Consider the following 57,671-nt stretch of genomic DNA (forward strand, 5'->3'; position numbering starts at 1 on the left):
ACTTTTTTATCTTTTACAGAGGATTGCCAGATGTGTTTCGGGAAAATCCATGTACAGTCTTGCCGGGTAGGTGCACAAGTTGGAAATGTATAGATCATTTCATCTTTACAGATAATCAGCGGTGTTTTCCTTGAATAGCCTAATTGTTTGCCTACAACTTTAATTTGGCAGCTATACGTAAAAAACCTTTTCATACAAGCTTCATCTAAGATTTCCAATGGTGTTTTCTTTGAGTAAAAAATGCCCTTCGTATCATATATTTTTGTTTTATACTCAGAGCAAGGATCTTCACCGATTAATGCCATCGTGGTACCTGATACGACATAATCCCCCCAATTACTACTTCTCATTTCCACAATCCCCCTGTCAACTTGTCAAATACACTCAAATTATATCAATTTACACAGGAAAATAATATCATAATAGTAAGAATATTTCCTCTTTTATTTTAAAATGAGGGAAGGATCTATCTTTGTGTATAAAAATATCTGATAATTTCTTCTTTTTTAAGTAAAGTGATGGTATAATTTTTCAAATAAATAGTTTACATCTTGGCAGTAAACAGAAGCAAGGAGTGGAATAATAGGATGAAGGTATGTAAGTTTGGCGGAACATCTGTTGCAAGTGCGGAACAAATTAAAAAAGTGGCATCGATCATTCAAGCGGACCCAAAGCGAAAAATTGTGGTCGTATCCGCTCCGGGTAAACGTTTTGACGAAGATATAAAAGTAACGGATTTATTAATTGATTTAGCGGCTGCTTCACTTAACAAAAATGAGGCAGAGGCGGAACTGCAGGCAGTTGTGCAGCGTTATGGAGATATCGCAAAAGAGCTGGATCTTAATGAAGAGATTGTCCAAGTGATTGAGAAGGATCTTAGAGAACGGCTTACATTGAACCTCAATCAGCCGGAATTATTTGTCGATCAGCTGAAAGCAAGCGGTGAAGATAACAATGCTAAATTGATCGCGGCTTATTTCTCCAGTATTGGACTTGAAGCGGAATATGTCAGCCCGAAAGAAGCAGGTCTGCTTGTCAGTGATGAACCTGGTCGAGCTCGTGCGCTGCCAGAAGCATATGAGAACTTAAATAGTCTGCGTGACCGTAAAGGTGTCGTGGTATTCCCGGGATTTTTCGGCTATTCGAAAGATGGTGTCATGATGACATTTGCCCGCGGAGGTTCAGATATTACCGGCTCTATTTTAGCAGCAGCTATTCATGCGGAACTATATGAAAACTTCACCGATGTGGATTCTGTGTTCGCAGCTAATCCAAGAGTGGTTAATAACCCTGTAGAAATTAAGCGGATGACTTATCGTGAGATGCGTGAGCTATCCTATGCAGGATTTTCCGTTTTCCATGATGAAGCGTTAATGCCGGCATTCCAGTATTCGGTGCCGGTATGCATTAAAAATACGAATAATCCTTCAGCGCCAGGGACGATGATTGTTGCTGAAAGAGAATATTCGAAGAGTCCTGTGATTGGCATTGCAGCAGATGGCGGTTTCTCAACAATCTATGTCAGTAAATATTTAATGAACCGTGAGCTTGGATTTGGCAGAAGATTGCTGCAGATTTTAGAAGATGAAGAAATCTCTTATGAGCATACGCCGTCGGGAATCGATGATCTGTCTGTCATTGTGCGCAGTCATCAGCTGACACCGGAAAAAGAAGCGAGAATTATTTCAAGATGCCGTGAAGAGCTAAAAGTAGACGATGTCTATATTGAACATGATTTTGCTATGGTTGTGCTTGTAGGTGAGGGAATGCACAATACATTAGGGTTATCTGCCCGCGCCACAACGGCGATTTCAAGAGTAGGGGCTAATATCGAAATGATCAACCAAGGATCGTCTGAAGTCAGTTTGGTCTTTGGTATTCATGAGAAGGATACCAATAATGTATTAAAAGAGTTATATAATGAATTCTTCAGCACTACGGCTGTATTACAGTAAATATATTAAAAAGCTGTCTTTATACGAGGCAGCTTTTTCTTATGTATAAATACTCTTTCCTTTGACAAACTACTCTACTATTCGCTAATATTCGGCAATTATTTTATATTTTAGGGAAATATATACTAAAACATTCTATAAATATGATAAAATAGTATTATTTCTATTGGAGGGAGTTATATATATTGAAAAAACTGCAAATATTTTTATCATTCCTGCTATTGTTGTCTGTTGTCTTTTCATCTCAGCAACAAGCAGAAGCCGCCACATTTAAAGATGTGAATTCATCTTTTTGGGGGCAAAAAGAAATTAATTACTTAGTAAGCAAGCAAATCATTAAAGGGTATCAGGATGGGACATTTAGACCTAATAACCAAGTGACAAACTCGCAAGTCGCAATTATGCTTGTCCGTGCGTTAAAATTAAATACAAATAACCGCCCGGATCCCGGCATGAAAGATGTACCGCGGACTCATCCGTCTTATAAAGAAATCGCCACAGCTGTCGATGAAGGATTCTTTCCGAAGGCGGCCGTGTTTTATCCGAATGCATCCATTACTAGAGAAGCGATGGCGAGAGCGGTTGTGAATGCCTTTGATTTTACAGGAACAAGTAAAGTTGGATTTAAAGATGTACCTGCTTCATACTGGGCGCACTCTTACATAACAAAACTGGCTGCCAACCGTATTGTGATCGGCTATAGCGACCATACATTCCGCCCAAAGAATAAAGTCACTCGCGCGCAATTCTCCGCCTTTGTGGCTCGTTCATTAAGTGATACGTACAAAACGCAAGATATTGAGACGTTCCGTTTGCAGAATCGCCAAGTATCTGGCGGCTTGAAGCTGAATCCCTCTAAAACGTATGTGTATCAAATGAATACTGACTATTATACTGGAAAAGAAACATGGTACTATACAGGTTCATATTACGGATGGGATGATTGGACTGCAGCAAGAGACAGAGGAGATGACGGTTTTTACAGCTATTTAGAAGATCGTACTAGAATGGCTGTAGGCTGGCAGGAATCAGAAATAGCTTTTGAAATTCCTTATCCAATTACATTAAATTCTAAATGGACGTTCGGTTCTATCGAGTGGAACGGATATGTCGATTATTATGTCGTGACAAACATGGCTAAGACGATCACTACTCCAGCAGGCACTTTTAGAAATGTCATTGAAATTAAAAACTATGACGGCTTTTATTCTTACTATGCAGAAGGTGTCGGCCATATTTTAACGATTGATGCAACCGTTACCCCTGCTAAAAAAATAATTGAATTAATAAAGGTATATTAAAGAAGAGGCTGTCCTTGGACAGCCTCTTCGCTTGTTTATTTCTCATCTGATAATTGATCTAAGATGCTGTTTTGCTGCGCGTTTACGCGGTGAGCCGCTTGGTACTCTTCGCGCAGTTTCTTTTTATCATAATACTCAAGCATTTTCGGAAGAATAATTGGGGCGAGGGCAAGTGCATAAACACAAAGCTTTTTTGAATTTGAATTAGTGGGTTGCGTTTGATTCATTTCCTCCATCCTTTCTTAAAACATCTTTTCAGGCTACTATGAGCATTAGTATAAATCTGGATGCATAGTATAAGTTTAAAGTTTTCAGAACAAATAGTAAACCAAGAAATAGATAAGACCGATAATTTCTTATTGGTTACTATTTCGATACATTCTATATGTACAGAACAGGTGAAAGTTAAGATTTAATCTTATTTTGCTGTCCTTTTTCGTAGTCTTTACGGAGTTTTTTCTTATTTAAATACTCTTTCACTCTTGGCATAACAATTGGAGCCAGCATCATGCCGTATTTGATCAAGCTGCGTTTTCTCATATTGTTCATCCTTTCAATGGTGATGGTATCCATTAATATACCCTTAACGTTAGAAAAAGAAACAAGCAGAAGTCGGGAAACTTCTGCTTATATTTTTTATTTACGGTAACCGGTAGAGACAGGTCCTCGGTTTGCCTTATTCTTTTTATTCATCATTTTTTTCGCATAAGGGTATAGAAATACACCGGCTTTAAAGGCGAAACGTATAAATTTTGATAGTTTACTCATACAGTAACCTCCGTCTCAATCTTATTCTTTTTTTATAAGATACCCTTATTTGAGAAGAAAAAACGCAAGAGGTTTTATTAATAAGTTAACTGGCACATTTCACACAAAAACCGCTGCTTCAATTGAAGCAGCGGTTCAGGCGCTGAAGATGGCTAACCAACCAAAGTCTCAGCACTAGTAATTCTACCACGAACAAGACTTGTTTATACATGTAAGTAATTGAGAGGAAAGGGATATTCAGTTAATAACCCTAAAATATTTATTTTTAGAAGAAAATGTAACGAAAAACAGGGAGATTCATCGCGGTAAAATAGATTGAAAACGAGGATCGAATATTACTTTTTTCTATAGATTGGGTTAATATTTCAATAAAATAGAAACGAGTAAGCCGGAAGATTTATTTTTATTAAATTAGAGGAATTTAACAAAAATCCGCTATTTCCGATATAATGTCTATATATCTTAGTACAAGGGAGATAATGGGATGAGAAAGCTGTTAATCATACTGGCCGGTGCTCTTGTTTTACTAGCAGCGGGCTGCTCTTCGTCACCGTACGATGAGAAGATGAAATCAGGTCTAGAGGCGATGAAGGAGGAGCGTTATCAGGATGCTGTTTCAGCCTATGAGGAAGCCTTAGAAGCAGAAGAAACGAATGAAGCGAAACAGTCAGCTGCTGCCGCTAAACATATGGCAAAAGCACGTGATGACTATGCTAAAGGAAACTATAAGCAATCCATGAAATCGGCTAAAAAAGTGATGAATGATAAAAGTAAGGCTGAAGCAGTTAAAACAGTGAAACCGCAAGCTAAACGCCTATATAGCTTAGCTAAAAAAGCTGGGGGACAAATAGCGGAAGTAGAAGAAGAACTGCAGCGAGGCAAGGATCTGTTAGCTGCTGGCAAGTATCAAGAAGCGGAGGAAGCGTTTACCTCGATTTCTAGGAAAGACTTAGGGAAAGGTGACGGACAAAAGGTAGTAGATGAAGCTGCCCGTCTGATGGAGGAAGCGAAGGATCAGGAGCTGGACGAAGCGGCGAAGAAGCCGGTTGAAAAACCAGTGACTCCTAAAAGTGATATCAAGAAACCAGCTGACAGCTTAGAACCGTTTATGCCTGTAGAGCCGGGACGTGAAGAAGAAGGGCAAGAGAATGATCAGCCCTTAACGATTGCCCAATCAGAGCAGTTAGTTAGTGAGTACCTGGCGATTACAGAACCGAATGTGCAGGTGCGCTATGACCATTCTGAAAACGGTGATTACATCATTCAAGTATATGAAATGGTGATTGATAATCCGGATACTGGAGAAGGTCATTCCGCTACCTGGGGCTGGTATGGAGTGAATCCGCGAACTAAAGAAATATATGAGGCTTTTCAATAAAAAATGAGCGTCTGCATTCATCTGCGGACGCTCATCTTTTTGCATTCGTGATTTCTTACGGCTGAATGCCAGCGAAGATTAAATCATTTTCATCAATCAGCCCGTCTCCGTTTAGATCTTCTTCTAAATCGTTGACGTCAATCATACCATCTCCGTTGATATCTTCAACTGTTGGTAGTTCTTCATCCTCTGAAGGTGTTTCTTCCTCAATTATTTCTTCTTCAACTGGCGGTTCTTCATAGCTTTCTTCATAATCTGCCGGTGCGTCATAGGAGTCATCGTAACTTTCGTCATATTCTTCATCATACGTTTCGTCTTCATTATATTCTTCTTCATAAGTTTCGCTGTCTTCGTATTCCTCGCCGTACTCCTCTTCCGTCCATTCGTCAGGCACGTCATAGTAGTCATAGGATTCCTCATCACTATACTCTCCGCCGTCAAAATAAGCTTCATCATCCCAGAACTCTTGATAATAAAGCCCGCCGTTGTCGTTGTAGAATAGAGAATAAAGTTCTTCTTCTGTAAGAGGGTTTTTAATCCACCCTTGAATCATTTCGTTGATATCTTTCATTGGAATACTGAATCCAATCGCATCTTGCCCATTCATTTTTGCGGAATTGATAGCAAGGACCTTTCCGCTTTTTTTAGAAACGAGAGGACCGCCGCTACTTCCGGGTGCGATGGCTGCAGACGTTTGATAGATGCCGTCATAGGAGCGGCTGCCAATAAAGAAGCTGCGGTCAACTCCAGTAATGTAGCCGAACGTCGCCGTATTTTCCAGCGCAAGCGGACTGCCTAGTGCAATGACTTCTTCCCCAACTTTGGCTTTACTGCTTTTCTCGGCTTGAAGCGGCGTTTTTCCTGCCAGTGCGGCCACGCGAATGACAGCTACATCGGTGTTGTTGGAATAGCCGATGATCTTCCCGCTGTGTTCTTTTCCTGCAAGGTCTTTAACTGTCACAGAAGTTGCCCCTTCCACGACGTGGGCATTCGTGACGACATCACCCTTTTTATTGATAAGAAATCCTGAGCCCTGGCTGCCATCCGCAAAAATCGTGTACACTTTCTTTTGGGTATCGGCAATAATTTCTGTGAGCGCTTTTTGCTCTTCTTTGGTCAGGTCTTTAGGAGGTGCGACGACTTGTTTTATAACTGTTGGGGGAGGTGCAGGCTCTTCTTTCTTCACTTGAGTAGGAGAGATGGCAGTTTTAGCTTCTTCCTTCCCGGTTTGTTGAAACATATACACAATGGCTCCGCTAAATGCAATAATACTGATTATGCATACTCCTAGCAAAACGCGAAATAAATTTCCTTTTTTCTTTTTTGAACCACAGCCGGAGCAGAATCTAGTCTGTTCTCCCATCTCGGTTCCGCATCTAGGGCAATACAATAGAACCACCTCGAATCTAGTAATTAAGTATTATTTTATAATATATTCCGAAAAATGTCACCGAGTGTTTATTTATTTTAAGGTGGTATTTAGGAGGCTTTTGTAGGGAGGAAAAGAGGCAGGCACAAGCTTCATTATATAAAAAAAGCTGCCGAGGATTTCATCTCGACAGCTGAAGCTGAAATGGATCAGCTTGCTTTTCTTTGTTCTTGTTTAAACTGTTTGCTTTGGAAGTAGCTGTTTGTTTCTTTCACAATCACTTTATAAAGCAATAGAATACCAATTAAGTTTGGAATCATCATTAATGCGTTCGCCATATCTGCGAAAGCCCAAACCGTTGTCAGGCTGGCGATGGCGCCAATTCCTGTTGCTGCTACATACACAATACGATAAGCGTTAATAAACTTTAAACCTGCAAGGTATTCGAAGCATTTCTCTCCGTATACATACCACCCTACAATAGTAGAAAAGCCGAAGAAAATAACAGAAAGAGAAACGATCCATTCACCAAAACCGCCAAGCACAGAACCAAACGCGGCAGTCGTCAATGCGCCGCCCTCAAGGCTCGCATCATGGGCAACTCCAGAAAGAGCTCCGCCTGTTGGATCCCAGAAACCTGTCATTAAAAGAACAAGCCCAGTCATTGTACAAACAATTAGTGTAACGATAAATGTACCTGTCATTGCTACCAATGCTTGTTTAACAGGGTGATCTGCACGTGCGTTTCCTGCGATTAAAGCGGCCGTACCTAAACCAGCCTCATTAGAGAAGATTCCGCGAGAAACTCCGTTACGAATCGCTTCTGCCACCATCACACCGGCAAAGCCACCAACAGCTGAGATAGGGGAGAAAGCATATTCAAAAATTAATTGGAAAGAAGGGATAATTAGATCATAATTCATGCCAATAATTAATAAAGACCCACCGATATATAGGAAAGCCATGATTGGAACGAAGAATCCAGCCACAGTACTAATTCTTTGAAGTCCGCCAAAAATGATCATCGCTGTTAAGACAACAAGAATTCCACCTGTGATCCATCCATTAATGCCAAGGAAATTCGACATAACATCAGCAATTGTATTGGACTGAACACTGTTGCCTATTCCTAATGCGGCAAAGGCACCGAAGAAAGCGAAAGCGACAGCCAGCCATTTAAATTTACGTCCAAGACCACGTTCTATGTAATACATCGGACCGCCTGAATATTCTCCATTTGCATTTTTTACACGATATTTCATGGCTAAAAGGGCTTCAGCATATTTCGTTGCCATTCCCAGTAAACCTACGACCCACATCCAGAAAATCGCTCCAGGACCGCCAAGTGTAATGGCTGTTGCTACCCCTGCAATGTTACCGTTTCCAATTGTGGCTGCAAGAGCTGTCATTAATGCCTTAAAGTTACTAACATCACCTTCTGCTTTCGCATCCTCTTCATTTTCTTTAGAAAAAGCTAGTTTGAATGCGTACAGCAAACGATGAAACTGCAAACCTTTTAGAAGAAAGGTGAGAAATAAGCCGGTACCGACTAGGAGTATTAAACTTGGAGTCCCCCATAGTACGCCGTTGATCTTCTGCAAAACTTCTAACATGTTACATCCTCCTTGTTTGATCTTCTTGGTGTAACTGAAACTGTTCCTTTTCTAAGAAGCTAGACCGTCACAATGAAGCAGTAAATGTAAAGAAAACGGCAATTATATAATAGAACAGTTCGCTGTTGATTATTTTTCTTGGTGTAAAGGATTCAATGATGCTCCCCTTTTTTTGGAAGCGGTTTCAAATCGAATCTATTATTATTTTAACATGTGAAAATAAAACGACAATTGTCTAAAGGATAAAACAGACTGAACGGTTTTTGTGAAAACACACAAGAAAAATCTTTTTTATTATAGCAATCAGCTAAAAAAATGTCATAAAAAATTTAGAAGTTGTAAAATTAGCAAAATTACAACCCTTTAAACATTGAAATTAAAACACGTATGATGATAAAAAAATTTTACAAAATGTTCGTAATTAAAGAAATGCAGGAGCCATACCAATTGTAAGCGTTAACAAAATTGCAGATTTCAAATAAGTATGAATTGTTCACTCTCTTCCTCTTGATATGTGGTAGTTTATAATTTATAATTCATGAATATTATTAAAGTATAAATTTTCAGAAATAACATCAAATACGAATGAGGGTGAAAACGTGGAAAGAGTGTATAATTTTTCAGCGGGACCGTCAATGCTGCCGTTGCCAGTACTTGAAAAAGCTCAGAAAGAATTAGTGAATTATGCCGATTCTGGCATGTCTGTGATGGAACTTAGCCATCGTTCGGGTTTATTTACAGAGATCATCACAAAAGCGGAAGAGCTTTTAAGAGAACTGATGTCGATCCCGGAAAATTATAAAGTGCTATTTATTCAAGGTGGAGCTTCCCAGCAATTTGCAATGATCCCAATGAACTTATTGGCGAAAAGCAAAAAAGCTGACTACGTGAACACAGGTTCATGGTCTAAGAAAGCGATCAAAGAAGCGAAGAAATACGGGGATGTTCGAGTGATTGCGTCTTCAGAGGATGAAAATTTCAGCTATATCCCTGCCATTGATGCAAGCATGATTGATCCTGAAGCCGATTATGTACATATTACAACGAACAATACAATAGAAGGAACTCGTTTTGTAGATATTCCTGATACGGGCGATGTTCCATTAGTGGCAGACATGTCATCTAATATTCTTTCAGAAGAAGTGAATGTTTCCAAGTTTGGATTGATCTATGCAGGTGCGCAGAAAAATATCGGTCCTGCTGGTTTAACGGTCGTTATTATTCGCGAAGATTTAATTGGCCAAGCATCTGACAGCTGTCCAACGATGCTTGATTACAAGACTCATAGCGAAAGCGGATCCCTTTACAACACGCCGCCAACGTACGGCATCTATATGGCTAAGCTTGTTTTTGAATGGCTGAAGGAGCTCGGCGGACTGAAAGAGATGGAGAAAATCAATCGTCAAAAAGCGGAGCTATTATACAGCTACCTTAAAGAGTCAGAGATGTTCTCTTCTCCTGTGAGAAAAGACAGCCGCTCATTAATGAATATTCCATTCGTATCACCGTCTGATGAGCTAGACGCAGCCTTTGTGAAAGAAGCAAAAGCAGCAGGTTTAGAAACGTTAAAAGGTCACCGTTCAGTCGGCGGAATGCGTGCTAGTATCTATAATGCGATGCCAGTAGAAGGCGTTGAGGCGTTAGTAGAGTTTATGAAGCAATTTGAAAGCAAACATGCAGAAAAAAGGGGAGAAACAACAAGTGTACACAATTAAAACATTAAACAACATCGCAGACTGCGGTTTAAACGTATTTAATAATGAGAACTACACAGTGGATAATGACAGCCAAAGCCCGGATGGTATTTTGCTTCGCAGCTTTAATATGCATGATATGACGCTTGATAATAATGTAAAAGCGATTGCTCGTGCGGGAGCTGGCGTCAACAATATTCCTGTAGCTGAATACACTGAGCGAGGCGTCGTTGTATTTAATACTCCTGGTGCTAATGCCAACGCGGTAAAAGAATTAGTTCTGACAACAATTATGGCTTCTTCTAGAAATCTATTCGCTGGTGTTGAGTGGACGAAATCTCTTCAAGATCAAGGCGATAATATTCCGAAGCTTGTTGAAGCGGGTAAAAAACAGTTTGTCGGAAAAGAAATCAAAGGGAAAACGCTAGGTGTTATCGGCCTTGGAGCGATCGGCGCGCTTGTGGCCAACGATGCACTGGACTTAGATATGGATGTTATGGGGTTTGATCCATTTATCTCTGTTGATACGGCATGGAACCTGTCTCGCAATGTTCAGCGTGCGATGACGATTGAGCAGCTTTTTGCTAATTGTGATTATATTACAGTCCATGTTCCTTTAACGGATAAAACAAAAGGAATGTTCAATAAAGAAACATTTGAGATCATGAAGCCTGGCGTACATATTTTGAATTTCTCACGCGGTGAGCTTGTGAATGAAACAGATATGGCAGCAGCGATCGAAAGCGGTAAAGTGGGCAAGTATATCACTGACTTCCCAAACGAAAATATTTTGAAAATGAAAAACGTCATTCCGATTCCACACTTAGGTGCGTCTACAAAAGAATCAGAAGAAAACTGCGCATTAATGGCTGCACGCCAAATTAAAGAGTTTTTAGAAACAGGAAACATTCGTAACTCTGTGAACTTTGCGAACGTAGAGCTTCCTTATGTAGGTAAGAAACGTGTGACAGTGTTTCATAAAAACATCCCGAACATGGTCGGACAAATTACTGCGGCTCTTGCCAATTACAGCTTAAACATTGCCGATATGATGAACAGAAGTAAAGGTGAATACGCCTATACGATGATCGACATCGATAATAAAGTAAACGGCGAAGTGATTCCAGGCTTAAAAGCTAATATTAGTGAAATTCCTGGTGTAGTAACAGTACGAGTTATTTAATAAGGTCAGAAAGCCCGGCCCATTCCATACTTTTGGAATAAGCCGGGCTTTTTTCTTTCGAAAAAGAGCAGTTCGTCCAAATAACAACCCGATTCCAACAGAGTATTTAACGTATATGTAGCTGTTTTAGGCTCTAACGGCGGCTTTGGTGTTTCTAACGGCGTAAAGCGACAATCTAACGGCGGCTTTTCAAATTCTAACGGCGAAAACCCAATTCTACCGGAGATTCCTGAATTTCTAATCGGATGTCCACTTCATTTAATGTCTCGCTATTTTTTATGCAATTATGACGAATCTCATATTGTAGAAGATTCATATATAGGATAGTTTTAACAGAGGAGGTGAGACTTACATGATTAAACGACTATCAATCATGGTATTGACCAGTATCTTGTTATTTTCCGTTAAGGCTCAGACTGAAGCAGCTGCTCAATTTCCCGATGTGCAAAGCTATACAGCAGAGATTGGTTTCCTTGCTGATAAAAAAATTATTAACGGCTATGGGGACGGAACCTTTAAACCGCAGGAACCGGTTAGGCGGATTCAGGCGGTCCGGATGATTCTGCGGGCGCTTGGGGAACAGGATATTCAACAGGTGAAAAATCCGGGCTTTAAGGATATGCAGCCGGGAATGGATGGCTATAACGAGGTGGCCAGAGCGGTGGAGCTTGGCATTATCAGCGGGAAGCCAGATGGTACCTTTCAGCCGTTCGGCACATTAACGCGGGCGCAGATGGCGAAAATTCTAGTGAATGCTTATTCGCTAGAAGGCGGCTACAATAAAGAGTTTACAGATGTGTTTGCGAAGGATTGGCATCATTCATTTATTATGACCCTTGCAGGAAACCGAGTGACTACAGGCTATGGTGACGCAAGCTTCAGGCCGCTTAATACCATTAGCAGGGAGCATTTTGCGGTGTTTCTGTCACGTGTCCTAAATGATTCGTTTAAACCAATGGAAAGCTATAAGCAGGACCGCCATTTCGTCTATCATTTTGATATCAATGGCAAGCCGTCCACCGAGATGTATGAAGGCAGCTATAATGGAGTGGATTATTGGTTTTATAAACAGGATGATGTCGCGGATGTACATGGTTTTCGTGAAAGCGAGACAGGCTTAGGGTATCTGTTTGCTGATGAGGAAGAAGTACCTTTACTAGCTTATCCAGTTGAATTTGGCAAAAGTTTTGAATCGAAAACGAATGATGCAGTGACAAAAAATGTAGTGACTAATGTCTATAAAGAATTAAAAACGGAAGCACGGACATTTTATCAGGTGGTTGAAGTGACGAATAGCTTAGGCTACCGCAGCTACTATGCGCCGGGTGTGGGACTTGTAAAAATGATTCATTCAAATGGAACGGTCCAAACGGAATTGAAAGACTTGAGCTTTCGAGAAGATTATCAGAGTACGCTTCCGGCCTCTCCATCCTATTTGCCATCTGCTGGATTGATTTATTTCTATAAAAACGCAAACGGGGATACTTTGCCGTTTAGTCCGTACAAAAGTGAAATAGCGGAGCGTGCAATGGTGCAGTATCCGATCATAGGCGCTTCGTTATACAATAGTTCCAGCTGGAGAGGAATTATCCAAGTCACGGTGGAGTCGGAAGAGTTTTTGCAGCATTACGACGAATTCGATGGACTTGAAAATCTGCTGGCTGTACCAGTGAAAAAAGGAAGCACATGGAGCATCCCGGCCAATTACGGGAGTTTCAGTGAACCGCTCATTAAGAATAATCAAGGAACCGTGGTGGATGATCAAGCGAGTTATAAACTAGGCAGCTTAAACGTTTCTGACGTGGTGGTCGTAAAGAAAACGCCGCCGCCGAATTTTCCGCTGTATTTATCAGAGTTTGACTTAGACTTGTTGTTTGCGGCGAGAATCAATGATCAAAAGGTAGAAGCCCTATATAGCTATTACGGAAAAGGGCTAGGACTACTAAAGCGAGAAGCAGTTGTAGGCGGGAAAAGAATTCCACTATTTTCACTAACCGCTTTATATTAAGGCATGAAAAAACCAACCAGCAACTATGTGCTGGTTGGTCTCGATTAAAGCAATCCAGTTAAAAAGTATCTCCACTTATCTTTTTTGCTCATCTTATTATAAGTGTGTTTATTCAGCATTGTTGTATCGAGCGGTGTAATGAACGTTGTGTTATATAAATCTACTTTTTTCGGGAAGAAGGCGTAAGCGTCTCCGTCTTTCAGTCCTTTCTCAACCGCTTGGCGGCTATTTACAAGCAGGCCAGTATCAACAGTGCTTTTTTGAACTCTTCCTTTGTTCGTTAATAACATCATGTATTCTTTTTTGCCTTCTTTTACGACACTTTCAGCAGGGGCAACAGGAACGCTTAATGCTTCATTTGTAATCACTGTTAAGCCTGCCGTCGTTCCAGGTACAGGTTCTTCTTTTAAAGTAGAGACCTCACCTTGGTCGAGCTGAATAGTAAAAGGATACTGGCTTTTTCTTTTGACGGAAGGTTCTTGTTCAGGGAAGCTCGCAACTTCTGCAATCGTCCCGTTAATTCTAAATTTTTCATTAGGCAATTGGACTTTTACTTTTTGTCCCTGCTCTGTTTTTTGGAGCTGTTTCTCATTAATGACCCCTTGTACAGCAGGAGATGAAGAACGAATCGTCATAATGGGATTGTGTAAATCCTGTTGAATGGATTTAATGTACCCGTCATAGGAGGAGGCAACGGAGAGTTGTGATTTTTTTGACTCTACTTTCTGAATCAGTGTATCAAACTTTTTAATCTCCTCATTCAATCGCTTTTTCTCCAATTCTTGCTCAGCAATTTCTTTTTCCATGGCAATAACGGCTTCGCTTTCTGCCGGATCTGTATTACCTGCTGGATCGTTTTGTTCGTTTTTCTCTAAATCTTTCTTTAAGCCATTTAATGTTGATATATGCTGGTCGACATAAGTGATTTCACTTTCAAGCTGCGACTTTTCTGCTTCTAATTTTTCTTTCTCTTCTTCTATTTCAGCTGGAGAATATTCGAAAAGGGAAGTTCCCGCTGATATTTTTTCTCCTTCTTTTACTAAGAACTGCTGAAAGGTCCCGATCTGGCTGTCGAAATAGATAGGGTGTTCTTCAGCAGGAATGACAACTCCCTCTGTTTGGAACGTCTCCACGACGTCACCAAGGGTTACTTTCCCCCAAGCATTTACCCATTCTGAGCGGTGAACCTTGCTGTCCTCTTTAAAAGTAAGATAAAGGTTTCCGATAATAAAAGCTGCTAATAAACTATATATAATGGTAGATTTCCACTTTTTCATCTGGTTCACCCCCTTTTAAAAAATCCGATTAATATGAATGGATGAAGCAAGCGCACCGAACATCCACCAAATAATTGAAATAGAAACGACGATTAATAAGATAAATCCTTTGTTTTTAGGAGAAATTCTCTTCAAAAACTGATATTGCATCACAGCAGCCCAGATTTGAAAGATGGAAATAAAACCAAAAAACTTTACGATCAGTTCTTTATTTGTAACATACTGCGATAAAGGGCCAAGTCCAAATGGAGAGGAAGGGCGATCTAACCCCCATAAAATGGATAGGGGCACAAGAATAGCGGCTTCGATTAAATAGATGGATAACACCCATGTTTGCAGCCCTAATGTCTTAAAATATTCGACATCAAGCAGCACCCAAAAAAGCAATGAGGGAATGAAGATGACAAAAAGAGCGAAGAGTAAACCCCAAATGGCATTTCCAATTGTAAATAGAGCTTTCATCCATTCAAATTGACTGGCTGTTACATTTGGAAGTTGACTGGAAATAGCTTCTGAACCTATGCCGAGCCAAGCTCCAGAAGTATAAATGATGATACTTAATAGTGTTAAAACGAAGAGAGGTTTCCACAATCCTCTTATAGTTTCAGCGTGCTCTAACTGGTAAAAAGCATCTTTAGGACGCAATAATCCTTTAAGCGGCTGGATACGTTGCATTACAAAATCCTCCAATATTTAAAAAGAATTGACATCAACGACTATTATATACAATAAGAAGAAAATAGACTACTAATATAGTAGAAAATAGAAGAATTATAAGAGTAGAACGCAAGAAGTAAAGTGAATTTGGGGAATTATGCGAATGTATCGACCGCCGAAATATTTGAAACAATATGTAATGTTTCGTAATACGATGAACACTGAACTGTAACCCCCTCTTAAACTCTAAGTGGGGGTAAGCGTGTTACAATGAGTCTCGTCAGCGATTACCGGCGAGGTTAATTGAGCTGTTAATATACATTTAGATATGTCCCTCTAGTCATTGGATAAATTAGTATCTTTTAAAAAGTTTCTCACAGGCGGCTATTTCTTGTTTCCCTTTTAATTGGAATTCAAACTGGGAAGTTACCGCGTGTCAGAACAACAGGAGGTTTTTCTAACATGAAAAAACAAATTATCGCACTTGCAGCTACTACAGTAATCGGCGGAGGCCTTTTTGGTACAGCTGCTTCAGCTAGCACATATACAGTACAAAAAGGAGATACGCTATGGGCGATCTCTCAAAATAACAATACAACGGTAGATGCACTGAAAAATGCTAACGAGCTTACTTCAGACCTCATCTTCCCTAAACAACAATTACAATTGAGCGGTGAGTCAGCAGCTCCTGCTAAACAAGATAAAAAGTATCATATTGTAAAACCGGGAGATACACTATATAACATCGCGACAACAAACGGTCTATCCGTGAGCGCGTTGAAAGCAATGAACGGTTTATCTTCAGATCTTATCTTACCTGGTACTGAACTTACATTGAACGGTCCAGTTAAAGGTGTAACTGAAACAAAAGAAGCAGCAGCACCGAAAGCTGAAGCACCAGCACCAGCTCCAAAACAAGAAGCGCCAAAAGCTGAAGCACCAGCTCAAGCAGAAGGGAAAACAATTTCTGTAAAAGCGACAGCTTACACAGCTGATTGCCAAGGATGTTCAGGTATCACAGCAACTGGTATCGATGTAAAGAACAACCGTAACGCAAAAGTAATCGCTGTAGATCCTAATGTCATTCCACTAGGTTCTAAAGTATATGTTGAAGGCTACGGTGAAGCAATCGCCGGAGATACTGGCGGAGCAATCAAAGGTAACCGCATCGACCTTCACGTACCAACAAACAGTGAAGCTATGGCTTGGGGCGTAAAAACTGTAGACGTAACAATTTTAGACTAATATAGTTAAGCATTAACGAAGCCAGAGGGCAGAATCCCTCTGGCTTTTTGTCGTGGATAAGAAATAGAAGATGAAAAGTGGTAGTGAAAGCGAAAAAATCGACACTCAGGATATAAAGAAGCTAGTGAGTGAAAATAAAGTGGTTTGAGTGAAAACAAAAAGCGAGTGAGTGAAAAGAAATGAGCAGGGAGTGAAAAGAAATTAGCGAATGAAAACAAACCTAGAGTAAGTGAAAATAAAGTGGGTTGAGTGAAGATAAAAAGAGAGTAAGTGAAAAGAAAATAGTTGTGAATGAAAATAAAAATCTCCGGGGCAAAAACATAGAAGGAAATATAAAATATTGCAGGGACTAAGGAAAGAATCTGCGGAAGAATCATTATTAGCCACCTCACCATGAAAGATTGCAATTTCGCTCTGCGTTTATTTTTATTCATTGCAATTCTGCAGGAAATCCTATACAATCTATCTATCTAATATCCTGCATGTCATTCGTCGCAATAAAAAAACCAAAGCCTTATTGCGAAAGGCTTTGGTTGACTTGTGACCGCTGTCGTGCGGAGATCGATTTAGCTTTTTTTCGTGAAGCGGCAGGAATATTCCCAATAATAAACTTGCCGAACGGAATTTTTTGCAGCAGCCAAGCGGCTAAAATGCAGGCTGCCGTATTTAATACGAACATTAATGGTATATACATAGATAAACGCATAGGTACAAACCAGCTATGCATGATATTTTGCATCATTGGATGCAGTAAATAGATCGCAAATGAGTAGCGGCTAATTAGCATGACCGGTGCCGGGATCTTTTTCATCTTAGTCATCCAGTAGAATAGCAGCATAAACAGGGAAACAGTGTAAAAGATGACGTCAATTCGTCTTGATGTCATCGCGCTGAATTCACCTGATAGAAACATATAAACCATAACTAGCGCAGAACTTGCACAGATAGCGCCAATCGCCTTTACATGTTTTTTGATAAAAAAGCGTGTGGCATTAATATTTCTGCCTAAATGCCAAGCGGCAGTAAAGTAGAATAACCAGCCAGGAAACAGCAATCTTGAATAGCTGGACCAAAATACCTGCAGCATTTCTGAATCGGGTGCTGGCGTGTACAGGAACACATATGTGTAAGTAATTTGGACGCTTGCAGTCACTGCTAAGGTAAACCATACGGAAGCTTGTTTCATAAAGCGGATAAAAAACGCATGTAATAGATAGAATTGAAAAATAATCAAGATGAAATACCCATGCCAGCTGACTAGAAATAGATGCTTAGCACTTTGGGTTAGAAAGCCTTCCATTGTAAATCCTAATGTGAATTGAGCGTATGCTGCGTACAGAAAAGAAATAAATACATATGGAAGAAAGATATATTTTATTCTTTTTTGAAAGAACCCTTTTGGTAACTGATCAGGGTAGGCGTGCGCAAGCAACACCTCTGAAATTAAGATAAACATCGGTGTAGCAAATAACAGCATTAATTGAGCTGATTGTACAATGGCTGCGGTTTTTTCGGGTAATTCCGGGTTGTTTACGAGCATCAATGTTAACAGATGAATGAAAACAACACTCAGACAAGCAATTGCCCGAATCCAGTAGATTTCATTAACCTGTTTCTTCAATCCTGCACCTCCAACGATTAAATTAGATTTCTCCACCTGTCATATTACTATAGGGTTTAGTAAATGTCACTGGAAGCATAAGTATGAAAAGGGTATAGCTAACAATCAAAATAGGCTGGCGCTAAATGCGCCAGCCTATTTTGATGTGGATGTGAATAACAATCGGTGCGCTCGCATCATCATGGCGGCTAATTGGCCGCGAGTCAGAGGGTTAGAGGGATTGAAATAAACTTGTTTATTGATAATGCCGGCCTCAGCTAATTGCTGAACTGCCAGATAAATTTCATCTTCTCTTTTCACGTCATGAAAGGAGTAAACACCAGTTGGCAGGTGCACTTCTTTAGATAATGCACGGTGAAACAGTAAGGCGGCTTGTCCTCTCGTCAGCGTCCGCTCTGGAAAAAACTTTGAGCCCACACCTTTAATGATTCCGCTATGGTGAGCAGATAAAATCGCCAGTTCAGGCGCGTTCATTTCGGCTTTCACATCTGTAAATGGTGAGTGTAATTCAGGAGGAGCCTGAAATGGAATTAATCGGCCTAAAATCATTGCCGTGTGTTTTCTGCTGATGGGCTGATTTGGCCGATAGGTTCCGTCGCCATATCCATAAATATATCCTTCTAGGCTCGCCGCAGTAATATCTTCATACCCCCAAAAGGATGAAGGAATATCTTTGAATCCAGCCTTTTGTCCTTCGGGGTTCACTGCCATCAATGTGTGAACCTCTTTTATAGATGAACCTGACACAGCAACTGCCGTGATTCGTTCTGCAGGACGGGTCTTTTTACTCTCTAATTGGATTGGAATTAACGCTTGCTTAATCGGTAATACAGCTATTTTTTTATCATTTACAAATAAATGAATGTTGCTTTCTGTTAATGCAGAAGAGACTGCCAGCCAATGATTCTTCATAGTTAATGGCTGTTTATTTTTTAATGTCAGCCATTCCATCAAGTCCGGTTTCTTTTCAACGTCTAAAAGCTTCTGGAAGTTAATCAGTCCATAACCGCTTTGCATATCATAGCCCTTAGCTAAAACGTCGTTTGTGCTTTTGGTGAGCAAGCTTTTTAATTCTACCTGACTAATGTGAGGCTGGCGAATTTTTAATAAAGCGGCAGCGCCGGTTACGAATGGAGCGGCCATCGAAGTACCTCCCATCCTTTCGTAGCCATTTCCAGTATGGGTGCTTAACACGGATTCACCGGGTGCTGCGAGGTCGACCTCCCAGCCAAAATTAGATGAAGCGGCTTTTTTAAGGTCTGGTGTTAAAGACGCAACGGTGATCACATAGGGAAAAGAAGCTGGTGAAACAGTTGCGGTCGATTCATTTGAATTTCCTGCAGCGGCAATGACCGGAACACCTTTAAGATAAGCTTTCTTAAGTGCGCCATCGAGCATGAAATGATGGCCTTTTCCGGCGATGCTGATATTGATGACATCTGCATCCATAAGAAGAGCGGCTTCGATAGCCTTGGCCATCTCTTGATCACCGCCGAGTCCGAATTTATTTAATGCTTTCATTGGGATAATGTCTACTGGCGCGTGGCCAAGCACGCCTGTCACGCCTTTTCCATTGTCAGGACATGCCGCTAAAATACCCGTTACATGGATGCCGTGTCCATACTGATCGAGCGGCGATAATTCTCCTTCAATGAAATTCTGACCAAGGCTCAGCAACACGTTATCGCAGAAATCCTCATGCGGAGCAATGCCTGAATCAATGACGGCAATCCTTGCATGCTGAACACCAGTCACTTTTTGAATGCGTGGTGAAAATGGGTGACCTTCAGCTGATAAAGAAAGTGTAATGGATGAAAGAGGTGTACTTTTCGGCAGAAGCACATCAAGCCGGGAAGAGGTTCCGGTGGTTGAAGCCAATTCCTTGCCGTTTTCATCTTGTGCGCGTAAAGTCCAGCTGATTTGTTTGTTGTCAATTTCAACAGATAGACGAGAGAGTCTGGTGTCGCCTGTCTGTACAGTAAAGGAAGAAGCCGAAAATGACTGTCCTGTATAAGTAAAGGAGGAAGAACTAGTTTGAAACGTTTTTTGCATAAATAAATTCGTGGAAGGTTTATTGTAATGTTTCCACATAGCAGGAAATTGAACAGTTTGCAGAGAGGTTTGCCCGCTGTATAAAGGGTCGTTTACAGCTGCTTTTGTATAGGAGTGAAAGGGAAGCAGTAAAATGAAGACAGAGATAGATAGAATAATAGAGTAGCGTTTCAAGGGAGTGCTCCTTTCTGTTTCAGCACGAGAAGGTGTCTTTTCTATAGTATATAGGAAAGGAATGAAGGGGGGAATAAGCGGATGGGCGAGATATAAGAAAAGCTGCCTTATATAAGACAGCCTCTCCTGCATTTATTATTCTGCTATACCAAGTGGTGTGTTTTCTAAATAGTCATCCACTGTAGATTTCGTTAATTTTTTGCCGAAATCATCGGGGAGATTTGGATTGTGGTGACGAGTGACTCTATGAGCGATCAACCGGCCGATTTTTGGATAAAAGTGATTCGTGTCATAATAATTAGCTTCATTTTTCGTTACTGTATTCACATCGTTAAAGTGATAAACTTCTCCGAACACAGAGACGGCATCCCTTAACCATTGTTCATATCCTGCGCGTACAGGCGGATGGTTTAATTCGGTTGTGAAGCGGGAGGCGGTGATCGGCGTTGTTAATGCGATAAATCGAGTATCAGGGTATTTATCCTTTATTGCTTGAATCGTTGGCTTATAGGCAGAATCATACTCATAATCTAACTTCTCGTAACTTGGCAAAGCCGCCTGAATTTTTTTCTCAATCACTTTTGGGTCCAGCTGATCCATAGAAGCGACGTTATCACGGTTATACGTGCGGTCTGGAAACCGCTCATTCGCTAGCGAGTGCCGGGCGTTTTCAATCGATAGTTTGAGCGTATCCATCGACAATTGTTTTTTATATTTATAAAATGGATCATCCAACGCCGCAATGAATCCATCAATTGGCGCAGGGTAATCGGTAAACCGGACATTCGTTTCGAAGAAATCCAGTCCGATGACAATTGTATCGATTGGCTGGTCATTCATCTCCTGTGCGTAATCAATCATTTTAATAAATTCATCGATAGATCCAAGGGCGACGGCATAATTAAAGGCATCGTGTCCAATGAAATCCTTTTGATTCACATACACCATCCGGCTGCTGCCGAGAATTAATGTGTCGAAGGATTCATCCGTAAATGTCAGCCTGTTCGTTTTTTGTTCCCGTTCATTGACAGGCTTTTGAATTTGATTCCATTTATTCTTATGCGTATGAAACCATAGCGGGTCGACGATATAATTGACCATTGCCACGCTGCCAAGTCCGAGCAGGAGGCAGGCAGTAAATAATAGAATCCATCGTACAGGTTTCTGTTGTGTCATATTAACTCCACCTAAAAATTAAAATAGATAAACTCACTTACTTTAGATAAATTTAGAATTACATAGACGAATAGGACAGCTGCCCAAACGGCGCTTTTTAAATCAAACTTGAATTCATCCTTCAGCTGCATCGAATTCTTTAATGTGAAAGCGGCGGTTAATGCCGCGAGTAATAAGATTAGCGGGAGCGGGGCAGCAGGAAGAACCCATTGCTCCACCGCTGTGAACGTGCCGTTAAACATTTGAATGAATGAATCAGGCACAACCCCAGCAGATAAGGTCACCCCATTCATGCCGGACATTCCCTTTAAAACTTTCCAAGCATCTTCTAATGTAACTGCGCGGAAAAATACCCAAGCGATGTTCACAAAGTGAAAGGTGATGAACCATCCCAAAAGTACGTGCATTTTAAATCCAAGCTGATTCCAAAAACGGTGAACAACAGAAGCAAGGCCGTGCAGGGCTCCCCAAATAATAAATGTCCATCCCGCTCCATGCCAGAAACCGCTAATTAAAAACACTGCTAAAATGTGAAGATAGGTTCTAGCAGGTCCTTTCCGGTTGCCTCCAAGCGGAATATAAATATAGCGAGTTAAAAATTCACTAAGCGTAATATGCCAGCGGCGCCAAAAATCCTGGATATTGACCGCTTTATAAGGAGAGAAAAAGTTCTTCGGCAGCTGAATATTAAATAATAGGCCAATTCCGATCGCCATATCGCTGTATCCGCTAAAGTCAAAATACAGTTGCAGTGTATAAGACAGTGAGACGAACCAAGCTTCAAAGAATGTTAATACAGCTGTCTGATCAAACCCCTGCGTCGCAAACACCGCGAAGTAATCGGCAATGGCCACTTTTTTAAAAAGTCCGATAGAAAAAATAAAAAGGCCGAGGGCGATATTGGCTGGACGAATTTTTGCGTTTGCCGGATCAGAAAACTGTGGCATCATCATTTTATGATGAACGATCGGTCCTGCGATCAGCTGAGGGAAAAAGCAGACAAACAGTACATAATCCAGAAACTCTGTATTCCTTGTTTCAAACCGGTACGCATCTACTAAAAAAGCAATCTGCTGAAACGTAAAGAAACTGATAGCTAATGGAAGAGCAATGCCAAGAAGGGAATACTCTTTATTCAAAGCTAAGTTAATGTTTTCGATAAAAAAATCCGCATATTTAAAATATAAAAGCAGGCCTACATTAAATAGAATGCCAGCAGTTAACACATATGGCCGCATCGGTTTGCCTTCTTGTAAGCCAATTAGCCATTTCCCAATCGTGTAGTTTACTAAAATAGAAGCAACAATCAGCGGCAGGAAAGAAATTTCCCACCAGCTATAAAAAAACAGCGAGCCCAAAACTAAAAATACTTTCGCAACTGTTCGCTGATTCCATTTTAGTAATAAGAAATAGCCAATAAACATGATTGGAAGAAAGAAAAATATAAATTCATAGGAATTAAATAACATAATCAGGCATCCTTAGTGTTGTGATTTCTTATCTATTTTATCAATTTCATCCATAATTATCATCTTTATTCAATAGAATGGGAGAAACTGTTATATCCAAATAACGTTTAACATCTTAAAAAAATCCCCTGCAGCAAGTACAGGGGAAGTCTTCAATTATTTGAATGTAGGCACATCATGATACAGTGTATAGCGATCGACCATATCATACAGCTTTTTAATGTTATTGACTTGCTTTACGGACCAGCCAATATCTGTTGCATATTGATGAGTGCCTGGGCGCTCTGGGTTCCAGCGCATCTTATATAATGTATCTTGCTTATAGGTTTCATTGTTAATATAACCTTCACCGATATATTCCGCGCCGCCGATAATCGCCGCTTCAGGCGTAAACCAGCCTTCTGTATAGGCCCGTTCAGCACCACAGCTTTCGGCACAATGGTCATATGCGCCAATACCATACATATTGTAAACGATCTTTGGCTCAACCGGTTTTCCTTGTACAGTCGAAACAAGGATTCCATTCGAGAGCTTAGAGGAGCCGTTTCCTGTTTCAAGCAGTGAATGAGAGATCAGATAAATTTCGTTAATGTTATGAGTCGTTCCGGCTTCTAAAAAGGCTTTGCCTTGCTGAGACAGTATTCCTTTATTGACCAGAATTTTATCATTTAGATCACTGAGCGAAATGCCAGCACTTTGTGAAAGAACAAGGAACTGGAAGTATTCTTTGCTGTCTTTAGTAAAATTAGCTGGGTTGGCGAAACGGGCCGTATCTGCGCTTTTAGCATTTCTCCAGGCACCGAATCTAATTTCCAGCCAGCTGCCTTCTTTGCCTAGCACTTGTATTTTATCGCCAGTCTTTAATTTACCAAATTGCCAATAATCAACACCAGCGCCTTCACGGACATTTAAATTGTCAGTATTGACAGTTCCCGTTACAGGGAATGTTGTTCCGGTGAAGTCTACATATGCACTATGTACATAAGCTTTCTCATTGCGGTAAAGATCGGTTTGCGGCACGCGCGTCATTTGTGTGTTTAAGAATTCATTAAACGTGATTGGGTAGTTTGTTGTTTTAATAACAGGCCCCACCACTGCATCTGCTTTGTTAATATAGCCAATTCGATTAGCAATCATTACTTTATACCATGACCCTGCTTCCCCAAGCACTAAGTAGTGTTCTCCTTTATGAATAACGGCGAAAGGTTTCAGTGTTTGATTAGAGTTGTCGTAGACAGTCGCATCGTTGACGGTTAACAAATCCACATCTGATGGAGTAGACTGCGCACTATTTGTGTATTCATAGGTGCTTGTTGGTTTTGTTGATTTCTTTAATACAAACGCCGTTCCTCGGTTGTACTGAATTTCATGCCAGTTTCCATAATCGCGAATCCGTTCGTACGTTTGTCCTTTTTGAAGAACACCGACTTTTTTCAATGTTCCAAAGTTATTTTGCATAATCGGCAGTTCTTCAGCTGTGACTTCAAAATAACGGTCTGTCAGTTTGAAATCTGTTGTTGGCTGCGGTTCTGCCGGCTTTTCTGGTGTCGGAGCAGGTGCTGGAGTGGATGTATTTAACATACTCTCATGAAAATACCCCGTTCTGCCGATGAAGTTTACTTTATACCAGGTACCCATTTTGCCAATTAGTTTCACTTCTTGACTGGAATTGATCGCCCCGAATGGTACGAGCTTCCCGGACGTGTTATCGTACACGACTGTTTTCTTTGTTGTTTTCACAAGCGGACCGCTGTTTGACTGCGTCACTTTATTCTTTACATCTTTTCCGTTCGTAAAGGAGACATTCCCTTTAAAAACAAACATCGTTTTGGCTCCGAAATGAACCTTTAGCCAATTCCCGCTTACTGAAGAATAAGGATACGACTGTGTTTGATCTAATTCTCCGACCTTCACTAATTTCCCATTGGCGTTATCATAAACACCAAGATTTCCAATCGTTGGTTTAAAGAATAGTCCTTGCGTTTGTGTCTGTTCCACTGGATTTGCGGCCTCTTCACTAATTTTTGAACTGTGAATATAACCGATTCGTCCAGCTGTGTGCACTTTTACCCAGTTCCCGGCTTTGCCTATAATCGGATATTCAGCGCCTTTTAAAATTTCTGCAAATGGAGTAAGCGTGCCCCCGGAGTTATCATAGATTTCTAGATCTTGAGACGCTTTAAAGGAAGAGATGGATTGAGTGGAAGCGTCCCAATTGCTTTCAGCTTTGCTGCTGCTTGGTACGGTTGATGCAGCTAAGACAAACCCGAACTTCTTTCCGAAGCTGATTTTATGCCAATTTCCATAAGCGGAGATTCGCTCATATGTTTCTCCGGCTTTAAGTGTCCCCATAGGAACAAGCGAGCCAGTGGAATTGTCATAGACCGTTATGTCGGCATTCGCTTGAAAATATTTCGTTTCAGCTGTAAAGGCAGCTTGTGTACTTTGGAAAGCCGATGTTGCTGTTGTAACAGTTGTTCCCTCTGTGTTTGTTAGCGTTTGCTGAACGTTTTGTTCAGTTGCGCTATTCGTCTGTGCGATCCCTGATATTGGTGCAGCCGTGATGGATGACACAAGAAGCAGGGCGGATAAAGATAAATGACGTTTGCCTTTCATAAATGAACCTGCCTTTCTGATGGTAACTATTATTATACTAACTTTAAATTGGGATTGTAACCATATATTAATAGATTAGTCTTGCAACTTTTTGAACCTTTAAAAAGAAATACTGTTTTGTATGCCAATTCTTGTATCGGTAAATAAAACGAGCTTTTTACGTTTTTAGTAAAAAAATAGCGAAATTATCATAAAACTACTAATTTATAAAGTGATTGTTATAAAAGATATTTTTATGTAATATGAGATTTGGGTACATTTTGGAAATGAAGTCTGGAAAATACAGTTATTGGGGAATTTTTGAACATAGTTTAGGAGGGTAATGGGTTGTTTTTAATCAAAAAGCAGCAGATTTATATTTTACTAGTGTTAATGATGGGAAGTTTATTCAGTTTAGGAGAATCGGCTCATGCAGCTGTAAAGGAACGTTTTACTGTCACTCCTGGAGTGGAGTATCACAAGGATCAATTTGATTATTACAGCAAGAAGATGTCTTCTGATGTGATGACAATGGATTTGACGAGACCAGAAATAAAAGTGGAAGCGGGAGTTCCGAATCCGATTAATACGTTAGCGACTGTAAGTGCTCGGGCGAAAGTGGATTCGAGAAATGGTCACAGTGTAGTCGGTGCGATTAATGCTTCCTTTTACCATTTTGCGAGCCGGATGCCGGCCTACTTAGTGGCGGAGAATAACAAGGTATCTACTTATGGTGTGATTTCTGCAGGCTCTGGTGAATACATGAGTGTGCCGGCAGCTTTCGGCGTCACAGCAGACGGTAAAGCACAAGCGGATACATTCGATTATGTTTCATCATTTGAAGTGAACGGAATGTCGATGCCAGTCGCGTCGGTCAATAAGGTTCGCGGAAGTGAAGAGGCGATTGTTTATACACCGAGCTTCAGCTATCCAACGACAAGAACGAATACAGCGGGGATGGAAATTATTGTTTCTACTTTATCGAACCCGGTAGATTCAGGTGAGCTTGGCAAACCGACCACTGGAATCGTTCAAGAAGTTCGGTCTTATGGACAAGGAGATTCTGTCATTCCTCATAACGGCTATGTTCTATCTATACAAGGCGGAGCAAAAGCGTCACGTCTTGCTGGAGTGAAAGCGGGAGACCGGATTTCATTAACAATTGACGTTGATTCACGCTGGAAGAATTCACAGTTTATGCTCGCAAGCGGACCGCTATTAGTTCAAGACGGCAAAGCAAATTTAACGATGGATGCGAACAGCTATCGGGCGAAGTCAAGAGAACCTCGGACAGCTGTAGCGGTAGATCAAACGGGAAAACGGGTATTTTTTGTCACAGTAGACGGCAGACAGCCTGGGTTTAGTGAAGGGATGACTCTGCTTGAGTTTGCTCATTACTTGGCGAGTCTAGGCGCGCATAGTGCGATTAATCTAGATGGCGGCGGTTCGACAACGATGGTGACCCGCCGGTTAGGAGATCTGTACCCAACGGTCATGAATTCTCCATCAGGGGGATCGCAAAGAAGTATATCTACTATTTTGCAAGCAGTGACGACTTCTCCTGCTGGGGTGCCGTTACGAATGATAGTAGCGGCTAATCATCAATCAGCTTTAATTGGGTCGACGATTATCGTGACACCGAAATTGCAGGATTCATTTATGAAGGATGTTCCTTTTCCTGAAGATCAAGTCAAGTATACAGTTGAAGGTAATATTGGCCGGATGAGCGGTCATCGATTTGTGGCGGAACAAGCGGGAAGCGGAGCAATTGTGGCTCAATATGGTTCATTCTCCGCACGCCTTCCTATTACTGTGGAAGCGGCGCCAGCGAGAGTCGAAATTGAACCGAAGCAAGTTGCTATTGGTGCAGAATCAACTCAGAAGTTTACGATGAAAGCATACAGCCAATCAGGTCAGGAGCTTGAAGTGAATCCATCGATGATTACATGGTCAGCGGATAGTGCTATTGGTGTGATGAAGGCAGACGGAATATTCACTGCGGGAACAAAAGCGGCATCTGGAAAAGTGAGAGTGGCTTTCAACGGAAAGCCTGCCGGCGAGTCTGCTGTGGCTATTTATGCGGGTGCGATTCCGGCTGAAAACTTTGAAGAGGCCTCGATGTGGAGTTCTTCAGCGATTCGGGCAAGCGGACAAGTGGCGTTTATGGGTGCTGCCGCTCCGCATGTAGAAGGAATCAATGCCTTAAAGCTTCAATATGATTTACGTTCTTCTGAAGGAACAGCGGCGGCTTACGCGGATCGAAAATCACCTATTGTCATTAACGGACTGCCGAACTATCTTGGCATGTGGGTATATGGTGACGGGAAAAACCACTGGCTTCGCGGGAAAATGACAGACGGAGCTGGAAAGGAATTTGCTTTAAACTTCACAGAAGAGAGCCAACTGAACTGGACAGGCTGGAAATATGTCAAAACGAGCATTCCTGCCACTGCACAAGCGCCGCTTAAGGTCTCTTCTCTATACGTGGTAGAGACGTCTAAAGCACGAGAAGGCAGCGGCGTGATCTACATGGATAAGCTGCAGGCGGAATACGGAACTCGTTACGTAGAGCCTGCCTTAGAAGTGAAGCCAGAACCAGAGCCGGTTGACTTGTTCACAGACGTGACGGCCGATCACTGGGCGAAAAAGGAAGTGGAATATTTAGCTGAAAGAAGCATTATCACAGGCTATGGTGATGGGACGTTTAAACCAGAATCCACATTATCAAGAGCTCATGCGGCAGTGATTCTGTCTCGGGTATTGAAGCTGAATACGACAACTGTAACAGATCCGGGGTATAAAGATGTCAGTCGAAGCCACTTGTATTTCGGCCCGATCGCAGCTACGGCGAATGCGGGTGTCATTACAGGAAAATATAATCAAACCATTTTTGACCCCGATAACACGTTGACACGAGGTCAAATGGCGGCGATCCTTACACGGGCGTACAAGCTTGAGGGGATGCCAGCCGTGCCAATTACGGATGTGAAAAACACTCATTGGGCCTATAAAGAAATTCATGCTTTAGCAGCCAATGGCATCACGAACCCTTATCCGGACGGATCATTTAAGCCGGAAAATCAAGTAACTCGAGCGCAATTTAGCGCATTTGTTTATCGTATTTTGACGAAATAAGATGAAGATTGAGGGAGGCTGTCCAAGTGGGCAGTCTCTTGTTTGATTTTTCGGGATTTTGCGGAATCGCCGATAGAAAGTTGAAAGGCGCCGTTAGAATCGGGTTATCCGCCGATAGAAAGCTATTATCCGCCGATAGACTCCCACAAGCCGCTGTTAGACTCTCAAAAATCCTCCTTGAATCCGCACAAGTCTCCAGAATTTCTGCTTCAACGAATATTTACGGTGTCATTCGTTGCTATTTTTCAAAATTCTATTGAGTTTTCCTCAGAATAGACTTTATTTTTAAAACAAAGTTGATTTCACCCCCCTATTAACAAAACCTCCCAATTACCTAAAAATCTGCAGATTGATTTTACTGGCGCATTACGTAATAATGAAACTTGGAAACAGATACCCTCTTATTTAATAGAGGGTGTTTTTTGTTACGAGCTTTGTAATGATGAGGTGAATCTATTGCTCTTTAATTCATTTGAATTTATTTTCTTATTCTTACCGATTGTGCTGGTCGTCTATTTTATTTTGGCAGGGAAACACAAGCATCACTTGTCAATCTTCTGGCTTGTTGCTGCTTCGCTTTTCTTCTATTCCTGGTGGAATCCGATTTACTCAATTTTGATCATAGGCTCGATGGCATTTAACTACGGAATCGGAAAGTGGATGAACCGGATCGAGGATGAACCTTTCCGGAAGAAGCTGCTGATCTTCGGAATTGTTGGGAATGTAGGGTTACTTGGTTATTTTAAATATGCGGACTTTTTCATCAAAAATATAAACTTTGCATTTGATGCGAATATTTCTTTGCTTCATTTGATGCTTCCGCTGGCGATCAGCTTCTTTACTTTCCAGCAGATTGCTTATTTAGTAGATACGTATCGCCACGAAACGAAGGAGTATAATTTCCTTACCTATTCTCTGTTTGTGACGTTTTTCCCGCAATTGATTGCCGGACCGATTGTGCATCATAAGGAGATGATGCCGCAGTTCGCAGCAGATGATAACAAGCGATTAAACATTGAAAACGTCGCTTTAGGCTGTTACATATTCATCATCGGTTTAGCGAAAAAAGTGGCGATCGCAGACACGATGGCGATCTGGGCTAATGACGGGTTTCAAAGCTACACGGCTTTAACAAGTGCGGAGGCGTGGATTACGTCGCTTGCTTACACGATGCAGCTGTACTTTGATTTTAGCGGATACTGTGACATGGCAATTGGTATTGCTTTATTGTTTAACATTAAACTGCCTATCAACTTCAACTCTCCTTATAAATCGAGAAACATTCAGGATTTTTGGAGAAGGTGGCATATGACGCTTGGCCGCTTTTTAACGCAGTATATTTACATTCCGCTTGGAGGAAATCGCAAAGGGGAAATGCGCACGTACTTTAACATTTTCGCGATCTTTGCCATCAGCGGTTTCTGGCACGGCGCCGGCTGGACATTTATCATTTGGGGTGTCATGCATGGGGTGGCCTCAATTATCTGCCGGGCATGGGGCAAGTTAAACATTCAGCTGCCTTACCTCGTTTCTTGGTTTATTACTTTTCAATTTGTTAATGTGGCCTGGGTATTCTTTCGTGCCGAAACGGTGGGGCAAGCAGTTGTCATATTGAAAAAAATGTTTATATTTGATTTCTCCTCAGTAACTCAGCTGGCACAGAAGCCGTTGCCGTTTCAAACAGCGACTTCCTTTGATTTCGGCTGGTTTACAATGAATGATCCTATTGTTGTGCTGCTCTTTATCGGATTCTTTTTATTCATGTCATTTGTTTATAAAAACTCAATTGAAATGCTTGAAGGATTTCAGCCGAAATGGACGACAGTGGCCTGGGCACAGCTGGCGATTCTATTCGTGCTGATCAGTGTATTCTATCTTCATAAAAACAGTGAGTTTTTGTACTTTAATTTCTAAACAGTGAAATGAGGAGGGACATGTCCGTTAAGGGCTTTACGATATGAAAAATTATAAAAAATGGTTAGTGAAATTATTAATTTCAAACGCCCTGATCGTTTTGCCCGTAGCGGTAGCGGTCATGGGATTTAATTATTACATCGATCCGCTGTGGAACTTCAATCACAAAAATGATTGGAACGATTACCAGGCGGGATTCGACGAGCGGCAGCAAAAAACGAATTACATTGTCAACCGGCCCTTTGATTATGACTCACTATTAATGGGGACGAGCCGTGTCACTTATATGGATCAGCACGAATTTCAAAAGGATAAAGTGTTTAATTATTCATTAAGTTCACTCCATATTGACGAATACCAGCCGTATGTGGATTTTGCTAAAAAGCAAAACGGTAAAGCATTCGATAAAATTTATATGGAGTTATATTTTGAATCCTTTAATGGTGAAGTGAAGAACTTGCTTGGAAGTCCTGACACGTACTTTGAAGAAGCAGAAAGTCCATTTTACAAATATACTTCGCTGTTTTCTTACAGTACGCTGCAAAAGTCGCTGGATAACAAAAAATATTCAGAAGAGAATTCGTTTCCGGGGCCGCGTAGTTATAACCGGGAAAATGTCGCAGCCACATCGATGACGAACGACCGGCTGCCGGTATTGCTGGACCGGTACAAAAAACACTTTGCAGATAATCAGTTTAAGGGAACATATCCTTATGATGAGAAGTATAAAGAGAAGTTAGCAGCTCTTAAAAAAGCTAATCCGTCTTCAGAGTTTATCGTGTTTACTGATCCGATCCCAGTCGAACGTATGAAGATAGTCTTAAATAATCCGGTTTATTGGGAAGCCTATGAACGGTGGTACCGGGAAATGACGGATGTGTACGGAACAGTGTACAGCTTTCAAAACGTCAGCGAATATACAGCCAACCGGAAATATTGGTTTGACTGGTTTCATTATTATCCGGCGGTGGGTGATTTGATGATTGCCGAGCTGGAAGGCCGGGAGAATGGATCTGATTTTTGCGTCAAAGTGACGAAGGAAAATGTCGATCAATATTTAACTCAATTGAAAGCCGATTTGGCAGAGTAAGAAGGTGCAAGCCTGCGGATGCAAGTCATCCGCAGGTTTTGTTGTATTTTCAGAGATTGAGCCGAAATTAGTTTGATGATGAAGCGAAAACACTGTATGCTAGGAAAAGAATAATCTGGAGGGGATTTTTGTCATGAGTGCTCTTGAAAGCATGAAAGTCCTTATTATTGTACCGGCCTATAACGAAGCGGACGTCATACAAAAGACAATTGATAAACTAGTAAAATTAAAAAATACGGTTCCATCGATTGATATTTGTATTGTTAATGACGGATCAATGGATGAAACAGCCGAGATTATACGGATGAATCGTGAAGTGATCCTGCTCGACTTGCCGATTAATTTAGGCATTGGCGGTGCGGTTCAGTCAGGATATAAATATGCGGAACAGAACGGCTATGATATCGCGGTTCAATTTGATGCGGATGGTCAGCATAGCGAAAGTGATTTACTGGCGGTGCTTGAGCCGATCGCTTTAAATCAATGTGATATGTGCATCGGGTCGCGATTCGTGCAGCGAACGGATTACAGCGGCAGTTTATCGCGGCGGATCGGGATTTACTATTTTCAGTTATTGCTATTTTTGCTGACGAAAAAGAAGTATACAGATGCAACGTCGGGGTATCGGGCCATCAATCGGAATGTCATTGAACTATTTGCCAATGATTATCCACGTGATTATCCGGAGCCGGAAGTGATTTTATATCTTCACCGCAAAAAACTTAGAATCAAAGAAATCTCCGTTCATATGAATCAGAGACAGGGAGGCGCTTCATCGATCACGCCATTCCGCTCGATCTATTATATGATGAAAGTCACTCTTTCCATTTTAATGCAAAAACTAATAAAGGAGTAAAGAAATGAAAATTACTTTACTTTCTTTTATTATTGTCGTGCTATTATTTTTGTTAGTGATTGAGTCAGTCAGAAGGGGAGTCCTTGAAACAAAGTATTCTCTTTTATGGGTAATCACTTGTTTGTTTATGGCCATTCTCAGCTTAAATGAGGGAATCATTAATAAGCTCGCTGACTTTGCTGGAGTCTATTATCCGCCGTCATTGCTCTTTTTGTTCGGGTTGCTATTTGCTATTTTACTTATTTTTGATTTAACACGGCGGGTATCTAAGTTAAGCAAGGAGTTGGCTAGTCTCGTACAGGAACACGCAATTTTAAAAGAAAAGCTAGAAAAGAAGGATCAATTAAAATGATATATGGATTATTGTTCTTAAATATTATTTGTCTTGTCACTGGGCAATTGCTGTGGAAAACAGCCGTCTCTGATATTACAGAATGGAATGCTCAATCGGCATTATCTGTATTGTTTTCTCCCTACTTCTTAGGGGGCGCTTTTTTGTATGTGGCAGCTACGGCATTGTGGCTGGTGATTTTATCGAAGCTGCCATTGAGTATTGCTTATCCAAGTCAAAGCCTCAGTTATGTAATTGGAGCGGTTCTTGCACTGATCATTTTTAAAGAAGCGGTTTCGCCCGCTCAATGGACGGGGATGGCACTGATTTTGTTAGGAGTGGTTTTCATTGCGAAGTAAATGGTTGAGTGTCAAAGGAATGGAACTGAAACAGCATGTTCCTTTTCTTGTGCTGCTTGGGTTATATCTGATCGTTCAGCTGTATTTCCTCGTTTCTCATCCAGGTTCGATTTATAATGAGCCGGAACGTGTCGGGGAAGGGATCGCTACATACGGGTCAAGAGATGCTTCGCTTTATGCCAAAATGGCTTGGCAGCTTCTGCATGAAGGAATATACGCTTACAATGAGGAACAGTCGAATGCTTATGTGACGTATGGCCAGCCGTTTTATTTAGCGGGTATTTTTCAAGTGGCGGAATGGCTGAATACGAATCACCTCATGCTGTACCGTTTAAGCAACATGGTATTGAACACGCTGGTCGTTGTGCTTACTTATGTGATTGGAATGAAATTATTTAACAGCCGGACAGTGAGCTTCTTCGGAGCGCTATTGTATTGTACATATATCGCGCCATATCATTATTTTCGCGCGGCGCTGACAGAAATCCCTTCCTTATTTTTATTTATGCTGACGATTTTTATCTTTATATTGGCACTGGAAAAGAAGACGTATCGCTATCATATTCTCTTTGGTCTAGTTGCCTCCTTGCTCCTCATGTTTAGGGCCACACCAGCTCCGATTCTGCTGTTTGCCTGGGGAATCATGCTTGTGAGGACTGGCTTTAAAGAAAGTGTGAAAATCGGCTTCATCTGGTGTGTTGGTCCATTAGTATTGATGACGCCTTGGGTTGTCCGGAATTTCTTGATGTTCGGTGAAGCGTATTTATTCTCTTCACATGCAGGAAGCCCATTGCTTCTCGGGACCCGGCCGTTTTTCTTGGAAGGGGAGGCGGAAGTCGTTCAGCAGGCGAAAGCGCTCGGACTCAGTCTTGAGGACTACGGAAAGCAGCGAATTGCCGAAGGATTTTCTACGGACTTCATTCTTTATTTCTCTTGGTTTACGGTTGGGAAAACGATGTGGCTGTTTATGACCACGCAGCTGATGCCTGATGGGCTAGGACCGTACATCAATGATTTTTCAAAAACTGTTTTTGAGTTTTTTAAATGGCATAATGTCTTTACAGCAGCATCTGGACTTCTTTTTGCCTTTTTGTTTAGAAAGCATCGGCCGCTCACGTACTTGTCGATTGTCTTATTGATTTATATTTTCTTTTCGAATATCTTTTTGGCGATCCCTAGGTATGGGTTTATTGTCTATCCGATCGTTTGCTTAATCGCAGCTTATGGATGGGTGTATATCTATCGTTCGGCAAAAAAATCGATAAAATACCATAAAAATCCCCAACATCCTGTTTCTTCCTGATAGAATAGAAAGAAAAAAGGAGGAACCTGGATGAAATATGTAACTAAAACCGCTTTTGCTATGCTGGTCTGTCTCCTGTTTGCTTTTTCTGTAAACAATGAGGCAGAGGCATCAGGAGCGGTTTATTTTAAAGTGGTGAAAGAGGAACTGCCTTTTTATTCGAATGAGACAGGTAAGCTTGAACAAAAAGGTACGCTGTTAAAGGATATGGTGTTAAAAGCGGAAAGGTCGTACGGAGCTAACTGGTATGAAATTAAAGTCGGCGGCCAAATGCGGTATGTGGCTAAGTATGGTACTGTCGTTTCGACATCAGGACCAAGCTTTACACAAGGAAAGACTGCTTCAAAAGTGGCCTTAAATGTAGAAGCGTCCGTTCTTGAAAATGTGAACGGCAAGCTTGTGCCTGTAGGGCGTCTAGCAAAAGGAGAGCAAGTCGAATCGGCTAGTCTTCCAAGTGCGAACTGGTTTGTCATTTCATTTGCAGGCAAAAAAGGATACATCTATAAAACGAATGTGACGTCTTTACCGATGCCTCGTGATGTTGTCAATCCTTATCAAAACTACTCCTATGAGCAAATGGTGAAGGATATTCAGACGCTGAAAATGATCTATCCTGATTTAATTGATTACAAGACGATTGGGCGTTCAGTGGATGGACGAGATATTTATGCAGTGAAAATAGGAAAAGGAAAAGTCGAGATGACGGGGAATGGCTCGCACCATGCAAGGGAGCATATTACAACCAACTTAGTTATGGAAATGCTTGACCAATATGCACTGGCTTATCACAATAATACAAACATCTCATCTTATAGCGTTCGAAAGCAGTTAAATGCAGTCACGATGTGGTTTGTGCCAATGGTGAATCCTGACGGGGTGACGCTTGTGCAAAAAGGTCATCGTTCGGCGAAGAACCCATCTTATGTGGTGAAATTAAACAACGGCAGCACGAATTTTAATGCCTGGAAAGCGAATATTCGCGGGGTTGATTTAAATAGACAATATCCTGCCAACTGGGCAAATATTGTAGGAGACCCAGGACGTCCGGGGCCTCGTAATTATAAGGGTCCATCTGCTTTCAGTGAGCCTGAAACACAAGCGATGCGTGATTTCACACGTTCTCATCGATTTGAATCAGAGTTTGCATTCCATAGTTCAGGTCAAATTCTGTATTGGCATTATAAACAAACTGGTGCTTTGCTTTCAGAAAGTATTATGTTAGCTAAAAAGATTTCCAGGATGACAGGCTACCAAATGGTACCTGCTAAAAGCAATCCGAGCGGCGGTGGCTACACGGACTGGTTTATAGAGGAATTTAAGAGACCAGGCTTTACGCCAGAAGTTTCCCCATATGTAGGTGATCGTCCGGTGCCGATTTCCAATTTTAATGACATTTGGAGACAGAACAAAGCGATTATGCTGATGGTCGCTGATCATGTTTCTTAACTATTTAGTTAGTGAGGATAAGTGACTGTATGAATTCTATATTTTGTAACATTTAATAAAAGTAGATTTATAAAACAAAAAACTACTTTCTAGTTCAAAAGCCTTGTCTATTAAAATAGACAAGGCTTTTGATTTGATGTAAAAGATCTAAAAATGTAGAAATAAGTCACTAATAGAGGAAAAATAACCCTATATTATTACAGTAATATTATAAAAATATTACTTTGTGACAATCGTAGAGAAATTGGCAAATATTTGTTACACTACTAATGAATATTTTACCTGGGAAGGAAGGGAATCTCTATCATGTCAAAAGGCCTCAGACTTCTGGCTTTTCTGTTTGCGTTTCTTGGAATGATTTCATTTTCATTAAATAATGCGCAAGCAGCAAGTTTCTCCGACGTATCTAACCACTGGGCACAGAAAGAAATAGAATTCTTGTATAATAAAGGAGTTATTAGCGGGTATGGAGACGGCAGCAAAGCGGTTTTTAACCCTGAAAATACAGTAACTCGAGCACAAGCAGCGAAGATGATTGTGCTGGCCAAAGGGAAAAAAGAAGTAAAAGTGACTCGTGCATCTTTCGGGGATGTATCAACAGGACATTGGGCATCTGGATGGGTTGAATCAGCGATTAAAGAAGGATACTTCAATGGCTACGAGAAAGAAAATAAATTTTACCCAGATCGCGTTCTGACACGCGCTCAGATGAGTAAAGTGATTGCTCATGCGTTTAATATGAATGCAGAAGCGGCAAGCAGCAAGCCGGCACCGTTTGCGGACAGTAAGACAAGCTGGGCAGCAAGCTACATTAAAACACTTTACTATGCGGGTGTAACGACAGGAAGCAACGGTCAGTTCAAACCGGAAACAAATATTAATCGCGGACAATTTGCAACGTTCCTAAGCCGTGCGTTAAGCGAACAATTCAGAGTAACACCGAAACCGGTGGAGGAAGCTCCTACAGCTCCGGCAAAACCAGCACCGACTCCAACACCTGAACCAGCACCAACAACGTATATGGCCACTGGTAAAGCAACTGTTTCTGCTCTTAATATGAGATCACAAGCAAATTCTTCCTCCACGATCCTTGCACGTTTAAATCGTGGTGATCAAGTGAAAGTCTACTCTATTTCAGGATACTGGGCAAAAGTAAACTTTAATGGAAAAGTAGGTTATATTCACAAGACATATTTAAAGCTAAAAAGTACATCAACTAGTCCGTTAAAAGATCGTCTCATTGTAGTCGACGCAGGCCATGGCGGGAAAGATCCAGGTGCCGTGAAAAATGGTGCTCAAGAAAAAATCGTTGCGCTAGAAGTCGCTAAGCGTGTACAAACGAAGCTTCAAAATGACGGAGCGAAAGTATTGATGACTCGCGTCTCAGATACGTACCCTACTTTGTCGGATCGTGTGAACTTTGCTAAGAGCCATTATGGTGAATTGTTTATCAGCATTCACTTTAATGCCGCAGGCTCATCTGCAGCTAAAGGCGCAGAAACATTCTACAACTCGGATAATGTCAACAGTGTAGAAAGTAAAGAATTAGCAGTCGAAATTCAAAAACAGCTAGTTTCAATGACGAATATGTACGATCGTGGCGTGAAAGATGGCAACTTCCACGTCATCAGAGAACAAAGCATGCCAAGTGTTCTTGTAGAACTTGGTTTCATCACAAACGCTGATGATTATAAAAAACTGACTTCTCCATACTACTGGAATCTATATGCTGAAGCTGTATATCGTGGTACTAAGGCATACTATTCCCGTTAATTATGAAACTCAAACCTCAGCTTGAAAAAAAGCTGAGGTTTTTTTTATAGAATAAGAATTACATAGTCCAAGGCTTAAAACAAAATTCGGTTCTTGTTTTTATATGGTTTGAAAAATTGTTATAATGAATGTATGTTTTTGAAACGTGTGATGAATTTTGTAGGAAAGATAATAGGTGTGTACGAATGAAAATTGGAATTGTTGGCAATTATGGCCATGACAATAATGGCGATGAAGCGATTCTGCAAGGAATTCTCCATCAGCTGCAAGTGTATATGAATGTATCTAAACAAGACATTGTAATTTTTAGCAATAATCCGGACAATACAGTCGCTCGCTATGGAATGACTTCTGTTCCGCTTTTGAAGAAAACTGGCTCCTTCGCAAGCTCCGTTTTTCAAACGCTGAAAAGTCATAGAAAAGTGGTCAAGGAGCTGGATTATTTAATTATTGGCGGCGGCGGAATATTAATGGATATGTATAAGCGGGATGCTCCTTTATATAGCAGTCTGGCTTTTCTTGCGAGACAATATAAATGCCAAACGATTGTTTATGGTGTGGGGGCAGGCCCGATTCAAACGAAGCTCGGCCGTTTTTTAATTAAGAATATGACACAGTCAGCGCGATTGGTCGCTGTTAGAGATGAGAAATCTAAATCGTTAATCGAAAGCTTAGGCATCAACCAGCCGGTTCACATGATAGCTGATCCTGCTTTCACATTGAAATATGATGGCAAGAAAGAGCTAACCGATGCCCCGTTAAAGATCGGGGTGACCGCCGTTCCGTATTTCAGCAAGAATTATTGGCCGGTTAGTGATGAATCTGTCTATCAAGAGTATGTGTCAGGTATGGCGAAAAACATCGATTATCTATTAGATCACCATCCGGCTCATATTTATTTTTATTCGACAAAATATCCGCAGGACATTGATGTAACAGAGGATATCTATCGAGAAATGGTTCATAAAGATAAAGTGACCATTTATAAAGATAATTTACCGCCTGATCAACTGGTTAATATGGCGGGAGAGATGGATTTGCTGATCGGCACTAGGCTTCATTCGCTTATTTTAGCGGTGGCAGCAGGAACGCCTGTTATCGGGGTAAGCTATCATCCAAAAGTGGCGGCTTTTATGGAAAGCACGAAGCAAGCTTCATTTTTAGTAGACATTCCGAAGCTTTCCGATCATACTCGCTTTTATGAGATCCTTCAAAGCGAAATGGATCGCGGGTGGAAGAAAAGGCAGCTGGATCTGTTTGATTTATCCGATCAAATGAGAGAGGAAGCGCTGAAAGGTGTCACGCTGCTGAAATCAGTCATGGAACAGGAGCTTTCTTAATGAATCAAAAAGATATTTTAGTGATTTCAAATATGTATCCGACAGACAAACATAAGAGCTTTGGCATCTTCGTGAAAAATCAGGTAGAAGCGCTGAGCAGGACTGGGCTGAATGTAGATGTAATGGCCATTAACGATCCGGAGAGCGGCAAGGCAAAAGTCCTGAAGAAGTACTTGATGTGGCTTTTCGCGACTGCTGCCAATCTGCTCTCTAAAGGAAAGAAATATGATGTGGTTCATGCGCACTATGTGTTCCCGAGCGGTGCTTTAGGGCTGATGTACAAGAAGCTTTGGAAAACGAAGCTTGTCGTTACAGCACACGGGGGCGACATTGATAAAATGGCTCGCAAAAACGCCCGTTTGTTTCAATGGACGAAAAAAATTCTGCAAGAGGCGGACGAAGTGATTGCGGTCGGTACAGAGTTAGAGGAAACCATCCGCACAGAATTTAATGTTCCTGCTGAAAAGATCAGCCTGTTAAATATGGGGGTCGACCGCACCGTTTTTGCCCCTCAAGATGCTAGTCAGGCGAAAGCGAAGCTGGGCTTGCCTAAAGACGAAAACGTGTTATTATTTACAGGAAATGTGATTCGGCAAAAGGGAGTCAAAGAGTTGATCGAAGCAGTGGGCTTGTTAAAGTCGGCTGGAGAATCAGCTAAACTATACATTATCGGGCCGGCGAAGGATCGCGCATTTTATCAAGAGCTGAAAGCGGATATTGCGAAATTCGGCTTGGAGGATCAAGTGGAATTTGCCGGAGTAAAGCCTCAAAAAGAAGTGGCGCTCTGGATGGCTGTAGCGGATGTATTCGTTCTGCCTTCTCATATTGAAGGGTTTGGATTAGTGGCGCTTGAAGCGATGTCGTGCGAAACACCGGTGCTCGGAACAAGTGTCGGCGGGTTAAAGCACTTGCTTGCAGGCGATTCTGGATGTATGGTAAGAGTACAAAATGCCGATGATATAAAAAAAGGAATTCAGAAAATCCTTTCAGATGAGGATTATCGCTCGCTTTTAATCAATAACGGCATACATAAGGCAGAGGAAAATGATCAAAAGTATATCATTGAGAAACTTTTAACATTATATTTTCCTACTGGAGGGTAGGATATGAAAGAAAAAAAGAAAAAAGTATTATTTATTTCATCATTAGGCGGCCACTTAACGCAGCTCTTGCAGCTAAAGCCGCTTTTTGATAAATATGATTACCATATCATCACTGAAAAATCGATTATCACCGAGGAGCTAAGCAAAGAATATCCGATGTCTTTCCTCGTATACGGAGCACGCAACTATCCGGTTCGATATTTATTTAAGTTCAGTGTGAACGTGATGAAATCACTTTATTTCTTCTTTAAAGTCCGTCCAGATGTGATCGTGACCACAGGGGCGCATACATCTGTGCCCATGTGCTATATTGCGAAGCTGTTTGGGAAGAAAGTAATCTTTATTGAAAGCTTCGCAAAAACGAGTACACCTACGCTTTCAGGAAGAATGGTTTATCCCATTGCTGACTTGTTCATCGTTCAGTGGGAAGCAATGAAGAAGCATTATCCGAAAGCTGTATATGGAGGGTCGATCTATTGATTTTCATTGTACTTGGGACACATGAGCTGCCATTTCAGCGTCTGCTGAAGGTGGTGGAAGAAGAAATTAAAGCTGGAAATATCACGTCTGATGTGATGGTTCAGTCGGGTCATACTTCATATGAATCGGAGCATATGAAGCTTATTCCCTTTATGACCTATCACGAAATGGAAGCTTATTATCAAAAAGCCGATTATATTATTACCCATGGAGGCACGGGCTCGATTACAACTGCTGTAAAAATGGGGAAGAAGCTGATTGCGATCCCGCGCCTGCATAAATACGGCGAACATAATGATGACCATCAGCTCGAAATTGTGAGGCAGTTTACAGAATCCGGGCATATTCTTTCTTGGAACGAGGATGGCCCGTTTTCGGATGTGATTCGCCAAATTTCTTCGTTTCATCCGGCTCCATTTGTGAGCGGGAGGAAAAAGATTTTATCGATTATCGAAGACTTCATTGCTCATGAAGGCAAACGGAATTAGGGGAATCATTCGTGAAAAAAACATCTCTATTAGCTATTATCGGCGGAGTAGCCGTCATTAATTTATTATCAAGGCTTCTCGGATTTTTTCGGGAAGTCATCATTGGATATCATTTCGGGACAACCATGGCGGCTGACAGCATTATTGCGGCGTACACGATCCCGAACTTTTTATACATTACCGCAGGTGGAGCGATGACGACCGCCTTTATCAGTCTGTATATTAAAGCAAACCGTAATCAGCAGGAAAGCTTAACGAGGGTCATTTTCACCCACAGCTTCCTGTTTTTTTCGTTCATCAGTTTAGCTTTCTTCCTGTTTCCAAAATTCTGGATGGGGCTGTTCTTTCAGGGACTTGAACCGAAACAGCTTTCACAAACGGCCGAGCTATTTAGAATCATGGGGCTCAGCACAGTGTTTCTGGTGCTTTCGATGTTTTTATCAGGTCTATTAAACTCTCATCGGCAATATCGTGACTCCGCGTGGGCGCCGTTTTTAAATAACTTTATATTTATCGCAGCTGCGGTTGTGCTGTTTCCTTTAGCAGGAATTGAGGCTTACGCAACCGGAGCGTTAATCGGAGCGTTAGGCATGTTTGGCTTGCTGGTGTATGCGGTGAGAAAATATGAGTTGTTTTCTTTCTCTTTTCAATGGAAGATAGAAGACAGCGATTTGATGCGGCGATATTTAAAGATTGCACTGCCAATTTTTTTCGGTGGGGCGACGCTGCAGTTTTATTTTCTCGTGCACCGATTTTTCGCGTCGTATTTGAATGAAGGGGTGCTTGCTGCGATCAACTATGCGTCTAAGCTTGTACAGCTTCCGCAAACGATCTTAATGACGGCGGTTACCACGGTGATATACCCATTGATTTCTAAGAAAATTGCTGATAATGACCGGCCGGGGTTAATGAATATGTACACGAGCGGCATCTCATCCATGCTGTTTCTGATGGCTCCGGCCACCGTTTATATCATGTTCTTCTCAGAAGAGATCATTCAGCTGATTTTTGAATATGGATCATTCGATGCAAGTTCAACGAAGATGACGAGCCAACTTTTAGTTATTTTCGCGCTAGGAATGTTTGCCCATAGCGGCAATGTGTATGTGACGAGGTTTTTCTATGCACAAGAACGGGCAATGCTGCCTGTGATTTCAGGAATCATAGCGGTATTTGGCGTGAATATCGGACTGGTTCTCTTGTTTATTGAAGAGGCAGGTGCGGCTGCTATTGCTTGGGGTACAACCGCTGCTGCTTACTTTCAATTAGCATTGTTAATGGCCGCGAGCCAGAGAATTCTTGGATTGAAGCTGAAGAGTCGAATGGCAATCGGCAAAATCATCTTAGCCACGCTGCTCCTAGCGTTGATCGGCTACATTCTAAAAGACTGGTTAGCCGGCATACCCCTTGCTTGGTTTCGAGCAGTCTCAGGCGGCATTGTATTAGCGGCTGTATACCTGATCCTTGCGGTTGTGTTAAAAATGGAGGAGATCGAAAAGATTCCAGGACTGCGGCGTTTCAAGCGGAATAATTAATTCAACAAGGGCTGTGTAGACAGCTCTTTTTTGGTTTTTATACGTAAGTAAAGGGAATATATAAACGGAAGATACTTCGTGTTATTTCTTCAAAAAATAACGTTTTGCCTCTAATAATTAGCAATAATATCCTTTAAGCTATTCTTTTTTTTAAAAGGTGTGGTAAGATGATATTGATATTCAGGCAGTATTTTAAGTTAGAATTGACTATTTCCAAATGAATGGGGGCTGTGATATAATCCACTTTGGCAGGACTTAAAGATTGAATGTACTATTGAATTGATATAGATGGCATGTTTTGTTTGAAATAAGGAGGGTACGCATGCTCATTTTGACCTCGATCGTCTGTTTTATTTGTTCGATTTTAATGACACCTTTAGTAAAGAAATTCGCCTTTAAAATTGGCGCTACCGATAAACCAAACCACAGAAAAGTGCACCAAAGAATTATGCCGCGTCTCGGCGGATTGGCTATCTTCATCAGTTTCTTAGTGGGAACAATGATTATTCGTCCGGACGAGCCTTACACATGGGCAGTGGTGGCAGGGAGTTTTGTTATTATTTTAACCGGAATGTTTGATGACATGATGGAACTTTCTCCTAAGCTGAAATTGCTTGGACAGATCGTTGCCGCGTTAATTGTCATTATCGTCGGAGACGTCCAAATTGAATTCATCAACTTGCCTTTTGGAGGCACTATTGAATTCGGCTACTTAAGCATTCCGTTAACGCTTCTATGGATCGTCGGCATTACGAACGCCATCAACTTAATTGATGGATTAGATGGGCTGGCAGCCGGTGTATCTTCCATTGCCTTACTAACAATGGCAGGCATGGCTTTAATGATGGGCAACGGATTCGTAGTCGTGATGGCGTCGATCTTGTTGTTCAGTACATTAGGATTCTTAGTTTACAATTTCCATCCGGCAAAGATTTTCATGGGAGACACAGGTGCTCTATTCCTAGGGTTCATGATTTCCGTCTTCTCCTTGCTCGGATTCAAAAACATTACCGTGATCTCACTGATTATCCCAATTATCATTCTGGGTGTGCCGATTGCTGATACGTTCTTTGCGATTATCCGCAGGAAAGTCAACAAGCAGCCGCTCTCAGCGCCAGACAAGTCGCATTTGCACCACTGCTTGCTGCGCATGGGATTCTCGCATAAACAAACAGTTTTAATCATCTATGCGATTGCCTCGCTTTTCGGCTTAGCAGCCTTGATCTTCTCGCAAGCCAAAGTATGGGGAGCTATTCTAGTAATCGGTGTGATTATCCTAGCTATCGAAATTTTCGTTGAAAGCATTGGATTAGTCAATAAAAATTATCAGCCTTTGTTGAAATTGATCACAAAAGGCGCCAAAAACCGCTGAGGATGAGTCCTCGGCGGTTTTTTTGCGGTTTTATAAGGATGTGGAGCACTTTATAGTAGTCTAGGCAGTGGTTATTAGTGGGGGTTCTATCAGCGAATACGGGGGTTCTATCAGCGGATATGGAGATTCTATCAGCGACTTTGGGCAATATATCGGCAACTTTGAAGATATATCAGCGACTTTGGGCAATATATCAGCAACTTCGAGGATATATCGGCAACTTTGAGTAATATATCAGCAACTAGGGTATTTTCGCGCCCGCGACTTCAGTGAAAGAACCCCATGCCGTTCGTACCGCTCAAACGATTTCGCGTCAACCACAACAAAACCCACGCCAAGGCGCGGGTTCAATTTTATTCATCGTCAGCGGCATAATCCTCTTCAGAGCTGCTGTCGTCGTTGTATGAAATATCTAACTGACGTTTCAATTTTCGTTTAATGACTTCAAGTTCTGTTTCGTCCAGCTCATAAATATAAGCGCCAGATGATGGGTCGCGAGCATCTTCACCAGCAAGACTTAAGCTTTCCGTTTTAAGGTTGCCTGATGAACCGTAGTTAACGAGCGCCTTCATTTCGTTGAAGGTCATGTTCGTTCTCATGTTGGAACCAATGGCTTCAACTACATCATCATACTTAGCAATCGAGTTGACGGATACGGCTTTTTTAATGACGGCTTGCAGGATTTCCTGCTGGCGTTTTCCTCGTTCGATGTCGTTGTCTTTTTTACGTGTGCGAGCAAGAGCAAGTGCCTCTTCACCGTTTAACTCTTGGACACCTGGATCTAATTTAATCGCATTGCTGCGGTCTTTTGAATCTTTCTCATTTAACTTATAAGGCACGTCCACTTCAATTCCGTCAACAGCTTCGACCACATCGATAAATGCATGGAAGTTCATGCGGACATAGTAGTCGATTGGAATATCAAGTAATTCTTCAACCGTTTCAATGGTCACTTTTGGTCCGCCATAAGCATGGGCATGAGTAATTTTTGTTTTATAGTCTACTTCAGGTACATACACGTAGGAGTCACGCGGAATACTCAATAATTTAATTGATTTTTCTTTAATATTTAACGTGGCAACCATTAAGGCGTCGGTTCTGGTATCATCACCAAAGTCGCGAACCTCACTGTCATCAATTCCCATTAATAGGATAGAAATGTTATCCTTAGATGGGTGGACGGCACTGTCGCGGAGGTCTGACTTAGAACGGCCATCGTCTTCATATGAATCGGAGAAAACGGTCTCGGCTTTTTTATATAAGTAAGCCCCATATCCAGCAGCAGTAAAAGCAATAAATACTAGTGGCAAAATTAAAAAGAACGCAATCAGGCGTTTCCGCTTCTTTCTTTTGCGTCTTTGCGTACGCTGTCTTTCAGATGACATTAACATTTAGCTCCTTTAAAGAGATAATTAAACCAGTTACAACCGGTTTTTTAGCTGATAAGCTATCCCTCATTCTACTACGAAAAGTGCGTTTCGTAAATTTAATTTTTTGACATTTTTTCAAATTTGTCTATACATCTATTTCTTGATATAGAAGTTCACCAGCAGTTATTTCAGCTTGCCCATTCGTCATTTCGGTCATCCAGTCGGAAAAGGCATCTATTTGGTTTTCGAGTACGAACACTTCAACATTTACCGTATCAAGGTAATGAATCTCTTTTAATCCATAAACGGATGAACGCAGTTCGTTTTCAATTTTTCCGAGCCACGTATAATCAATTTGGACAGTCATGGTTCGTGTGAGCTGCCGTTTTACGATGCCAGCCGCTGTAATACCTTCCGTTGCTGATTTCCCGTAAGCACGAATCAGTCCCCCAGCTCCAAGCTTAATTCCGCCAAAGTAGCGGGTGACGACAACAGTGGTATCTTTTAAATCCCGTTTTTTTAACACTTCAAGAATCGGAAGTCCAGCCGTTCCGCTTGGTTCTCCGTCATCATTGGCTTTTTGAATATGGTTTGTTTCACCAATCATATAGGCGGAGCAGTTGTGGTTGGCATTCCAATGCTCTTTTTTAATAGCAGCAATAAATTCCTGTGCTTCCTGTTCTGTTTCTGTGCGTTTTACATGGGCAATAAATCGCGATTTTTGGATAATGATTTCATGTACACTAGGGCCTTTTACTGTATAGTATTGAGGCAACAAATGAATTCCTCCTCAACCAATCATCTATGAAAAAGTTACTTTTGAATGGGTTTATTTTTTTCAAAAAAGGGTATTTACAACTCTTATCATATATAAATTTTTACCGGGTGGAAAGTAATATGTAAACTCTGGTTATAAAAGAAACATTTTTTAATCAAATAGTAATTGAACTTTAATGTTCGACAAAAGCTGACATGATATAATATGTCAGGATAGACCTGGCAAAAGTGTGAATAACGGCACGCTTGGATAGACTAAACTTACCGAATTTTTAAGCGAATTGAATCTTGCTTTAGAAAAGCAATCAAAGAATGTACTGAATAAACAAAGTATATTTTACCAAAATATCATTCTTATGACATAGGGATAGCTATTGGCATCTATGTCTTTTAGAGGAAATTTCATACAATCTTATCTGTTTGATAGTGTAACCACGGGTTTGATTGTAAAATAGGAATGTCTAGAAAGGGACGTCCATGTCGATGAAAAACACTGATATATCACTTTTAGATACCATTTTAGAAAAAATGATTACGACTGTGGATCAAAGCAAAGGAGAAATCTACACCATTGCCGAACAAAGCAGGAAAGACTATGAAGCCTTGCTTCGGGAATTGGAAGAGATCCGTGAGAAGGTGCACAGCGTCATTGAAGAGCAGGATCAGCTGGAGAGAAATGTGCGGTTAGCGAGATTGCGCCTGTCAGAAGTCAGCAAGCACTTTCATACATACTCCGAAGAATCTGTAAGAGAAACTTATGAAAAAGCTCATGATCTCCAAATGAAGCTGCTCGTATCGAGACAAAGTGAGAAACAGCTAATCGAAAGAAGAAATGAGCTAGAGCGGCGGCTGCAGTCGGTTCACTCAACGATCGAGCGTGCTGAGTATCTCGTTTCTCAAGTTTCGGTTGTTTTAAATTATTTGACGCAAGATATGAAAAGGATCGGCGAAGTCTTAGAAGATGCCCGCTTGAAACAGGAATTCGGCCTTCAGATTATGGAGGCTCAAGAAGAAGAGCGAAAACGGCTTTCAAGAGAAATTCACGACGGACCCGCCCAAATGATGGCCAATGTGTTAATGAGATCTGACTTAATTGAAAAACTTTATAGAGAACGAGGCGTAGATGAGGCGTTTAAAGAAATACGCAGCTTGAAGCAAATGGTTCGCTCCGCACTCTATGAAGTACGCCGAATCATTTATGATTTACGTCCGATGGCCTTAGATGATCTTGGAATTGTTCCAACTTTAAAAAAATATTTAGTGACGATTGAAGAATACGTTCAATCATTAAACAAGCCAACGAAAATTGAATTTGTTAACATGGGCAAAGAGGACAGGCTACCCTCTAAGCTCGAAGTCGCCTTATTCCGCTTGCTGCAAGAATCAGTTCAGAATGCCTTAAAGCATGCAGAAGCGACGAAGATTACTGTTAAGCTCGAAATTAATAAACACAATGTATTAGCGGTTATTAAAGATAACGGCAAAGGATTTGACGTGAAAGAGAAAAAGCTAGGATCATTCGGCATTATGGGGATGAAAGAGCGTGTGGAGCTTCTTGAAGGAGATTTATCCATTCACTCAAAACCGAATGAAGGAACGCTTGTTATGATCAGCATACCAATTATTGACTAGATCGTGAATCAAGGGAGGAAAAACCAAATGACAACGAAAATCGTAATTATAGATGACCATCAATTATTCCGTGAAGGCGTAAAGAGAATTTTAGACTTTGAAGCAACGTTTGAAGTGCTCGCAGAAGGCGATGATGGCAGCGAAGCGATCAGCCTGATTGAAGAACATGAGCCAGATGTCGTTCTTATGGATATCAACATGCCTGAGTTAAACGGTGTGGAAGCGACCCGTGAATTAATCAACAAACACCCGAATACGAAAGTCATCATTTTATCGATTCACGATGATGAGAACTACGTGACACATGCGCTGAAATCAGGCGCTATGGGTTATCTATTAAAAGAAATGGATGCCGACGCATTGATTGAAGCCGTGAAAGTGGTAGCAGAAGGCGGCTCTTACTTGCACCCACGTGTCACACATAATTTGATTGCCGACTACCGCCGTTTAGCGAATGACGAAGGCAAGGGCAAAGGCTTCCAGCAAACGGAAGTACGCCGTCCGCTGCACCTGCTTACTCGCCGTGAGTGTGAAGTGCTTCAGCTGCTAGCAGACGGAAAAAGCAACCGCGGAATCGGTGAAGCTTTATACATTAGTGAAAAAACAGTTAAAAACCACGTCAGCAACATTTTGCAAAAAATGAATGTAAACGACCGGACACAAGCCGTGGTCACAGCGATCAAAAAAGGCTGGGTTGAAGTTCGATAAATTTTTTTAGAGTCAGACCTCCTAGTGGGGTTTGGCTCTTTTTTGTGGCTGGGCCAGGCTCCTTCGCTTGGCTGTTGCATAGCATAGTAGTGTGCAATCAAGTAAGGGGGAGAAAAGATGTATCCTGAAACGAATCAATATTATGTGAATTACCCTGTTGTAGAGACAGAAGAAGAGCTGCTGCGCCGCCCGTATGGCGGTGGCTGGAGACCGCGTCCTCGTCCGTATGGCGGCGGCTGGTTTGGTCCACGCCCATATGGAGGCTTTTACCGACCTCGTCCATATGGCTTCGGCAGTCCGTTCTTCGGCGGTTTCTTAGGCGGGTTGACAGGAAGCTTGCTGTATCCGTATGGCGGTTACTATGGGTATCCAATGAGCCCGTATTATTACTATTAGGTAGGGGCAGGAATGGTTAGTTGCTGATATAGATTGAAAGCGTTGGTGGAATTGCGGAAGCTGAAGATTGAAAACGGTAAATGCGCCGATACAATCGGTAAAGCCGAACCGCCGTTAGAACTTTGAATTCCGCCGATAGAATCCCTATATCCGCCGTTAGAATCCCTATATCCGCCGTTAGGATTTCAAAAGCCGCCGTTAGAATGACCAAAGCCGGCGATAGAGCGAAAAAACCGAGCCAAAACTCAAAATTTTGCTCAGCATTCACGCTCGATCAAACAAAAAAGTGACTCGAACGCCATTATAATGGCCGTTTGAGTCACTTTTTCTATTCTTCCATGCTTTTGCTTCTTCGTGCGAAATCGACAAATCGGAATTTGTCGAGACGATGCCGAGATTCTGTATATTGAAACTGCGAGGCATCATCTAAATACACATAGGTTTTGACAACGACGACGTGGCTGTCATCATGCAAGTCCAGTAAACTCGCATCTTCTTTCGTCCGCTGTTCGACGACAATTTCTTTTTTGGCAAAGCTAATGTTAAGTCCAAGCTCTTCTTCAAGATATTGGTAGATCGAGCCTTCGCAAATTTCTTTTGTCAAATGAGGGACGTGAGATTTTAAGAAGTGATCTTTATCAAGGATGACGCGTTCACCATTAATTTGCCGGGCGCGCACGACATGCCAAACTTCATCCGTTTCTTTTGCCTGCAGCTTCTGTTGGAGCGATTCGCTCGGCGTATGCAGGCCAAATTCGTAGACATGCGTTTTAATGGGACCTTCCATCTCACCCTGCAATTCTTTGAAACTGACAAGTCCGGAAATTGGAAAACTCATTTTCGGCGTATCAAGGACGAGAGAGCCTTTGCCGCGGATTTTTTGAATCATTCCCTTTTGAGCAAGCAGCGTCAATGCTTTTCTGATCGTTTCTCTAGATGTTGAATACTTTGCTGACAGTTCATTCTCAGATGGCAGCGTTTCCATCGGTTTGTACAAACCGTTTTGAATCGACTCAGCCAGCTCCTGATAAATTTGCATGTACTTATTCGTTTTTGACATAATATTATCACCAAATTTATTTTACCATAATTCTGATAGTTGAGGTGCAGAAGCATCTTGTCTTACAATGAAACAGAAGGGAAGTGGCTAAAACATATGACATATAAATGGATCGGAACAGCGGTGCTTGCAGGTGTAATACTTGCTGGCTGCGGATCGGATGCCGAAAAAGAAGAGCCGAAAGAAGATAAGCCCGTACAAGAAGCGGCTGAATCACCGGCTAAGAAAGAATCCGAAGAGAAGGCGACAGAGAAAAAGCCGATTGAAGAAGCAGATAATCTTCCGCCTGAGGAGAAAGAAGCACTGCTGCAGGCGTTTGAGCAAAATATACAAGCGTTTAACTCTAAAGATGTGGATGCCTATATGGAGACACTGTCCAAAAAACCGGTTTCTTTTGATTATGAAGAAGAGCGGAAGTACGTGGAAAAGACATTTGCTTCGTTTGACATGAAATTAGAACCGCAGCACACGGTCATCATTAAATACGATGAAAAGAAAAAAGAAGCGAATATTTTTTCTGCGATGAAAACTGTCACAAAAGATTTGCAGAGCGAAAAAGTGGTAGAAAATGTGACTCGCCAAGTGTCGGTGTACAGGAAAGAAGAGAGCGGCTGGAAACAGATCTCCACTTTCGCAATGCAATAAGGTGTAAAAACTATCGGAATATTTGGTATAATGAATGGAATACATAGAGGAGGCGGAAATATGACTGAAAAGCAAATGAATGTAGAAAGCTTTAATCTTGATCACACGAAGGTAAAAGCGCCGTATATTCGCTTGGCCGGCAAAAAGGAAGGACGAAACGGAGATCAAATTTTAAAATACGATATTCGTTTCTCTCAGCCGAATAAAGAGCATATGGAGATGCCTGCTCTGCATTCATTAGAACATATGATGGCAGAATTCAGCCGCAATCACTCGGAACATATTGTCGATATTAGTCCAATGGGGTGCCAGACGGGTTACTATTTGGCGGTCATCAATCATGACGATTACGACGATGTTTTGCGGATCGTGGAGAATACGCTAAAAGACGTACTTGAGGCGACGGAAGTTCCTGCCTGCAATGAAGTACAATGCGGCTGGGCAGCGAGCCACAGCTTAGAGGGCGCACAGGAATTAGCCCGTTACATGCTGTCGAAGCGCGACGAGTGGACGGAAGTATTTTGATATAGGCAAAGCCCCCGGTTGCTCTTAGTTGAGTGATCGGGGGCTTTTTGTTTGGATGAAACTGTTGCTCGGCTGCCGCTGAATAGTTAAAAGAATTGAACTGAATAACAAGACAATACCGAGTCCTTGCCAAGCGGTGAGGACGTCTCGGAAAAATAAGACACCAATCGCGATCCCCACCACTGGCTCAATCGTTGCAAGCATCGCCGCTTTGCTGGATTCCATTCCTTTTAATCCGGCGGTGTATAAAAGATAGGCAAATATGGTCGAAATCAATGCCAGTCCGGCCGCGTTAATGATCACTTGCGGTTTGATAAATAAGTCAGCTTTTTCCCATAAGGCGCTCGTCGGCAGGACAAATAGTGTACCGAGCAGCATCGAATACGCCGTAATCGTAAGCGAATGATAGCGGTGGCCGATAAATTTTGAAAAAATCGTGTAGAGTGAGTAAAAAAATCCCGAGGCTAGTCCCGTCAAGACCGTCAGCAGGGTGATCGCTGTCTCCGCACTTGGCAGCAGTCCCACCGTGAAGGCACAGCCCACAACCATGATAGCGAGAGCGGCCCATTTTTTAATCGTTAGAGCTTCTTTAAAAACGACTCTTGAAATCAATGTCACAAACACCGGCCCCGTGTAAAGCAGCACCACCGCAAGTGACAGATTCGCCTGTTCGATCACACTGAAAAAACAGTAATTAAAAAACGCAATGCTGATGATGCCCGTGCCAATAAAATAAGGAATATCACGCAGGCGAACCTTTAGCAGCTGCGGGCGAAAAATGAGCAAAAAACTGAATAAAATGAGTGCAGAAACGAAGACACGGATGCCCACCACTTGCCACGGCGTAAACGACCACTTATATAAATAATTGACAAATACCCCGATTACACCCCAGCAGGCCGCCCCGAGGATTACAGATAGATAGGACAAACGTTCAGACACAATGACTCCCTCCATTCATGATAAGTATACAATAGGTTGGCGGGTAGAGGGTTTGTATCTTAAGAGATTGGTTTATTTAACCAATCTTGTTTTTTGAATGAATGGGTTTTGCAGGGAAGTATGGATGCGCATAAAACCGTGGAGGAATGATTTCTGGGCGATCAAAGCACAAACACAGGTGATTTTTTGACTCGAATGTTTAGCCTTGAAAGGATTTTCCTGTCATGCAACCGAAAAAATAGCGCATCCTACTAATAAAGGAGGGATGTACAGATGGCAAAGCGTAAAGCAGAGCGTAATGCAGCAGAGAAATACAGCAAAACGCCAAAGGAAAATATTCAGGATACAGAATTTTCCGCTGAGTTTGCGAATGGGGAAGATGCAGCAAAGGGTGCAAACCGCAATTCTAAGCAAGGACGTAAGGGCAGAGCGTAAAGAAGCTAATGGCCCATGCCGTGCGAGTTTATCATGAATTTACCATTTAAATGCAGTCAAGCTCTATGGGGCATTGGGTTAAAGGTGGTATTCTAAACTAAAGGCTATTTTCCACTTAAAAAGCAGGTGGAAAATGGCCTTTTTTCTTTTGTTTCAGGATTTTTCGGGTTCGTTTGTACTTTGCTGTAAAAATAGCAGCGCCTCCTTAAATTTGCATTTTAAGCAGACCCCGCGGTGAGGCTGTTTTATATCCAAGTCTATGTTGAATCCTTGAATGTAAAGAAACCTCTAGGAATGAAAAGAACTGGCCCTGAGTGTAAAGAAACCGCTCCAAATGTATACAACCACTCACTCACTGAAAAGAACCAGTTACTCATTGAAAACAAAAGCGTGAATGAAAAGAAGTGGTGCCTGAGCGAAAACAAAGTGGGAGCGAATGAAAAGAACTACACACGAAGTGAAAAGAACACTCGGTGAGTGAAAACAAATGAGGTGTGAATGTAAATAAAATACTCTATGAAAAGAACTGAACCCTGAATGAAAAGAAACCTCTGTGAAAGAAAAGAAATTATGCCGGAGCGAAAACAAAGTGGGAGCGAATGAAAAGAATCTCCAACCAGTGAAAAGAACCAGTTACTCATTAAAAACAAACCCTCATATAAAAACTCCCAAGCCGCGTGCACTCGCGGCTTGGGGGTTCACTCACATTCTTATTTAATTAAATAAACAATCGACTCATACGGACGAAGTGTCAGCTGAGCGAAGTCTGTTGGGGAATCGCTGTAGTTAGATAACAGCACTTCGCCTGTTGATTTCGCCGCCGCGCCTTCAGGCAGCTCAAACGTCGTTTCTTTCTCATAAAAGTTGTTTACGACCAAAAGCTGTTCGCCGTTTTCGCCGTGGCGCATGTAAGCGAAGATATCCGGATGGTCAGCAAGCAGCAATTCGAAGCGGCCAGTCGTAATGATGTCATATTCTTTGCGTAGGCGGATCAGTGCTTGATAGTGATAAAACAGGGAATCTTTATCCGCTAGCGCAGCTTCGGCATTAATCTCTGTATAATTCTTCGCCGGATAAATCCACGGTGTGCCAGTCGTAAAGCCGGCGTTTTCTTCGCTGTTCCACTGAACAGGCGTCCGGGAATTGTCGCGTGATTTATGACGCAGAATCTCCAGTACTTCGTCTTCTGATTTCCCTTGCTCTAATAAAATATTGTACATATTCAAGGACTCTACATCGCGGTACTCATCAATCGATGTAAATTTCGGGTTCGTCATGCCGAATTCTTCGCCTTGGTAAATGTAAGGTGTGCCTTGCATCATATGGATCAATGTCGCAAGCATTTTGCCGGACTCCCGATGGTACTCGCCGTCATTTCCGTAGCGGGAGACGACGCGCGGCTGATCGTGGTTGCACCAGAACAGGGCATTCCAGCCGCCGCCTTTGTTCATTTCCACTTGCCACGTGGATAAAATATCCTTCAGCTTCTGAAAATCCACGTCGGCAAGCGCCCATTTTTCACCGTTTGGGTAATCAACCTTTAGATGGTGGAAGTTGAACGTCATGCTTAATTCTTCGCGTTCAGGATTCGAATATTTGATACAGTGGTCAATTGTCGTAGAAGACATTTCCCCGACCGTCAGCATGTCATATTTTGAAAACACTTCCTGATTCATTTCATGGATGTACTCATGCACTTTCGGACCGTCTGTGTAAAAGCGGCGGCCGTCGCCATCACCGGTTTCATCTGGAAACTCCTGATTTTTCGAAATTAAGTTAATCACGTCTAAACGGAAGCCATCGATGCCTTTTTCCGCCCAGAAGCGAATCATTTCATAGACTTTTTCGCGAACGGTTTCGTTTTTCCAGTTCAAATCAGCTTGTGTGACGTCAAACAGGTGAAGATAGTATTGGCCGGTCTCAGGGTCAAGCTGCCAGGCATTGCCGCCGAATTTGGACTCCCAGTTAGTTGGCGCTCCACCATTTTTGCCGTCCTTCCAAATATAAAAATCACGGTATGGATTGTCTTTTGACTTGCGCGATTCGATGAACCACTCATGCTCGGTTGACGTATGGTTCACGACAATATCCATAATAATTTTGATGCCGCGGTCATGCGCTTCATTTAATAATTTTTCAAACTCTTCCATCGTTCCGTACTCTTCATGTAGCGAATAGTAATCGCTAATGTCATAGCCGTTGTCGTTTTGTGGGGATTTATAAATCGGCGTCAGCCAGATGACATCGATGCCGAGCTCTTTTAAATAATCTAACTTCTCAGTAATGCCGTTAATGTCCCCGACGCCATTTCCCGTCGTGTCGTTAAAGCTCTTCGGATAAATTTGATAGACGACAGATTTTTTCCACCATGGTTGTTTCATGTATAGCCCTCCTAAAAAAGAAGGGTGACACTGTAGAGGTCACCCTGGTTGATTTATTTGTTTCGTTTATGTGTAATTAATCCCCAGGCAAATGTCAGAGCGAATGGAACGACAATAACGATCGCCATGCCAAGTCCGAAAATGCCCCAGAATTCACGTTTGATGGAAAGAATGCCCGGCACACCACCGACTCCAATAGAGGAAGCAAGCACAGTGTTTGCGGCTAAAATTAATCCGGCAATCGCTGAACCAATTAAAGCGGCGATAAACGGATAGCGGTAGCGGAGGTTGACCCCGAACAGGGCAGGCTCCGTAATACCAAGCCAAGCAGAAATACCTGATGCACTGGCTAGTCCGCGCAGTTTTTCATTATCACGGTGAATAACAAATGTCAGAGCGAACATCGCGAAGGCAGATGCACCTTGTGCAATATTTGATAGAGCGAGAATTGGCCACAAGAACGTTCCGTTTAACGAGCTTCCGATCAGCTGCAGATCCACCGGCAAGAACGTGTGATGCATACCTGTAATAACAAGCACCGCGTAGAAGCCGCCGTAGATCAAGCCGCCTAACCAGCCGAAGTTTTCAAAGATCCAAATGACGCCATCTGTAATTAAATTACCTAGTGCGAACGTTAATGGTCCAATAGCGATAAATGCTAAGAAGCCGGTTACAAGCAATGTCACAGGCGCCACAACTAACAATTTGATGGAATCAGGCACTTTACGGTTTAAGAACTGCTCTATTTTCGCCAAAATATAAGAAGCAAATAATACAGGAAGCACTTGGCCTTGGTAACCAATCGATTCAACCGTTAAGCCGAATAAATTCCAAGTCGGCACTTCACCAGCAAGTTTGGCATCCGGGTATGCGTAGGCACTTAATAGATCCGGGTGAACGAGAATCAGTCCAAGCACAATCCCAAGGAGCGGACTGCCGCCGAACCGCTGAACGGCTGACCATCCAATTAATGCAGGAAGGAAGATAAAGGCGGTGTTCGCAATCAGGTTAATGACTTTCGCTAAATCTGCCCATTGCGGGTACACATCAATTAACGATTTCCCTTCATAAAAAATATCAGGACCAGCTAAAATATTATTTAATCCAAGAAGTAAACCAGCTGTAACGATGGCAGGTAAAATCGGGATAAAAATATCAGCTAAAGTTTTCACCGCTTTTTGCAGCGGATTCAGCTTTTCACTGGCCGCATTCTTTACATCTTCCTTCGATGCTTCTTGAATGCCGGTTTCATCGGCTAAAATCCGGTAAGCCTTGTCCACCATGCCTTGTCCGATCACGATTTGGTACTGGCCGTTTGTTGAGAAGGATCCCTTCACAATATCCACTGCTTCGAGCTTCTCTGTATCCACTAAGCTTTCATCGTTTAAAACTAACCGAAGACGCGTCACGCAATGGGTGGCTGTATGAATATTCTCTTTGCCGCCGATTGCATCGATAATCTGCAAAACCGACTCTTTTGTCACACTCATGGTCGTTCCCTCCTAGTCGTTTAATCTATACATTTAAATTTGCCCCAAAAAGGTGTGAAAGAAACAGAAAGATGAAATCCTGTTAAAATAGTTGTATATACAGGATCTAAGTTAATTTTATTCCTGTATATACAAGAAGTCAATCAATAAGTGAACCGCTTTCATTTTTTTGTCACAACTCATGAAAAAAGTCGATTATTCGGTACTTTTTGTTTTTCAGCTAAAAATAGTGCAAAAGGAAAGTCTTTCTTATAAAATAAGGGGAGTATCTTTTAACAGAAAAAAATGTTCAGATTCAGGCTGAATAATAAAGGCAGGTAAAAATATGAAAACGGCAATTGTAACGGATAGTACAGCCTATCTTCCGAAAGAATTGCGCGACCAGTTAAACATACATATGATCCCGCTCAGCGTCGTATTTGGCGAAGAAATTTTCCGTGAAGAGCTGGATATTACAGAAGAAGCTTTTTATGAAAAGGTCAGAACAGAAGAAAAGCTTCCAACAACTTCGCAGCCGCCGATCGGGGAATTCGTCAAGCTCTATGAGGAACTTTCGAAGGAATATGATGCGGTGGTTGGGGTTTACTTATCAAGCGGCATCAGCGGAACCTTTCAAACGTCACAGTCAGCTGCTGAATTAGTAGAAGGATTGGACGTCCGTTCCTTTGACTCGGAATTAAGCTGCGGACCGCAGGCGTTCTATGTGCTGAGAGCGGCGGAACTGGCGAATGAAGGCAAGGGTCCGGATGAGATTATGGCTGAGCTAACTGACATGCAACCGTCTGTCAGAGCGTACTTTATGGTGGACGACTTGAACCATTTAAAACGCGGTGGACGCTTAAGCGGTGCGCAGGCGTTAATTGGCGGCTTGCTGCAAGTTAAGCCAATTCTCCATTTCTCTGAGAAAAAAATCGTTCCATTTGAAAAAATCCGCACAAGCAAGAAAGCGTTGAAGCGCGTAGAGGATTTATTCGCTGAAGAGTATCAAAAAGGGGAGCCCTTGGATGCAACGGTGATCCATGGAAATCGCGAAGTAGAAGGGCAAGCATGGATGGAGAAACTTCAAGCGCAGTTTCCTGAGGCGAATTTCCGCTTAACGTACTTCGGTCCAGTGGTCGGCACCCACTTAGGGGAAGGGTCGTTCGGATTAGGCTGGAGCAAAAAACGCATTAAATAATAATAATTGAAGGCAGAACATCACCCATGTTCTGTCTTTTTATATGGTAAAATGAGACAGAAAGGATGTGTAT

The 57,671-nt window shown here is 41.8% G+C and carries 49 protein-coding genes (2 of these 49 cut by a window edge); 30 read left to right on the top strand and 19 right to left on the bottom strand.

What is annotated here, in order from left to right:
- Positions 1–350, bottom strand: the 5' portion of a protein-coding gene (locus tag JOC78_RS11020) for a competence protein ComK (RefSeq protein WP_204555664.1). The gene continues 112 nt to the left of window position 1, outside the view; only the first 350 of its 462 coding nucleotides appear in the window; its start codon is at positions 348–350; the stop codon falls past the left edge of the window.
- A gap of 237 nt (positions 351–587) precedes the next feature.
- Here JOC78_RS11020 and JOC78_RS11025 point away from each other — a divergent pair, with 237 nt between their 5' ends.
- On the top strand, positions 588–1,955 hold the full coding sequence (locus tag JOC78_RS11025) for an aspartate kinase (RefSeq protein ID WP_204555666.1): 1,368 nt from the start codon (positions 588–590) through the stop codon (positions 1,953–1,955).
- A gap of 185 nt (positions 1,956–2,140) precedes the next feature.
- Positions 2,141–3,256: an S-layer homology domain-containing protein gene (locus JOC78_RS11030; RefSeq protein ID WP_204555668.1), complete on the top strand. Its 1,116-nt coding sequence runs from the start codon at positions 2,141–2,143 to the stop codon at positions 3,254–3,256.
- A 35-nt stretch (positions 3,257–3,291) separates the two neighbouring features.
- Here JOC78_RS11030 and JOC78_RS11035 read toward each other — a convergent pair whose 3' ends face one another.
- The 3 genes from JOC78_RS11035 to JOC78_RS17640 form a co-directional block, all read right to left on the bottom strand.
- Positions 3,292–3,483: a hypothetical protein gene (locus JOC78_RS11035; protein WP_204555670.1), complete on the bottom strand. Its 192-nt coding sequence runs from the start codon at positions 3,481–3,483 to the stop codon at positions 3,292–3,294.
- A gap of 178 nt (positions 3,484–3,661) precedes the next feature.
- Complete coding sequence (locus tag JOC78_RS17635; protein WP_275582028.1) at positions 3,662–3,796, bottom strand: hypothetical protein; 135 nt, start codon at positions 3,794–3,796, stop codon at positions 3,662–3,664.
- A 96-nt stretch (positions 3,797–3,892) separates the two neighbouring features.
- Complete coding sequence (locus JOC78_RS17640; protein WP_275582029.1) at positions 3,893–4,024, bottom strand: hypothetical protein; 132 nt, start codon at positions 4,022–4,024, stop codon at positions 3,893–3,895.
- A 484-nt stretch (positions 4,025–4,508) separates the two neighbouring features.
- Here JOC78_RS17640 and JOC78_RS11040 point away from each other — a divergent pair, with 484 nt between their 5' ends.
- A complete protein-coding gene (locus JOC78_RS11040) occupies positions 4,509–5,402 on the top strand; it encodes a hypothetical protein (protein ID WP_204555673.1) in 894 nt (297 codons plus the stop codon).
- A 55-nt stretch (positions 5,403–5,457) separates the two neighbouring features.
- Here the strand turns inward: JOC78_RS11040 and JOC78_RS11045 are convergent, their stop codons facing one another.
- Both JOC78_RS11045 and JOC78_RS11050 read right to left on the bottom strand, forming a co-directional pair.
- Entirely contained in the window at positions 5,458–6,642 is a 1,185-nt protein-coding gene (locus JOC78_RS11045; protein WP_204555676.1) for a trypsin-like peptidase domain-containing protein, read from the bottom strand.
- A 338-nt stretch (positions 6,643–6,980) separates the two neighbouring features.
- The gene (locus JOC78_RS11050; RefSeq protein WP_204555679.1) at positions 6,981–8,384 is read right to left on the bottom strand and encodes an alanine/glycine:cation symporter family protein; all 1,404 of its coding nucleotides are present in this window, start codon (positions 8,382–8,384) and stop codon (positions 6,981–6,983) included.
- A 599-nt stretch (positions 8,385–8,983) separates the two neighbouring features.
- On the opposite strand from JOC78_RS11050, the gene serC reads away from it, so the two are divergent.
- From serC to JOC78_RS11065, 3 genes are all read left to right on the top strand, one after another.
- Complete coding sequence (gene serC / locus JOC78_RS11055; protein WP_204555682.1) at positions 8,984–10,099, top strand: 3-phosphoserine/phosphohydroxythreonine transaminase; 1,116 nt, start codon at positions 8,984–8,986, stop codon at positions 10,097–10,099.
- The gene (locus JOC78_RS11060) at positions 10,059–11,261 is read left to right on the top strand and encodes a phosphoglycerate dehydrogenase (protein ID WP_204555685.1); all 1,203 of its coding nucleotides are present in this window, start codon (positions 10,059–10,061) and stop codon (positions 11,259–11,261) included. Before serC ends, JOC78_RS11060 begins: the two co-directional genes overlap by 41 nt.
- Positions 11,262–11,613: 352 nt before the next feature.
- On the top strand, positions 11,614–13,269 hold the full coding sequence (locus JOC78_RS11065; protein ID WP_204555688.1) for an S-layer homology domain-containing protein: 1,656 nt from the start codon (positions 11,614–11,616) through the stop codon (positions 13,267–13,269).
- A gap of 44 nt (positions 13,270–13,313) precedes the next feature.
- On the opposite strand, the gene JOC78_RS11070 is transcribed toward JOC78_RS11065, so the two are convergent.
- Together JOC78_RS11070 and JOC78_RS11075 are read right to left on the bottom strand one after the other, a co-directional pair.
- Entirely contained in the window at positions 13,314–14,546 is a 1,233-nt protein-coding gene (locus JOC78_RS11070; protein WP_204555692.1) for an efflux RND transporter periplasmic adaptor subunit, read from the bottom strand.
- 15 nt (positions 14,547–14,561) lie between these two features.
- On the bottom strand, positions 14,562–15,221 hold the full coding sequence (locus JOC78_RS11075; RefSeq protein WP_204555695.1) for a hypothetical protein: 660 nt from the start codon (positions 15,219–15,221) through the stop codon (positions 14,562–14,564).
- A 444-nt stretch (positions 15,222–15,665) separates the two neighbouring features.
- Between JOC78_RS11075 and JOC78_RS11080 the strand changes: the two genes are divergently transcribed.
- A complete protein-coding gene (locus JOC78_RS11080; RefSeq protein ID WP_204555708.1) occupies positions 15,666–16,448 on the top strand; it encodes a 3D domain-containing protein in 783 nt (260 codons plus the stop codon).
- Positions 16,449–16,962: 514 nt separating this feature from the next.
- Here the strand turns inward: JOC78_RS11080 and JOC78_RS11085 are convergent.
- The 5 genes from JOC78_RS11085 to JOC78_RS11105 all read right to left on the bottom strand — a co-directional run bounded on the left by JOC78_RS11085 (position 16,963) and on the right by JOC78_RS11105 (position 25,556).
- Positions 16,963–18,069: an acyltransferase family protein gene (locus JOC78_RS11085; RefSeq protein ID WP_204555711.1), complete on the bottom strand. Its 1,107-nt coding sequence runs from the start codon at positions 18,067–18,069 to the stop codon at positions 16,963–16,965.
- A 135-nt stretch (positions 18,070–18,204) separates the two neighbouring features.
- Positions 18,205–20,295 (bottom strand): S8 family peptidase, encoded by a 2,091-nt coding sequence (locus tag JOC78_RS11090; protein WP_204555714.1) that lies wholly within the window; start codon positions 20,293–20,295, stop codon positions 18,205–18,207.
- A gap of 135 nt (positions 20,296–20,430) precedes the next feature.
- Positions 20,431–21,471, bottom strand: coding sequence for a hypothetical protein (locus JOC78_RS11095; RefSeq protein WP_204555717.1), 1,041 nt, complete (start codon positions 21,469–21,471; stop codon positions 20,431–20,433).
- Positions 21,472–21,482: 11 nt separating this feature from the next.
- Positions 21,483–22,940: an MBOAT family O-acyltransferase gene (locus JOC78_RS11100; protein WP_204555720.1), complete on the bottom strand. Its 1,458-nt coding sequence runs from the start codon at positions 22,938–22,940 to the stop codon at positions 21,483–21,485.
- Positions 22,941–23,096: 156 nt separating this feature from the next.
- Positions 23,097–25,556, bottom strand: a complete 2,460-nt coding sequence (locus JOC78_RS11105) for an SH3 domain-containing protein (protein WP_204555722.1) — start codon at positions 25,554–25,556, stop codon at positions 23,097–23,099.
- Between the two features lie 327 nt (positions 25,557–25,883).
- Between JOC78_RS11105 and JOC78_RS11110 the strand changes: the two genes are divergently transcribed.
- From JOC78_RS11110 to JOC78_RS11180, 15 genes are all read left to right on the top strand, one after another.
- Positions 25,884–28,670 (top strand): S-layer homology domain-containing protein, encoded by a 2,787-nt coding sequence (locus tag JOC78_RS11110; RefSeq protein ID WP_204555724.1) that lies wholly within the window; start codon positions 25,884–25,886, stop codon positions 28,668–28,670.
- A 456-nt stretch (positions 28,671–29,126) separates the two neighbouring features.
- Positions 29,127–30,584, top strand: a complete 1,458-nt coding sequence (locus tag JOC78_RS11115) for an MBOAT family O-acyltransferase (RefSeq protein ID WP_204555726.1) — start codon at positions 29,127–29,129, stop codon at positions 30,582–30,584.
- Between the two features lie 43 nt (positions 30,585–30,627).
- Positions 30,628–31,674: a hypothetical protein gene (locus JOC78_RS11120; RefSeq protein WP_204555728.1), complete on the top strand. Its 1,047-nt coding sequence runs from the start codon at positions 30,628–30,630 to the stop codon at positions 31,672–31,674.
- Positions 31,675–31,807: 133 nt separating this feature from the next.
- The gene (locus JOC78_RS11125; protein WP_239587123.1) at positions 31,808–32,530 is read left to right on the top strand and encodes a glycosyltransferase family 2 protein; all 723 of its coding nucleotides are present in this window, start codon (positions 31,808–31,810) and stop codon (positions 32,528–32,530) included.
- Positions 32,531–32,534: 4 nt separating this feature from the next.
- Positions 32,535–32,882, top strand: coding sequence for a DUF2304 domain-containing protein (locus JOC78_RS11130; RefSeq protein ID WP_204555730.1), 348 nt, complete (start codon positions 32,535–32,537; stop codon positions 32,880–32,882).
- On the top strand, positions 32,879–33,220 hold the full coding sequence (locus JOC78_RS11135) for an EamA family transporter (protein WP_204555732.1): 342 nt from the start codon (positions 32,879–32,881) through the stop codon (positions 33,218–33,220). Before JOC78_RS11130 ends, JOC78_RS11135 begins: the two co-directional genes overlap by 4 nt.
- The gene (locus JOC78_RS11140; protein WP_239587124.1) at positions 33,210–34,523 is read left to right on the top strand and encodes a glycosyltransferase family 39 protein; all 1,314 of its coding nucleotides are present in this window, start codon (positions 33,210–33,212) and stop codon (positions 34,521–34,523) included. Before JOC78_RS11135 ends, JOC78_RS11140 begins: the two co-directional genes overlap by 11 nt.
- Before the next feature lie 30 nt (positions 34,524–34,553).
- On the top strand, positions 34,554–35,969 hold the full coding sequence (locus tag JOC78_RS11145) for a M14 family metallopeptidase (RefSeq protein WP_204555735.1): 1,416 nt from the start codon (positions 34,554–34,556) through the stop codon (positions 35,967–35,969).
- Positions 35,970–36,275: 306 nt separating this feature from the next.
- Positions 36,276–37,742, top strand: coding sequence for an N-acetylmuramoyl-L-alanine amidase (locus tag JOC78_RS11150; RefSeq protein WP_204555738.1), 1,467 nt, complete (start codon positions 36,276–36,278; stop codon positions 37,740–37,742).
- A gap of 185 nt (positions 37,743–37,927) precedes the next feature.
- The gene (locus tag JOC78_RS11155) at positions 37,928–39,082 is read left to right on the top strand and encodes a polysaccharide pyruvyl transferase family protein (RefSeq protein WP_204555743.1); all 1,155 of its coding nucleotides are present in this window, start codon (positions 37,928–37,930) and stop codon (positions 39,080–39,082) included.
- Entirely contained in the window at positions 39,082–40,185 is a 1,104-nt protein-coding gene (locus tag JOC78_RS11160; RefSeq protein WP_239587125.1) for a glycosyltransferase, read from the top strand. Before JOC78_RS11155 ends, JOC78_RS11160 begins: the two co-directional genes overlap by 1 nt.
- A gap of 3 nt (positions 40,186–40,188) precedes the next feature.
- Positions 40,189–40,665, top strand: coding sequence for a PssD/Cps14F family polysaccharide biosynthesis glycosyltransferase (gene pssD, locus JOC78_RS11165; RefSeq protein WP_204555745.1), 477 nt, complete (start codon positions 40,189–40,191; stop codon positions 40,663–40,665).
- The gene (gene pssE / locus JOC78_RS11170) at positions 40,662–41,153 is read left to right on the top strand and encodes a PssE/Cps14G family polysaccharide biosynthesis glycosyltransferase (protein ID WP_204555747.1); all 492 of its coding nucleotides are present in this window, start codon (positions 40,662–40,664) and stop codon (positions 41,151–41,153) included. Before pssD ends, pssE begins: the two co-directional genes overlap by 4 nt.
- An 11-nt stretch (positions 41,154–41,164) precedes the next feature.
- On the top strand, positions 41,165–42,688 hold the full coding sequence (gene murJ / locus JOC78_RS11175; RefSeq protein WP_204555749.1) for a murein biosynthesis integral membrane protein MurJ: 1,524 nt from the start codon (positions 41,165–41,167) through the stop codon (positions 42,686–42,688).
- A 322-nt stretch (positions 42,689–43,010) separates the two neighbouring features.
- Entirely contained in the window at positions 43,011–44,060 is a 1,050-nt protein-coding gene (locus tag JOC78_RS11180; RefSeq protein WP_204555751.1) for a glycosyltransferase family 4 protein, read from the top strand.
- A gap of 353 nt (positions 44,061–44,413) precedes the next feature.
- On the opposite strand, the gene JOC78_RS11185 is transcribed toward JOC78_RS11180, so the two are convergent.
- Together JOC78_RS11185 and JOC78_RS11190 are read right to left on the bottom strand one after the other, a co-directional pair.
- Positions 44,414–45,445 (bottom strand): LCP family protein, encoded by a 1,032-nt coding sequence (locus JOC78_RS11185; RefSeq protein WP_204555754.1) that lies wholly within the window; start codon positions 45,443–45,445, stop codon positions 44,414–44,416.
- A gap of 130 nt (positions 45,446–45,575) precedes the next feature.
- Positions 45,576–46,208 (bottom strand): YigZ family protein, encoded by a 633-nt coding sequence (locus JOC78_RS11190; RefSeq protein ID WP_204555757.1) that lies wholly within the window; start codon positions 46,206–46,208, stop codon positions 45,576–45,578.
- Positions 46,209–46,684: 476 nt separating this feature from the next.
- Here JOC78_RS11190 and JOC78_RS11195 point away from each other — a divergent pair, with 476 nt between their 5' ends.
- The 3 genes from JOC78_RS11195 (at position 46,685) to JOC78_RS11205 (ending at position 48,943) form a co-directional block, all read left to right on the top strand.
- Positions 46,685–47,839, top strand: a complete 1,155-nt coding sequence (locus tag JOC78_RS11195; RefSeq protein WP_204555760.1) for a sensor histidine kinase — start codon at positions 46,685–46,687, stop codon at positions 47,837–47,839.
- A gap of 27 nt (positions 47,840–47,866) precedes the next feature.
- Positions 47,867–48,547 (top strand): response regulator, encoded by a 681-nt coding sequence (locus JOC78_RS11200; protein WP_204555763.1) that lies wholly within the window; start codon positions 47,867–47,869, stop codon positions 48,545–48,547.
- Between the two features lie 117 nt (positions 48,548–48,664).
- Positions 48,665–48,943 (top strand): hypothetical protein, encoded by a 279-nt coding sequence (locus tag JOC78_RS11205; protein ID WP_204555766.1) that lies wholly within the window; start codon positions 48,665–48,667, stop codon positions 48,941–48,943.
- A 328-nt stretch (positions 48,944–49,271) separates the two neighbouring features.
- Here the strand turns inward: JOC78_RS11205 and treR are convergent, their stop codons facing one another.
- On the bottom strand, positions 49,272–50,003 hold the full coding sequence (gene treR / locus JOC78_RS11210; protein WP_204555768.1) for a trehalose operon repressor: 732 nt from the start codon (positions 50,001–50,003) through the stop codon (positions 49,272–49,274).
- A 57-nt stretch (positions 50,004–50,060) separates the two neighbouring features.
- Here treR and JOC78_RS11215 point away from each other — a divergent pair, with 57 nt between their 5' ends.
- Both JOC78_RS11215 and JOC78_RS11220 read left to right on the top strand, forming a co-directional pair.
- The gene (locus tag JOC78_RS11215; RefSeq protein WP_204555770.1) at positions 50,061–50,648 is read left to right on the top strand and encodes a Cif family virulence factor; all 588 of its coding nucleotides are present in this window, start codon (positions 50,061–50,063) and stop codon (positions 50,646–50,648) included.
- Positions 50,649–50,708: 60 nt separating this feature from the next.
- Positions 50,709–51,173, top strand: coding sequence for an S-ribosylhomocysteine lyase (locus JOC78_RS11220; protein WP_204555772.1), 465 nt, complete (start codon positions 50,709–50,711; stop codon positions 51,171–51,173).
- Positions 51,174–51,197: 24 nt separating this feature from the next.
- On the opposite strand, the gene JOC78_RS11225 is transcribed toward JOC78_RS11220, so the two are convergent.
- On the bottom strand, positions 51,198–52,115 hold the full coding sequence (locus JOC78_RS11225; RefSeq protein WP_204555773.1) for an EamA family transporter: 918 nt from the start codon (positions 52,113–52,115) through the stop codon (positions 51,198–51,200).
- Between the two features lie 273 nt (positions 52,116–52,388).
- On the opposite strand from JOC78_RS11225, the gene JOC78_RS11230 reads away from it, so the two are divergent.
- Entirely contained in the window at positions 52,389–52,550 is a 162-nt protein-coding gene (locus tag JOC78_RS11230; protein WP_204555774.1) for a hypothetical protein, read from the top strand.
- A 710-nt stretch (positions 52,551–53,260) separates the two neighbouring features.
- Here JOC78_RS11230 and treC read toward each other — a convergent pair.
- Entirely contained in the window at positions 53,261–54,931 is a 1,671-nt protein-coding gene (gene treC, locus JOC78_RS11235; RefSeq protein ID WP_204555776.1) for an alpha,alpha-phosphotrehalase, read from the bottom strand.
- Between the two features lie 53 nt (positions 54,932–54,984).
- Positions 54,985–56,421: a PTS system trehalose-specific EIIBC component gene (gene treP, locus JOC78_RS11240; protein ID WP_204555782.1), complete on the bottom strand. Its 1,437-nt coding sequence runs from the start codon at positions 56,419–56,421 to the stop codon at positions 54,985–54,987.
- A gap of 325 nt (positions 56,422–56,746) precedes the next feature.
- Here treP and JOC78_RS11245 point away from each other — a divergent pair, with 325 nt between their 5' ends.
- Positions 56,747–57,598, top strand: a complete 852-nt coding sequence (locus JOC78_RS11245; RefSeq protein ID WP_204555786.1) for a DegV family protein — start codon at positions 56,747–56,749, stop codon at positions 57,596–57,598.
- A 67-nt stretch (positions 57,599–57,665) separates the two neighbouring features.
- Positions 57,666–57,671, top strand: partial view of an ATP-dependent helicase ComFA gene (locus JOC78_RS11250; protein ID WP_420829934.1) — the 5' portion only. 1,350 nt of this gene lie beyond the right edge of the window; 6 of the gene's 1,356 nt are visible here — the first part of the coding sequence; it begins with the start codon at positions 57,666–57,668; its stop codon lies off the right edge, out of view.

The organism is Bacillus ectoiniformans, from assembly GCF_016908875.1.
GTDB classification, from domain to species: domain Bacteria; phylum Bacillota; class Bacilli; order Bacillales; family Domibacillaceae; genus Bacillus_BX; species Bacillus_BX ectoiniformans.

Bases quoted from the DNA above. Each gene is read 5' to 3' on its own strand.
- JOC78_RS11025 (WP_204555666.1), top strand. From the start codon at position 588: ATGAAGGTATGTAAGTTTGGCGGAACATCTGTTGCAAGTGCGGAACAA.
- JOC78_RS11035 (WP_204555670.1), bottom strand. From the start codon at position 3,483: ATGAATCAAACGCAACCCACTAATTCAAATTCAAAAAAGCTTTGTGTT.
- JOC78_RS17635 (WP_275582028.1), bottom strand. From the start codon at position 3,796: ATGAGAAAACGCAGCTTGATCAAATACGGCATGATGCTGGCTCCAATT.
- JOC78_RS17640 (WP_275582029.1), bottom strand. From the start codon at position 4,024: ATGAGTAAACTATCAAAATTTATACGTTTCGCCTTTAAAGCCGGTGTA.
- JOC78_RS11040 (WP_204555673.1), top strand. From the start codon at position 4,509: ATGAGAAAGCTGTTAATCATACTGGCCGGTGCTCTTGTTTTACTAGCA.
- JOC78_RS11045 (WP_204555676.1), bottom strand. From the start codon at position 6,642: ATGTTTCAACAAACCGGGAAGGAAGAAGCTAAAACTGCCATCTCTCCT.
- JOC78_RS11050 (WP_204555679.1), bottom strand. From the start codon at position 8,384: ATGTTAGAAGTTTTGCAGAAGATCAACGGCGTACTATGGGGGACTCCA.
- JOC78_RS11060 (WP_204555685.1), top strand. From the start codon at position 10,059: ATGCAGAAAAAAGGGGAGAAACAACAAGTGTACACAATTAAAACATTA.
- JOC78_RS11065 (WP_204555688.1), top strand. From the start codon at position 11,614: ATGATTAAACGACTATCAATCATGGTATTGACCAGTATCTTGTTATTT.
- JOC78_RS11070 (WP_204555692.1), bottom strand. From the start codon at position 14,546: ATGAAAAAGTGGAAATCTACCATTATATATAGTTTATTAGCAGCTTTT.
- JOC78_RS11075 (WP_204555695.1), bottom strand. From the start codon at position 15,221: ATGCAACGTATCCAGCCGCTTAAAGGATTATTGCGTCCTAAAGATGCT.
- JOC78_RS11080 (WP_204555708.1), top strand. From the start codon at position 15,666: ATGAAAAAACAAATTATCGCACTTGCAGCTACTACAGTAATCGGCGGA.
- JOC78_RS11095 (WP_204555717.1), bottom strand. From the start codon at position 21,471: ATGACACAACAGAAACCTGTACGATGGATTCTATTATTTACTGCCTGC.
- JOC78_RS11100 (WP_204555720.1), bottom strand. From the start codon at position 22,940: ATGTTATTTAATTCCTATGAATTTATATTTTTCTTTCTTCCAATCATG.
- JOC78_RS11105 (WP_204555722.1), bottom strand. From the start codon at position 25,556: ATGAAAGGCAAACGTCATTTATCTTTATCCGCCCTGCTTCTTGTGTCA.
- JOC78_RS11120 (WP_204555728.1), top strand. From the start codon at position 30,628: ATGAAAAATTATAAAAAATGGTTAGTGAAATTATTAATTTCAAACGCC.
- JOC78_RS11125 (WP_239587123.1), top strand. From the start codon at position 31,808: ATGAGTGCTCTTGAAAGCATGAAAGTCCTTATTATTGTACCGGCCTAT.
- JOC78_RS11130 (WP_204555730.1), top strand. From the start codon at position 32,535: ATGAAAATTACTTTACTTTCTTTTATTATTGTCGTGCTATTATTTTTG.
- JOC78_RS11135 (WP_204555732.1), top strand. From the start codon at position 32,879: ATGATATATGGATTATTGTTCTTAAATATTATTTGTCTTGTCACTGGG.
- JOC78_RS11145 (WP_204555735.1), top strand. From the start codon at position 34,554: ATGAAATATGTAACTAAAACCGCTTTTGCTATGCTGGTCTGTCTCCTG.
- JOC78_RS11150 (WP_204555738.1), top strand. From the start codon at position 36,276: ATGTCAAAAGGCCTCAGACTTCTGGCTTTTCTGTTTGCGTTTCTTGGA.
- JOC78_RS11155 (WP_204555743.1), top strand. From the start codon at position 37,928: ATGAAAATTGGAATTGTTGGCAATTATGGCCATGACAATAATGGCGAT.
- JOC78_RS11160 (WP_239587125.1), top strand. From the start codon at position 39,082: ATGAATCAAAAAGATATTTTAGTGATTTCAAATATGTATCCGACAGAC.
- pssD (WP_204555745.1), top strand. From the start codon at position 40,189: ATGAAAGAAAAAAAGAAAAAAGTATTATTTATTTCATCATTAGGCGGC.
- JOC78_RS11180 (WP_204555751.1), top strand. From the start codon at position 43,011: ATGCTCATTTTGACCTCGATCGTCTGTTTTATTTGTTCGATTTTAATG.
- JOC78_RS11185 (WP_204555754.1), bottom strand. From the start codon at position 45,445: ATGTCATCTGAAAGACAGCGTACGCAAAGACGCAAAAGAAAGAAGCGG.
- JOC78_RS11195 (WP_204555760.1), top strand. From the start codon at position 46,685: ATGTCGATGAAAAACACTGATATATCACTTTTAGATACCATTTTAGAA.
- JOC78_RS11200 (WP_204555763.1), top strand. From the start codon at position 47,867: ATGACAACGAAAATCGTAATTATAGATGACCATCAATTATTCCGTGAA.
- JOC78_RS11205 (WP_204555766.1), top strand. From the start codon at position 48,665: ATGTATCCTGAAACGAATCAATATTATGTGAATTACCCTGTTGTAGAG.
- treR (WP_204555768.1), bottom strand. From the start codon at position 50,003: ATGTCAAAAACGAATAAGTACATGCAAATTTATCAGGAGCTGGCTGAG.
- JOC78_RS11220 (WP_204555772.1), top strand. From the start codon at position 50,709: ATGACTGAAAAGCAAATGAATGTAGAAAGCTTTAATCTTGATCACACG.
- JOC78_RS11230 (WP_204555774.1), top strand. From the start codon at position 52,389: ATGGCAAAGCGTAAAGCAGAGCGTAATGCAGCAGAGAAATACAGCAAA.
- treC (WP_204555776.1), bottom strand. From the start codon at position 54,931: ATGAAACAACCATGGTGGAAAAAATCTGTCGTCTATCAAATTTATCCG.
- treP (WP_204555782.1), bottom strand. From the start codon at position 56,421: ATGAGTGTGACAAAAGAGTCGGTTTTGCAGATTATCGATGCAATCGGC.
- JOC78_RS11245 (WP_204555786.1), top strand. From the start codon at position 56,747: ATGAAAACGGCAATTGTAACGGATAGTACAGCCTATCTTCCGAAAGAA.